37 protein-coding genes and 2 tRNA genes are annotated in these 42544 nt (G+C 67.0%); 23 read left to right on the top strand and 16 right to left on the bottom strand.

Annotation, left to right across the window (positions count from 1 at the left end):
- Positions 1-150: 150 nt before the first annotated feature.
- Positions 151-224, bottom strand: a tRNA-Leu gene (locus E0T84_RS27165).
- A 132-nt stretch (positions 225-356) separates the two neighbouring features.
- On the opposite strand from E0T84_RS27165, the gene E0T84_RS27160 reads away from it, so the two are divergent.
- From E0T84_RS27160 to E0T84_RS27150, 3 genes are all read left to right on the top strand, one after another.
- Entirely contained in the window at positions 357-758 is a 402-nt protein-coding gene (locus E0T84_RS27160) for a nitroreductase family deazaflavin-dependent oxidoreductase (protein ID WP_083284340.1), read from the top strand.
- Positions 759-860: 102 nt separating this feature from the next.
- On the top strand, positions 861-1568 hold the full coding sequence (locus E0T84_RS27155) for an ABC transporter ATP-binding protein (protein ID WP_371726380.1): 708 nt from the start codon (positions 861-863) through the stop codon (positions 1566-1568).
- An 89-nt stretch (positions 1569-1657) separates the two neighbouring features.
- A complete protein-coding gene (locus tag E0T84_RS27150; RefSeq protein ID WP_234998414.1) occupies positions 1658-4054 on the top strand; it encodes an ABC transporter permease in 2397 nt (798 codons plus the stop codon).
- Here E0T84_RS27150 and E0T84_RS27145 read toward each other — a convergent pair.
- From E0T84_RS27145 to E0T84_RS27135, 3 genes are read right to left on the bottom strand one after another with little or no spacing between them, the layout of a single operon-like run.
- Positions 4041-4664: a class I SAM-dependent methyltransferase gene (locus E0T84_RS27145; RefSeq protein ID WP_070187662.1), complete on the bottom strand. Its 624-nt coding sequence runs from the start codon at positions 4662-4664 to the stop codon at positions 4041-4043. The two genes, E0T84_RS27150 and E0T84_RS27145, sit on opposite strands and share 14 nt — an antisense overlap.
- Positions 4661-5230 carry a DUF4389 domain-containing protein gene (locus E0T84_RS27140; protein WP_070944707.1) on the bottom strand — a complete coding sequence of 190 codons (570 nt, stop codon included), beginning with the start codon at positions 5228-5230 and terminating at the stop codon, positions 4661-4663. Before E0T84_RS27140 ends, E0T84_RS27145 begins: the two co-directional genes overlap by 4 nt.
- A gap of 10 nt (positions 5231-5240) precedes the next feature.
- Positions 5241-6416 (bottom strand): NAD(P)/FAD-dependent oxidoreductase, encoded by a 1176-nt coding sequence (locus tag E0T84_RS27135; protein ID WP_070187666.1) that lies wholly within the window; start codon positions 6414-6416, stop codon positions 5241-5243.
- 159 nt (positions 6417-6575) lie between these two features.
- On the opposite strand from E0T84_RS27135, the gene E0T84_RS32475 reads away from it, so the two are divergent.
- The 8 genes from E0T84_RS32475 (at position 6576) to E0T84_RS27095 (ending at position 16778) form a co-directional block, all read left to right on the top strand.
- On the top strand, positions 6576-6749 hold the full coding sequence (locus tag E0T84_RS32475; RefSeq protein ID WP_234998410.1) for a hypothetical protein: 174 nt from the start codon (positions 6576-6578) through the stop codon (positions 6747-6749).
- Entirely contained in the window at positions 6746-6835 is a 90-nt protein-coding gene (locus E0T84_RS27125) for a potassium-transporting ATPase subunit F (RefSeq protein WP_019347277.1), read from the top strand. Before E0T84_RS32475 ends, E0T84_RS27125 begins: the two co-directional genes overlap by 4 nt.
- Positions 6835-8505 carry a potassium-transporting ATPase subunit KdpA gene (gene kdpA / locus E0T84_RS27120; RefSeq protein WP_070187660.1) on the top strand — a complete coding sequence of 557 codons (1671 nt, stop codon included), beginning with the start codon at positions 6835-6837 and terminating at the stop codon, positions 8503-8505. Before E0T84_RS27125 ends, kdpA begins: the two co-directional genes overlap by 1 nt.
- 10 nt (positions 8506-8515) lie before the next feature.
- Positions 8516-10669 carry a potassium-transporting ATPase subunit KdpB gene (gene kdpB, locus E0T84_RS27115; RefSeq protein ID WP_256366562.1) on the top strand — a complete coding sequence of 718 codons (2154 nt, stop codon included), beginning with the start codon at positions 8516-8518 and terminating at the stop codon, positions 10667-10669.
- Positions 10670-10680: 11 nt separating this feature from the next.
- Complete coding sequence (locus tag E0T84_RS27110; RefSeq protein ID WP_138746047.1) at positions 10681-11553, top strand: potassium-transporting ATPase subunit C; 873 nt, start codon at positions 10681-10683, stop codon at positions 11551-11553.
- Positions 11554-11560: 7 nt separating this feature from the next.
- Positions 11561-14098, top strand: coding sequence for a sensor histidine kinase KdpD (locus E0T84_RS27105; protein ID WP_070944591.1), 2538 nt, complete (start codon positions 11561-11563; stop codon positions 14096-14098).
- Complete coding sequence (locus E0T84_RS27100) at positions 14095-14796, top strand: response regulator (protein ID WP_070187656.1); 702 nt, start codon at positions 14095-14097, stop codon at positions 14794-14796. The genes E0T84_RS27105 and E0T84_RS27100 overlap by 4 nt, the downstream gene beginning before the upstream one ends.
- 101 nt (positions 14797-14897) lie before the next feature.
- Complete coding sequence (locus E0T84_RS27095) at positions 14898-16778, top strand: propionyl-CoA synthetase (RefSeq protein WP_138746046.1); 1881 nt, start codon at positions 14898-14900, stop codon at positions 16776-16778.
- A gap of 69 nt (positions 16779-16847) precedes the next feature.
- Here E0T84_RS27095 and E0T84_RS27090 read toward each other — a convergent pair whose 3' ends face one another.
- Complete coding sequence (locus E0T84_RS27090) at positions 16848-18815, bottom strand: heavy metal translocating P-type ATPase (RefSeq protein ID WP_138746045.1); 1968 nt, start codon at positions 18813-18815, stop codon at positions 16848-16850.
- Positions 18816-18921: 106 nt separating this feature from the next.
- Between E0T84_RS27090 and E0T84_RS27085 the strand changes: the two genes are divergently transcribed.
- The 6 genes from E0T84_RS27085 (at position 18922) to E0T84_RS27055 (ending at position 24588) form a co-directional block, all read left to right on the top strand.
- Positions 18922-19275: a metalloregulator ArsR/SmtB family transcription factor gene (locus tag E0T84_RS27085; protein WP_070187665.1), complete on the top strand. Its 354-nt coding sequence runs from the start codon at positions 18922-18924 to the stop codon at positions 19273-19275.
- Between the two features lie 503 nt (positions 19276-19778).
- Positions 19779-20483, top strand: coding sequence for a ZIP family metal transporter (locus tag E0T84_RS27075; RefSeq protein ID WP_138746044.1), 705 nt, complete (start codon positions 19779-19781; stop codon positions 20481-20483).
- Between the two features lie 25 nt (positions 20484-20508).
- Complete coding sequence (locus E0T84_RS27070; protein WP_138746043.1) at positions 20509-21294, top strand: prolipoprotein diacylglyceryl transferase; 786 nt, start codon at positions 20509-20511, stop codon at positions 21292-21294.
- Positions 21291-21803: a hypothetical protein gene (locus E0T84_RS32470; RefSeq protein WP_249383758.1), complete on the top strand. Its 513-nt coding sequence runs from the start codon at positions 21291-21293 to the stop codon at positions 21801-21803. The genes E0T84_RS27070 and E0T84_RS32470 overlap by 4 nt, the downstream gene beginning before the upstream one ends.
- A complete protein-coding gene (locus tag E0T84_RS27060) occupies positions 21800-23371 on the top strand; it encodes a radical SAM protein (protein WP_070944588.1) in 1572 nt (523 codons plus the stop codon). Before E0T84_RS32470 ends, E0T84_RS27060 begins: the two co-directional genes overlap by 4 nt.
- A gap of 212 nt (positions 23372-23583) precedes the next feature.
- Entirely contained in the window at positions 23584-24588 is a 1005-nt protein-coding gene (locus tag E0T84_RS27055; protein ID WP_249383757.1) for an MPT63 family protein, read from the top strand.
- Positions 24589-24799: 211 nt separating this feature from the next.
- Here the strand turns inward: E0T84_RS27055 and E0T84_RS27050 are convergent, their stop codons facing one another.
- The 5 genes from E0T84_RS27050 to E0T84_RS27030 all read right to left on the bottom strand — a co-directional run bounded on the left by E0T84_RS27050 (position 24800) and on the right by E0T84_RS27030 (position 29093).
- Positions 24800-25765, bottom strand: coding sequence for a Ppx/GppA phosphatase family protein (locus E0T84_RS27050; RefSeq protein WP_305801204.1), 966 nt, complete (start codon positions 25763-25765; stop codon positions 24800-24802).
- Entirely contained in the window at positions 25762-26253 is a 492-nt protein-coding gene (locus tag E0T84_RS27045) for a DUF501 domain-containing protein (RefSeq protein WP_138746041.1), read from the bottom strand. The genes E0T84_RS27050 and E0T84_RS27045 overlap by 4 nt, the downstream gene beginning before the upstream one ends.
- Positions 26246-26953, bottom strand: a complete 708-nt coding sequence (locus E0T84_RS27040; protein ID WP_070944586.1) for a septum formation initiator family protein — start codon at positions 26951-26953, stop codon at positions 26246-26248. The genes E0T84_RS27045 and E0T84_RS27040 overlap by 8 nt, the downstream gene beginning before the upstream one ends.
- Before the next feature lie 28 nt (positions 26954-26981).
- Entirely contained in the window at positions 26982-28265 is a 1284-nt protein-coding gene (gene eno / locus E0T84_RS27035; protein WP_070944585.1) for a phosphopyruvate hydratase, read from the bottom strand.
- Between the two features lie 96 nt (positions 28266-28361).
- Positions 28362-29093 (bottom strand): lytic transglycosylase domain-containing protein, encoded by a 732-nt coding sequence (locus tag E0T84_RS27030; RefSeq protein WP_171055196.1) that lies wholly within the window; start codon positions 29091-29093, stop codon positions 28362-28364.
- A gap of 205 nt (positions 29094-29298) precedes the next feature.
- Between E0T84_RS27030 and efeU the strand changes: the two genes are divergently transcribed.
- Genes efeU through efeB form a run of 3 tightly spaced genes read left to right on the top strand, consistent with a single transcriptional unit; the run spans position 29299 to position 32727 of the window.
- Entirely contained in the window at positions 29299-30255 is a 957-nt protein-coding gene (efeU, locus tag E0T84_RS27025; RefSeq protein ID WP_249383756.1) for an iron uptake transporter permease EfeU, read from the top strand.
- Positions 30252-31427 carry an iron uptake system protein EfeO gene (gene efeO, locus E0T84_RS27020; RefSeq protein ID WP_138746038.1) on the top strand — a complete coding sequence of 392 codons (1176 nt, stop codon included), beginning with the start codon at positions 30252-30254 and terminating at the stop codon, positions 31425-31427. Before efeU ends, efeO begins: the two co-directional genes overlap by 4 nt.
- Positions 31408-32727 (top strand): iron uptake transporter deferrochelatase/peroxidase subunit, encoded by a 1320-nt coding sequence (gene efeB, locus E0T84_RS27015; protein ID WP_070184814.1) that lies wholly within the window; start codon positions 31408-31410, stop codon positions 32725-32727. Before efeO ends, efeB begins: the two co-directional genes overlap by 20 nt.
- A 193-nt stretch (positions 32728-32920) precedes the next feature.
- Here the strand turns inward: efeB and E0T84_RS27010 are convergent, their stop codons facing one another.
- The 3 genes from E0T84_RS27010 to mfd form a co-directional block, all read right to left on the bottom strand.
- Entirely contained in the window at positions 32921-33970 is a 1050-nt protein-coding gene (locus tag E0T84_RS27010; RefSeq protein ID WP_138746037.1) for a nucleoside triphosphate pyrophosphohydrolase, read from the bottom strand.
- Between the two features lie 182 nt (positions 33971-34152).
- Positions 34153-34761: a hypothetical protein gene (locus E0T84_RS27005; protein ID WP_138746036.1), complete on the bottom strand. Its 609-nt coding sequence runs from the start codon at positions 34759-34761 to the stop codon at positions 34153-34155.
- A gap of 250 nt (positions 34762-35011) precedes the next feature.
- The gene (gene mfd, locus E0T84_RS27000) at positions 35012-38644 is read right to left on the bottom strand and encodes a transcription-repair coupling factor (protein ID WP_138746035.1); all 3633 of its coding nucleotides are present in this window, start codon (positions 38642-38644) and stop codon (positions 35012-35014) included.
- 68 nt (positions 38645-38712) lie between these two features.
- Here mfd and E0T84_RS26995 point away from each other — a divergent pair, with 68 nt between their 5' ends.
- Positions 38713-39279, top strand: coding sequence for a hypothetical protein (locus E0T84_RS26995; RefSeq protein ID WP_138746034.1), 567 nt, complete (start codon positions 38713-38715; stop codon positions 39277-39279).
- A gap of 5 nt (positions 39280-39284) precedes the next feature.
- Here the strand turns inward: E0T84_RS26995 and E0T84_RS26990 are convergent, their stop codons facing one another.
- The 3 genes from E0T84_RS26990 to E0T84_RS26980 all read right to left on the bottom strand — a co-directional run bounded on the left by E0T84_RS26990 (position 39285) and on the right by E0T84_RS26980 (position 40732).
- Complete coding sequence (locus tag E0T84_RS26990; RefSeq protein ID WP_138746033.1) at positions 39285-39608, bottom strand: metalloregulator ArsR/SmtB family transcription factor; 324 nt, start codon at positions 39606-39608, stop codon at positions 39285-39287.
- Positions 39601-40050 carry an SRPBCC domain-containing protein gene (locus E0T84_RS26985; RefSeq protein WP_138746032.1) on the bottom strand — a complete coding sequence of 150 codons (450 nt, stop codon included), beginning with the start codon at positions 40048-40050 and terminating at the stop codon, positions 39601-39603. The genes E0T84_RS26990 and E0T84_RS26985 overlap by 8 nt, the downstream gene beginning before the upstream one ends.
- Before the next feature lie 88 nt (positions 40051-40138).
- Positions 40139-40732, bottom strand: coding sequence for a TetR/AcrR family transcriptional regulator (locus E0T84_RS26980; protein WP_003884985.1), 594 nt, complete (start codon positions 40730-40732; stop codon positions 40139-40141).
- Between the two features lie 85 nt (positions 40733-40817).
- Here E0T84_RS26980 and E0T84_RS26975 point away from each other — a divergent pair.
- Positions 40818-40889 (top strand) — tRNA-Gln (locus E0T84_RS26975).
- A gap of 48 nt (positions 40890-40937) precedes the next feature.
- On the top strand, positions 40938-42395 hold the full coding sequence (gene glmU / locus E0T84_RS26970) for a bifunctional UDP-N-acetylglucosamine diphosphorylase/glucosamine-1-phosphate N-acetyltransferase GlmU (RefSeq protein WP_138746031.1): 1458 nt from the start codon (positions 40938-40940) through the stop codon (positions 42393-42395).
- Positions 42396-42544: the final 149 nt, after the last annotated feature.

Here is a 42544-nt window from a genome sequence, read left to right as displayed (position 1 = left end):
TTACACGGCTACCTCAACGACGTCCCACCCGCCGAGTACGAAGCCACGTTCTACGATGCACAACGGACCGACCAACCACTGGTCGCAATCCAATAGCCCGAGCCTCCGGCAAAACCAGGGCGATTCAGGTAGTCACCGGACGTGTTTTTGTGCCCCCAGTCGGACTCGAACCGACACTGTGCGGATTTTAAGTCCGCTGCCTCTGCCAATTGGGCTATGGGGGCGATCGGTAGCACGGTACCTGGCGGCCCGATCACCGGATGTTGCCAGCCCACGCTCGCCCGAATGGGGGATGTCACCGGCTAGCGGCGCTTGGTTGAATGAGCGCCAGGGCTGGACAGCGACGGGGGCCGCATATGCCGAGCAGTATCGCGAATTCGATTGCCGTAGTTGCCGAACGGATCGCGGCAACACTGGGACTACCGGTGATGCGGGTGATCGCCCAGTTCAACAAGTACGTGACCAACCCATTGCAGCGGCTCTGGGCGCCGTGGCTGCCGTACATGGCCGTCATCGAGCACACCGGCCGCAAGTCGGGCAAGCCGTACCGCACCCCGGTCATGGCGTTCGTCGACAGCAAGTCGCTCCGGGTCGTACTGAACTACGGCGAGCAATCGGATTGGGTGCGCAACATCCGGGCCGCCGGCCGCGCCGACGTGCTCCACCGGGGCAAGCGGTACCAGCTGACCGATCCTCGCATCATCCCGGCCACCGATCAGAAGGCCCGGTTCGTCGCCTCACTGGCGCCGCGAGTCTGAAGTTGTGTGCGAGTTTCGGCAAAGATCTCGCACATAAGTTCAGGTTCGACGATCCCTCCACCCGGCGTAGGCTGCGGATATCCCGACTCCCGGGAGGCTGCGATGCCCGAACTGGCCATCGAACTGCGCGATGTGGTGCGCGAGTACAAGGTCGGCGGCCAGACGGTGCGCGCCCTCGATGAGATCAGCCTCCAGCTCAACGGCGGGCAGTTCGTCTCGATCATCGGCCCCTCCGGCGCGGGTAAGAGCACCCTGCTGCATCTGCTGGGCGCGCTGGACTCCCCCGATTCCGGCTCGATCACCTTCGACGGCGAGGAGATCGGCCGCCTGGGTGATGAGCAGCAGTCGGCGTTCCGCCACCACCGGGTGGGCTTCGTCTTCCAGTTCTTCAACCTGCTGCCGACCCTGTCGGCCTGGGAGAACGTGGCCGTCCCGAAACTGCTCGACGGGGTCCGGCTCGGCAAGGTCAAACCGCAGGCGGTGGAGCTGCTGGACCGCGTCGGGCTGGGCAACCGGACCGAGCACCGCCCGTCCGAACTGTCCGGCGGGCAGATGCAACGCGTCGCGGTGGCCCGGGCCATGATGATGGACCCGCCACTGATCCTCGCCGACGAACCGACCGGCAACCTCGACTCGACGACGGGTGCGGCGATCTTGACCCTGCTGGGCGACGTCGCCCACGAGGAGGGCCTCGGCCGGCTGGTGGTGATGGTCACCCACAATGCCGAGGCCGCGGCGGCCACCGACCGGGTGATCACGCTGCAGGATGGCCGGCTCGGTTCCGACGAGATGTCGGTGGTGCCGGGGTGAGACTCGCGGCCGCGGCAAGTCGGCTCCGAGTGTTCAGCCTGCGCGAGCTCACCGTGCACCGGCGGCGCACCCTCGCCTCGATCGCCGTAATGGCAGTGTCGGCAATGTATCTCGTCGCGATCCTCGGCATCTTCGGGTCGATCACCGGTTCGGTGAACCGGCTCGCGGACGGCGTCGCCGGCGTCGCGGCCCTCGAAGTATCGGGGGTCACCGACGCAGGCTTTCCGGAGTCCGTCCTGGCCGACGTCGCCAAGGTTCCCGGCGTCGCGACGGCGGCACCGATGATCCGGATGTCCGCGCCCACCGCCACCGAGCCGGTGCTGTTGTTCGGTGCCGATGACCGCAGCCGCGCCTTGGAGGGCGCGCTGAAGGATGCGGTCGGGGTGCAGGTCCAGGCCCCCACCGCGGCCGAGGGGGTCCGCGTCGGCCCCGCCGTCGGTCACAACAAGGGCGAGACGTTCCGGCTCGGCTCGGGCTCGGTCACCGTCGCCGAAGTCCTCGACGGCAAGCAACTCGCCGACCTCAACGGCGGCCACTATGTGCTGGCTCCACTTCCGTTGGCACAGAACGTCACCGGAAGACCAGGGCAACTCGACTCGATCCTGATCACCACCACACCCGGTGCCGACCTCGCCACGGTGAGAGAACAGGTCACCGCCGCCGTGGACGGCCGGGCCCTGGTCGCCACCCCGAGTTCGCGGGCGGCCCGCGCCGGTGACGGCGTCAAGCTGATGAACTACATGGCGCTGATGGGCGCGGCGGTCGCCCTGGTGGTCGGCGCGTTCCTCATCTACACCACGATGACGATGGCGATCGCCCAGCGCCGCCCGGTCATCTCGATGCTGCGCGCCATCGGCGGCCGGCGCGCCACCATCGTCCGCGACATGCTCGCCGAGTCCGCGATCCTCGGGCTGATCGGCGGCACCATCGGCGCACTGCTCGGAATTGTGTTGGGCCGCCTGGCAATCGGCCGCCTGCCACCGACGATGACGCAAGGACTGGAAGCGCGCATCGAGTACTGGCTGCCCGACTACGCGATCCCGGTGGCCATCGCGGCGACGGCGCTGACCAGCGTGGCAGCGTCGGCGATGGCGGCCCGGCAGGTGTATAAGGTCTCACCGATCGAGGCGCTGGCCCCCGTCGGGGTATCGGCGGCCGACAATGTTCCGCGCTGGCTGCGCATCGTCACCGGAATCGCCGCCGTGGCAGTGCTCGCGGCGTCGATCCTGGTGGTGTTCTACCTGCCCGGCTCAATCGCTTTCGTGGCGATCGCGGCCCTGTTCACCGCGCAGATCGCGCTCGGCTTCGCGCTCGCCGGGCCGATCGTCAAAGTCACCGCGACCGTGGCCCGCCGGTTCGGGTCGGCGGGTTCGCTGGCAGCCGCGACCGTGGAACGCGCGCCACGGCGCGTGTGGGCCACCGTGATGACCGTCCTGATCGCCGTCGTCACCACCGTGGTGATCACCGGCACGAACAACGACATGATCCGCTCGGCGCGCGACATCTTCGCCCCGGTCGCCGAGGTTGACGTCTGGGTGAGCGCCAACTCACCCGGCCAGTATCCCACCGGCCTTCTGCCCCAAGGCCTTACCGCCAACGTCACCGAGGTGCCCGGGGTCGCGAACGTCACCGAAGGTGCCCTGGGCTTCGCCGTCGTGGGTGGTACCCGCGTCATGCTCGACGGCTTCGCCCCCGGCAGCCACGACGCACTCTTTCGCGCCCTCGACGACCGGACCCGTGGCGACGTGCTCGCCGGCCACGGCGTGGTGCTCTCCCAGAATCTCGGGAAAACCCTCAACGTCCGGGCGGGCGACGAACTACAGCTGCAAACGCCGCACGGTCCCCAGCGGACGAAGGTGCTGGCGCTGGTCCCCTACTTTTCGACGGTGATCGGCACTGTCGGTATGGGCCTCGATCAGCTGCGCGCGTGGTTCGACCGACCGGGGTCGACGACGCTGCAGGTCACCGCCACCGAGGGAACAGATCCCGATCGCCTGCTGGCCAATATCCGGCAGGTCGTGCCCGCACCGAACCACACCTACGACGGCCGCACGGCGCTGGCCGGCCTCGAAGCGCCGCTGCACCAAAGCATGCTGATCGCCAACGCCGTGTGGATCATCGTGGTGTTCGTCGCCGCGGTCGCGCTGCTCAACACGCTGACCCTGTCGGTGCTCGAGCGCCGCCGCGAGATCGGGGTGCTGCGGGCGATGGGCTCCAGCCGTCGCTACACGTTGGCCATGGTGCTGGCCGAGGCCGCAGCCATCGGCATCGTGGGAGGTCTCCTGGGCCTGGTGATCGGGCTGGTCGATCAGTGGCTGTTCAGCCTCGTCAGCGGCGACGTCATGAGTTTCGAGGTCTCGTTCCGGCCGAGTCCGATGGCGCTGGTGTTCACGCTCGGCGCCCTGGCGATCAGCCTCCTGGGGTCGCTGCCGCCTGCGCGACGCGCCGCCCGGCTCAACATCATCGAGGCCGTCAGTGTCGAATAGTCGCGACGCCCTGCAGATGTGGTGTACACGGCGGTGGCACCAGTGTCCGCCGGGTGCTGCGCAGGCCGCTGGTGTCGAATCCCGCTGCGGAGATGGCGTCGATGGTGCGGCGGTTCGGCTCACAGCCCGATGACAGCCAGGCCCACGGCCTCGCGATCAGATCCTGATACCGCCCCATCAAGCCGTCACCGCGCACGTGCTCGAGAACCACCAACCGACCCCCGGGCGTCAGAACGCGCCGGATCTCAGTGAGTGTGGCCGCCACATCGTCGACCGAACACAACACCAGACCGACGTGGACCGAATCGAAACTGTTGTCCGGGAAAGGAATCGATTCTCCAGCACCGTCGACGACGTCGACGGTGATGCCGTGGCGGCGGCCCAGGGCGCGTGCCATCCGACGCATCACCGGATCCGGTTCCACTGCAGCGACGGACGTCACCGCCGCCGGCACGAACAGCAGATCGGTGCCCGGGCCGGGCCCGACCAACAACAACCTGCCTGTCGCATGGCTCATCGCCGAGCGGCGGTACCGGCGATAGAACAACCGGTCGAACACCGGCATGCCCAGCCGATACACATACGGGAACAACGGGTTACGGCGCTTCAAGGCTGCTGCCCGAGATCCATTCGAAACGGCGGATATTCGTCGCTCATCAGCGAGACGTACACGGCGACGCGGTAGCGCCATCGCACGATTCCCATCAGGAGGTCGAACATGCCCTGCGAGACCGTGCCCCGGACCAGCAGTCGCACCGCGGAGATGACGCAAAGTACTTGCAGCGGCGCCTCCATCGCCCAGCACATGATGATCTGCGGCAGCGCCAACAGCCACTTCACCAGCACCGCCGCTCTCGAGAGCTGTTCGGGGTAGTCGACCTCGAGCTCACCCGGATAGTCGGCCCGGGGTTTGAGGCTGAACGGCGGGTACCGGTCGGTGGTGTTCATCGGGAACCGGTAATTCATCACCCGCCACGACCAGCGCAGCACGCCGACGTTGAAATCGAACAGGGGCCGCGGATACCGGCCGGTGAACAGGATCGCGGCCCCCGCGGCGAGCACCACCAGCGGATACACCAGGTACAGCCCGATCAGGATCGGATAGTGCGGCACTGCCAGCACACACCATTTGACCAGCCACAACGTGTTCGACGGCACGTCGATCGCGCCCCGCACCCGGACTGGATCAGCGGGCATGCTCGTCGCTGTCCGCAGGCCTGGAGGCGAGGTCCCGACTGATTCCCGCGGCCAGCCGACGGTGACTCACCGCCCGCAGGAAAGTCGCCAGCATCCACGTCATGACCCGATCCGGGACCAGCGCCGCCGGCCGCAGCACCGCCTCGCCGTGCGACACCTGCAGCGAGGCCACCCGCGAGACCGCAGCGACCCGCCGCTGACGGGTCTTCTCGTACCAGCGCAGGGCCTCGGAAAGATCGCCGTTGGCGCCCGAAATCGCCTTGCACAGCACCATGGTGTCCAGCAGCGCCTGGTTGGTGCCCTGCGCCAGGGTCGGCGGCATGGTGTGGGCCGCATCGCCCAACAACGTCACCGCGCCGTGGCCCGGCCCGGGGATGGGATGGCGGAAATGCGGATAGGGCGACCGGGCCAGGTCAGCGTCGGTCAACGTCGCGAGCAGTTCATCGACCAGCCCGGACCATCCGGTGAAATTGGTGCGGATCACCTCGATCGGATGGGCTGGGCGGACGAAGTCGGGCGACCACGGCAGATCGAACCACCACTGCACCTCGGTCTCGTCGGCGGGCCACAGGCCGAGGTTGCCGTGGTCCCCGACGATGACGAATGCGACGTGCCGATCGGCCCCGTCCGGGAGCGTGGCCAGTCCTTGCCAGCTGCACCAGCCCGTCGGCTCCGCATGCGGTGCGCCGACGATTTCGCGAACCCGGGAGTGCAAGCCGTCCGCTCCGACCGCCAGATCGCCGTCGGCACAACCGCCGTCGGCGAAATGCAGGCGGACGCCGCGAACGCCGTCGGTCACGCTGACCACCCGCGTGTGGCACCGAATCCGTTCCACCGGAAAGCCTTCCAGCAGTCGTGCGAGCAGGATCCGGCGCGGCACCATCCGGACCGGCGCACCCATCCGGCTCACTATCGCCGTCACGTCGAGCGTGGTCATCGAACGTCCCGTCGACGTCATCACCCGGACGGTGGACAATTCCTGACCGGCGCCGCCCATATCGACACCGAGCTGCCGCAGCACAGTTTCGCCGTTCGACCAGATCGTGACGGCGCCACCGCCGGCCCGCACCTCGGGGCGCTGCTCGAACACAGTGACCTCGTGGCCGTCCCGCAGCAATCCGCGGGCGATGGAGATGCCACCGACCCCGGCGCCGACAACGAGGATCCTCAGCGGCCGTTGCGGCGCTGGTTGAATGTGGTGCCGGCTCTGGGGCCGTTTTGAGCCCACGGCTCAATTTATGTCCGCTGAAGGGTCGCTGTACAGCCAGTGCACGACGCCGCCCCCAGAAAAGATTCCGTTAAGGACCAGCAGCCGGGCGTAAAGATGGCGTCAAGACCGCAGCCACCGCCCAACCGCGGACGCACCCTCGATCAGTCGCCGAAAGCCGGCGGCCGTAAACGTGTGGGAGAACCCATGTCCGTAGTGGTCTACGTCGTGTTGACAGTGGCGGTCTTCGCGCTGCTGGGCCTGGTGCAGAAGTTGGTCGAGCGACTGTGAGCTACGAAAACGTCGTCGGCCTTGGCCTGGCGATTCTCATCGCGCTGTTTCTCTTCGCGGCGCTGCTGTTTCCTGAAAGGTTCTAGTGACTACTACAACCGCGGGGATCGTTTTCCTCGCCGTCCTCATCATTGCGTTGGCGGTTGTCCACGTGCCGCTCGGCGACTACATGTACCGCGTCTACTCAACCGAGAAGCACTCGCGTGTTGAGCGCGCCATCTACCGCCTGATCGGCGCCGACCCGAAGGCCGAGCAGACCTGGGGCACGTACGCCCGCAGCGTGCTGGCCTTCTCCGCGGTCAGCATCTTGTTCCTGTTCACCCTGCAATTGGTGCAGGGCAAGTTGCCGCTGCATCTCAACGATCCAGACACCCCGATGACACCGGCGCTGGCCTGGAACACCGCCGTCAGCTTCGTCACCAACACCAACTGGCAGGCCTATTCGGGTGAATCCACCCATAGCCACCTGGTCCAGATGGCCGGCCTCGCCGTGCAGAACTTCGTGTCCGCTGCGGTCGGTATGGCCGTGGCCATTGCGCTGGTGCGCGGGTTCGCCCGTCGGCACACCGGCGACCTCGGCAACTTCTGGGTCGACCTGGTGCGCGGCTCCCTGCGCATCCTCCTGCCGGTGTGTGTCGTCGCTGCCATCGCCCTGATCGTCGGCGGCGCAGTCCAGAACTTCCACAACTACGACCAGGTGGTGGACACGCTCGCTGGCGCCAAGCAGACCATCCCCGGCGGACCTGTTGCCAGCCAAGAGGCGATCAAGGACCTCGGCACGAACGGTGGCGGCTTCTACAACGTCAACTCCGCGCACCCGTTCGAGAATCCGGCAACCTGGACCAACTGGATCGAGATTTTCCTGCTGCTGGTGATCGCCTTCTCCCTTCCTCGCACCTTCGGCCGCATGGTCGGCAGCGCCAAGCAGGGTTACGCGATCGTCGCTGTGCAGGCAACCATCGCGCTCATCAGCTGGAGCGCAACGATGTGGTTCCAGCTACAGGCTCACGGCACGGTGCCCACCGCGGTCGGCGCCGCGATGGAAGGCGTGGAACAACGCTTCGGCGTGGCCAATTCAGCGGTTTTCGCGGCGTCGACGACACTGACCTCGACCGGATCGGTGGATTCGTTCCACGATTCCTACACCAGTCTCGGCGGCCTGGTCCTGTTGCTGAACATGCAGTTGGGCGAGGTGGCACCGGGTGGTGTCGGCGCGGGTTTGTACGGCATCCTGATCCTGGCAATCATCACGGTATTCGTCGCCGGGCTGATGGTCGGCCGCACGCCGGAATACCTGGGTAAGAAGATCACTCCGCGCGAAATCAAGCTGGCTGCAAGCTACTTCCTGGTGACGCCACTACTGGTGTTGACCGGCACCGCGGCGGCAATGGCAATGCCCGGTCAACGCGCCGGAATGCTCAACACCGGCCCGCACGGGCTTTCGGAGGTGCTGTATGCGTTCACATCGGCCAGCAACAACAACGGCTCGGCGTTCGCCGGCTTGAGCGTCAACACCACGTGGTACGACACAGCCCTAGGGCTGGCAATGGTGTTCGGCCGGTTCCTGCCGATCATCTTCGTGCTGGCGCTGGCCGGATCGCTGGCCCGCCAAGGCAAAGCACCCGATTCCGTCGGGACCCTGCCCACCCATCGGCCCCAGTTCGTCGGGATGGTCGCCGGCGTCACGCTGATCCTGGTCGCCCTCACCTTCTTGCCCATGCTCGCGCTCGGGCCCCTTGCCGAAGGAATTCACTGAAATGCTTGAAATGCCAACTGCTCAGTCCTCCCCTGTCGCCGAGCGTCACTCCAGAGTGGCTGCCGAGGCCGGGCGCCACTCCAGCGTGACAAAAGGCTCGCGGATCAACGGCGGCCTGCTCGACCCCAAGATGCTGTGGCGCTCGCTGCCCGACGCACTGCGCAAGCTCGATCCGCGCACGCTGTGGCGCAACCCCGTGATGTTCATCGTCGAGATCGGCGCGGTGTGGGCAACGCTGTGCGCCATCGGAGAGCCGTCCTGGTTCTCGGGGCTCATCGTCATCTGGCTGTGGCTGACGGTGATCTTCGCCAACCTGGCCGAAGCCGTCGCCGAGGGCCGCGGCAAGGCTCAAGCCGAGTCACTCCGGAAAACCAAGAGTTCCACCATGGCCCGGCGGCTGACCGATACCGGTTCCGAGGAAGAGGTGGCCGCTCCACTGCTGCGGCAGGGCGACGTCGTCGTGGTCGAGGCCGGCCAGGTCATCCCCGGCGACGGCGATGTGGTGGAAGGCATTGCCTCGGTGGATGAATCAGCGATCACCGGCGAATCGGCACCCGTCATCCGCGAGTCCGGCGGCGACCGCAGCGCCGTCACCGGTGGCACCACGGTGCTGTCCGACCGCATCGTCGTAAAGATCACCCAGAAACCGGGCGAAAGCTTCATCGACCGGATGATCAATCTCGTCGAGGGCGCCAACCGGCAGAAGACCCCAAATGAGATCGCGCTCAACATCCTGCTGGCCTCATTGACGATCATCTTCGTCTTCGCCGTCGCCACCCTGCAGCCGCTGGCCATCTTCTCCAAGGCCAACAATCCGGGCGTCGCAGACACCCTGGCGCTCAACGCAAACGGGATATCCGGAATTGTGATGGTGTCGCTGCTGGTGTGCCTGATCCCCACCACCATCGGCGCCCTGCTGTCCGCGATCGGCATCGCCGGCATGGACCGGCTGGTGCAGCGCAACGTGCTGGCGATGTCGGGCCGCGCCGTCGAGGCTGCCGGCGACGTCAACACCCTGCTGCTCGACAAGACCGGAACCATCACGCTCGGCAACCGCCAGGCGGCTGCGTTTGTGCCGTTGACGGGTGTGACGCCGCAGCAGCTCGCCGACGCCGCGCAAATGTCCAGCCTGGCCGATGAGACCCCAGAGGGCCGCTCCATCGTGGTGTTCGCCAAGCAGGAGTATGGATTACGTGGTCGCACAGCCGGTGAACTCGACCACGCGCACTGGGTGGAGTTCAGTGCGAACACCCGAATGTCGGGCGTCGACCTGTCCGGCGACCACCGCCTGCGCAAGGGCGCCAGTGGTGCGGTCGCCGAGTGGATCCGCTCCGAAGGCGGCCGGGTGCCCACCGAACTCGGCGACATCGTCGACGGCATCTCCGCCGCCGGTGGCACTCCTCTGGCGGTCGGTCAGGTGGTCGACGGCGAAGCCGAAGTACTGGGCGCCATCCACCTCAAGGACGTCGTGAAACAGGGCATGCGGGAGCGCTTCGACGAGATGCGCCGGATGGGCATCCGCACCGTGATGATCACCGGGGACAATCCGTTGACCGCCAAGGCCATCGCCGACGAGGCCGGTGTGGACGACTTCCTCGCCGAGGCCACGCCCGAAGACAAGATGGCGCTGATCAAAAAGGAGCAGGCCGCCGGCTTGCTCGTCGCGATGACCGGCGACGGCACCAACGACGCGCCCGCCCTGGCCCAGGCCGATGTCGGCGTCGCGATGAACAGCGGCACCTCGGCGGCCAAAGAGGCCGGGAACATGGTCGATCTCGACTCCGACCCGACCAAGCTCATCGAGATCGTCGAGATCGGCAAGCAGTTGCTGATCACCCGCGGTGCACTCACCACGTTCTCGATCGCCAACGACATCGCGAAGTATTTCGCGATCATCCCGGCGTTGTTCGTGGCCCTGTTCCCCGGTCTGGACCTGCTGAACATCATGCGGCTGCACAGCCCGCAATCGGCGATCCTGTCCGCGGTGATCTTCAACGCGATCGTCATCGTGGCGCTGATCCCGTTGGCGCTCAAGGGTGTCCGATACACCCCGAGCAGTGCGTCGAAGCTGTTGAGCCGCAACCTGTACGTCTACGGCCTCGGCGGGATCATCGCGCCCTTCATCGGCATCAAACTGATCGACCTCGTCGTCCAACACTTCTGAGGGAATGTGACATGAAATTCTCCAACCTGGTTCGTCAACACGCGGCAGCCCTGCGGGCGCTGCTGGTATTCACCGTGATCCTGGGCATCGGCTATCCGGTCTTCATCTGGCTGGTGGCCGAGATCCCCGGGCTGCGCGACAACGCCAACGGATCACTGATCCAGGTGAACGAAAAACCGTTGGGTAGCAGCCTGATCGGTCAGTCCTTCACCGACGCTGACGGCAATCCGCTGCCCCGCTACTTCCAGAGCCGGCCGTCGATGGCCGGCGATGGGTACGACCCGATGTCCACCGGCGCGAGCAACCTCGGCCCCGAAAGCATTGTCGACCAGCCGGACAAGCCCAGCTTGCTCACCCTGGTGTGCTCGCGCAGCGCCGCCGTCGGCAAGCTCGACGGTGTCGACGGTGCCCGCCCGTTCTGCACCGGAAGTGGGGTCGGCGCAGTGTTGTCGGTGATCGGGCCGCGCGACGCAGGTGGGAACGTGGTGCACCCGACACAGGTGGTCAGCGTCAACGAACCGTGCGACACCACGAAGACGCCGTTCCTCAACACCTATGAGGACGTGCGGGTGGAATGCGCGAAGCCGGGCGAGAATTACAGCGCCGGCCTGATCGTGCCGATCCGCGGCAGTGCACCCGCCGATCCCGCGGTGCCGGCCGACGCGGTCACGGCCAGCGGCAGCGGACTCGATCCGAACATCTCGCCGGCCTACGCCGATCTGCAGGTCAACCGGGTGGCCAAGGCCCGAGGCCTCAACCCCGACCTGGTACGCACAGTGGTCGCCGAGCACACCGACGGACGCACCCTGGGTTTCCTCGGCGAACCGCGGGTCAACGTGCTCCAACTCAACATCGCGCTCGACTCGCTGCAGGCGCGAGGATGATGGACTTGTGAACCCGCCGCCGGTCAGCCCCGCCAAGCGCGGTGAGCTGCGCATATATCTGGGTGCGGCGCCCGGCGTGGGTAAGACCTTCGCGATGCTCGGTGAGGCGCACCGCAGGCTCGAACGCGGCACCGACGTGGTGGCCGCAGTGGTGGAAACGCACGGACGGAAGAAGACCGCGGGCCTGCTCGACGGCATCGAAGTCATTGCGCCGCGCTACGTCGAGTACCGGGGTGGTCGCTTCCCCGAACTCGACGTGGCCGCGGTACTGGCCCGCAACCCGCAGGTGGTGTTGGTCGACGAACTCGCCCACACCAACACCCCGGGCAGCAAGAACCCGAAGCGTTGGCAGGATGTCGAAGAACTGCTGGACGCCGGGATCACCGTGATCTCGACGGTCAATGTCCAGCACCTGGAAAGCCTCAACGATGTGGTCACCCAGATCACCGGCATCGAACAGCAGGAGAAGGTTCCCGACGAGGTGGTCCGCGCGGCCGATCAGATCGAGTTGGTCGACATCACCCCGGAGGCGCTGCGCCGCAGGCTCTCCCACGGCAATGTGTACGCACCGGAGCGGGTCGATGCCGCGCTGTCGAATTACTTCCGGCGCGGAAACCTCACCGCGCTGCGCGAATTGGCCCTGCTGTGGTTGGCCGACCAGGTCGACGCGGCCCTGGCGAAGTACCGTGCCGACAACAAGATCACCGACACCTGGGAGGCCCGCGAGCGCGTGGTGGTCGCGGTCACCGGCGGCCCCGAGTCGGAAACGTTGGTGCGCCGGGCATCACGGATCGCCTCGAAATCCAGTGCCGAGCTGATGGTGGTGCACGTCGTTCGGGGAGACGGGCTGTCGGGTGTCTCGGCGCCGCAGATGGGCAAGGTGCGGGAGCTGGCCGCCAGCCTCGGTGCCACCGTGCACACCGTGGTCGGCGACGACGTACCCACTGCGCTATTGGATTTCGCACGGGAACGCAACGCCACCCAGCTGGTGCTCGGCACGTCGAGGCGGTCCCGGTGGGCCCGGATGCTCGACGAGGGTATCGGCGCCGTGGTCGTACAGCAGTCCGGCAAGATCGACGTGCACATGGTGACCCACGAGCAGGCCCGCCGCGGCTTGGGCTGGTCGGCGGCCAGCCCTCGGCAGCGTCATGTCGTGTCCTGGCTGGCCGCCCTTGTGGTTCCCTCCGTGATCTGCCTGGTGATCGCGACCATGCTCGATCCGTATCTCGGGGTCAGCGGTGAGAGCGCCCTGTTCTTCATCGGCGTGCTGATCGTCGCGCTGCTCGGCGGCGTTGCGCCGGCCGGATTGTCGGCCCTGCTGTCCGGGCTGTTGTTGAACTACTTCCTGGTGGACCCGCGCTACACGTTCACGATCGCCGAACCCGACAGTGCGGTCACCATCGTGGTGCTCCTGTTGGTGGCGGTGGCGGTCGCGGCGCTGGTCGACGGGGCCGCGAGCCTGGCCCGCGAAGCCAGGAAAGCCTCGCAGGAGGCCGAACTGCTGACCTTGTTCGCCGGGTCGGTGCTGCGCGGGGCCGATTTGACCACCCTGCTGGAACGGCTGCGCGAGACCTATTCCCAGCGGGCGGTGAGCCTGCTGCGCGAACGCAGTGGACGCGCGGACATCGTGGCGTGCGTCGGCACCAAGCCGTGCGCCGACGTCGACACCGCCGACACCGCGATCGAAGTCGGGGACGACGAATTCTGGCTGCTGATGTCCGGGCGCAAGCTGGCGGCGCGAGACCGCCGTGTGCTCAGCGCCGTCGCCAAACAGGCTGCCGGACTGGTCAAGCAGCGCGAACTCACCGAGGAGGCCGGCAAGGCCGAGGCGATCGCGCAGGCCGACGAACTGCGCCGCTCGCTGCTGTCCGCGGTGAGCCATGATCTGCGTACCCCGCTGGCCGCAGCCAAGGCGGCGGCGTCGAGCCTGCGCAGTGAGGACATCGACTTCTCCGCCGAGGACACCGCTGAGCTGCTCGCCACCATCGAGGAATCGGTCGACGCGCTCACCGCGCTCGTCGGCAACCTGCTGGACTCGTCTCGATTGTCGGCGGGAGTGGTCCGCCCCGAGCTGCGCCGGGTGTATCTCGAGGAGACGACGCAGCGTGCACTTCTGGGAATCAGCAGGGGCGCCACCGGATTCACCCGCGAGGGCCTGGACCGGGTGAAGGTCGAGGTCGGTGACGCCGTCGCGATGGCCGACGCCGGGTTACTCGAGCGGGTGCTGGCCAATCTGATCGACAACGCCCTGCGGTACGCCCCCGACGGTCCCATCCGGGTCAGCGCCGGGCAGGTGGCCGATCGGATACTGATCGCGGTGATCGACGAAGGACCCGGCATGCCGCGCGGGGCCGAGGAAAAACTGTTCGCGCCGTTCCAACGGCTCGGCGATCACGACACCAGCATCGGCGTCGGGCTGGGCCTGTCCGTTGCCCGCGGCTTCGTGGAAGCCATGGGTGGCATCATCTCCGCGACCGATACTCCCGGCGGGGGCCTTACCGTCGAAATCGACCTTGCTGCACCGCAAAAGGACCAACCGGCATGACACCAACCAGCGCCGCCAAGACCCGCGTCCTGGTGATCGACGACGAACCACAGATCCTGCGTGCACTGCGGATCAACCTGTCGGTACGCGGCTATGAGGTCGTCACTGCCACCGACGGCGGTCAGGGCCTGCGCGCCGCCGCCGACCATCGGCCCGACGTCATCGTCCTCGACCTCGGGCTGCCCGACATGTCGGGCATCGAGGTGCTGGCCGGCCTGCGCGGCTGGCTGTCGGCACCGGTGATCGTGCTCTCGGCCCGTACCGACTCGGCCGACAAAGTCGAGGCCCTCGACGCCGGCGCCGACGACTACGTCACCAAACCCTTCGGTATGGACGAGTTCCTGGCCCGGCTACGCGCCGCGGTACGCCGCGGGGCGGCGGCGTCGGAAACCGATGAGCCCGTCATCGAAACCTCCTCGTTCACAGTCGATCTCGCGTCCAAGAAGGTGACCAAGAACAATCACGAGGTGCATCTGACCCCCACCGAGTGGGGCATGCTGGAGATGCTCGTCCGCAACCGCGGAAAGCTGGTCGGCCGCGAAGAGCTGCTGCGCGAGGTGTGGGGCCCGGCCTATGCGAAGGAAACCCACTACCTGCGGGTCTATCTGGCACAGCTGCGCCGCAAGCTCGAGGACGATCCGTCCCACCCGGTGCATCTGCTGACCGAGGCGGGTATGGGCTACCGCTTCCAGGAGTAGCTCCTTCCGCCGAGCAGACACAGAATCGCACTTTGCAGCGTGGAATGGTGCGACTCTGTGTCTGCTCGCGGGAGGGGTCGCGTACACGCTACGGTGCCGGTATGTCAGGTGATGGTGCCCTTTACCGCGCTCTTTTCGACGCCAGCCTCAACGACCCGGCCTCGTTCTGGGCCGACGCCGCCGAGGCGGTGACCTGGACTTCCGAGCCGCAGCGCATACTCGACGACACCAACCCGCCGTTCTACCGGTGGTTCCCCGACGGCGAGCTCAACACCTGTGCCAACGCCCTGGACCGCCACGTCGACGAGCGCGGCGATCAAACCGCGCTGATCTACGACTCCCCCGTCACCGGCACCAAAGCCGGCTACACCTACCGAGAGTTGCGCGACGCCACAGCCCGGTTCGCCGGGGCCCTGCGGGGACTCGGCGTCAACAAGGGCGATCTCGTCGTGATCTACATGCCGATGGTCCCCGAGGCCGTCATCGCGATGCTTGCCTGCGCGCGGCTCGGCGCCGTGCATTCGGTGGTGTTCGGTGGGTTCGCGGCGCATGAGTTGGCCACCCGGATCGACGACGCCCGCCCCGTGGTCGTGGTGAGCGCATCCTGCGGCATCGAGCCGACCCGCACCGTCGAATACAAGCCCATGCTCGACGCGGCACTGGAGATCGCCGAGCACAAACCGAGGGCCTGCGTCGTCCTGCAACGAGAGCAGTGCCCCTGCCAGCTGGTCGACGGACGCGATCACGACTGGAAGCAGCTACTGGTGGACGCTGCACCGGTCGATCCGGTGCCGGTGGCCGCCACCGATCCGCTGTACGTGCTCTACACGTCGGGCACCACCGGTAAACCCAAGGGCATCGTCCGCGACAACGGCGGGCATGCGGTCGCCCTGCTGTGGAGCATGCGTCACATCTACGACATCGCACCCGGCGATGTGTTCTGGGCGGCCTCCGACGTCGGCTGGGTGGTCGGCCACTCCTACATCGTGTACGCGCCCCTGCTCCTGGGCGCGACAACCGTTCTCTACGAAGGCAAACCGATCGGCACCCCCGACGCCGGCGCGTTCTGGCGAGTGGCGGCCGAGTATGGCGTCAAGGCGTTGTTCACCGCCCCGACCGCCATCCGAGCGATCAAGAAGGAAGATCCCGACGCTACCCGCCTGGCCGACTACGACCTGTCCGGCCTGAAGTACCTGTTCCAGGCCGGCGAGCGCCTGGACCCCGACACCTACCACTGGGCCGCCGACAAACTCGGCGTCCCCGTGGTCGATCACTGGTGGCAGACCGAGACCGGTTGGGCGATCGCCGCCGATCCGATGGGCGTCGAGCCGCTGCCGATCAAGCCGGGTTCGGCGACGGTCCCGATGCCGGGTTACGACGTGCAGATCCTGCGTTCGGACGGCTCTCCGTGCGATGCGGATGAGGAAGGCGCGATCTGCATCAAGCTGCCGCTGCCTCCCGGCACGCTGCCCACGCTGTGGGGCGATGACCACCGCTATGTCGCGTCGTACCTGTCGGCCTTCAACGGGTACTACCTCACCGGCGACGGCGGCTATGTGGACCCCGACGGCTATCTGTTCGTGATGGGCCGCACCGACGACGTGATCAACGTTGCCGGACACCGGCTCTCGACCGGGTCGATCGAAGCCGTGCTGGCCGATCACCCAGCGGTCGCCGAATGCGCGGTGATCGGTGTCGCCGACGAGCTCAAGGGACAGGTGCCGCGCGGCTTCGTCGTACTCAAGACCGGCGCTTCGACCGAGGGGATCACCCAGGAGCTCGTGGACCAGGTGCGCGAAAGTATCGGTGCGGTTGCGGTTTTCAAGAAGGTCGACGTGGTCGCGGCATTGCCCAAGACCCGGTCCGGCAAGATCCTGCGCAAGACCATGCGCGGTATCGCCGACGGTTTGGACGAGCCGGTGCCCTCCACCATCGAGGATCCCGCAGTGCTCGACGCCCTCAAGAACGTCCTGCGGAGCTGATCCCTTCCGCGAGCAGACACAGAGTCGCACGAATGGCGCTCCAAAAGTGCGAGTCTGCGTCTGCTCGCGCTAGGAAGGGCGGGGCCACGCGCGGTTGCTCAAGAGCCGCAGGCCGTTGAGCGCCACCAGGATCGTCGAGCCCTCGTGACCGGCTACCCCCAACGGTAACGGCAAGTGCCCCATCAAATCCCAGGTCACCAGCACGGTGATGACGGTGGCTGCGATCACCAGGTTGGCGATGACCAGGCGCCGGGCCCGCTTCGACAACGCGACCACCGATGCGATGGCCGACAGGTCGTCACCGACGGTGACGACATCGGCGGTGTCGACAGTGAGATCGGCGCCGGTGCGGCCCATCGCCATGGACGAATGCGCCGACGCCATGGCCGGTGCGTCGTTGACACCATCACCCACCATGAGCACGCGTCGGCCGGCGGCTTCGAACTCCCGGATCTCGGCCGCCTTGTCCGCGGGCAGCAGTCCGGCCCGCACATCCTCGATACCCAACTGGGCAGCCAGTTGCATTGCCGCGGCGCGGTTGTCACCGGTGAGCAGCACCGGCGAGCACCCGGTCAGGGCATGCAGTGCCCGCACCGCCGCGGCCGCGCCCGGGCGAGCCTGGTCATGTAGCCCCAGCACCCCGATCGCTTGTCCGTCGACCGTCACGACGACGGCGGTCGCCCCGGTGTCCTCGATGTCGGCCACGGCCTGGATCGGTGGCCCCGCATATGCCGCGGGGCTGAGCACCTCTACCTTGCACCCGTCGACGATCGCCTGCGCCCCGCGCCCTGAGCGGGCAGTGAAGCCGGTAGCCTCGGGCACCGCGATGAGTCGGGATGCCGCCTCGGCGACGATGGCTCGCCCGATCGGGTGTTCGCTGAATTGTTCTGCGGCAGCCGCAGTTGCGAGCACCTGGTCAGGGGGCGCACCGGCAACCGTCGACACCTGCGCTACCCGGGGCGCGCCCGTCGTGAGGGTTCCGGTCTTGTCCAGCACGACGACGTCGGTGTCGGCCAGCCGCTCCATGGCCACCGACGATTTCACCAGCACCCCACGACGGCTGGCGTTCGCGATCGCGCACAGCAAGGGCGGCATCGTGGCGAGCACGACCGCGCACGGCGAGGCCACGATCATGAACGTCATGGCGCGCAACAGGGTTGAGCGTAGATCACCGCCCAGCGCCAGCGGGACCGCGAACAACGCCAGGGTCGCCGCCACCACCAGCACCGAATAGCGCTGCTCGATCTTCTCGATGAACAGCTGGGTGGTGGCCTTGGTCGCCGAGGCCGCGGCAACCGCCGCCACGATACGGGCCATCACCGTGCTCGAAGGGTCCTGGGTGACCGTGACCTGCAGCGCACCAGAGGTGTTCAGCGTGCCGGCGAACACGTCGTCGCCCCGTTGTTTGGCAACCGGCAGGGGTTCGCCCGTGATCGAGGATTGGTCGACGTCCGAGGACCCTCCGGTCACGGTGCCGTCGGCCGAGATCCGTTCCCCGGGCCGGACGAGGATCTGGTCGCCGGGCCGAAGCGTCTCAGCGGCAACGACGCGCCGCGCGCCGTCGCCGTCGCCGTCGCCGTCGACCAATGTCGCATCGGGCGGCGCCAGCTCGAGCAGTCCACGCACCGATCTTTCGGTGCGCGTGGTGGCCACGTCCTCCAACGCGCCCGACGTCGCGAAGATGACAATCAGCAGTGCGCCGTCGAACACCTGCCCGATGGCGGCCGCCCCGATCGCCGCCAGAATCATCAACAGGTCGACATCGAGCGTGCGGTCGCGCAACGCCTGCACACCAGACACCGCCGATTGCCAACCGCCGGCGAGATAGCACGCGAGGTACAGCGCCCACCACACCGGCGATGGAGCATCGGCCACCTGCGCGACCACACCGCCCAGCATCAATTCCAGGGCCACAACGGCCCAGCGCACCGAACTCAGCGTCCAGATCCACGTGCCGATCCCGCGCACACCGGCAGGCCGGGTAGCGCCGTCCCGGCCGTCGCGCACCGACAACCGGTCGCTCGACACGGCGGTCATGGACTGCACCCCCTGGTTTCACTCTCTCGCAGCTTGTGAACATTTAAACATGTAGAGATTGGAATGTATCACCAGTATTTTTGACGCGCGTGCTTGAATGAATGCCATGGGCCACGGAGTTGAGGGGCGCGCGACACCGGCAGCGTCCCTCGACGCCGCCTCCGCAGCCAAAGTCGCCGAGACCCTGCAGGCCCTGGCCTCCCCCAACCGGTTGCTCATCCTGACCCGGTTGCGGGAATCACCGTGCTCGGTCACCGAACTGTCGGCCGCGGTGGGCATGGAACAACCCGCCGTCTCCAACCAACTCCGACTATTGCGGGCGCTCGGCCTGGTGACCGGCGACAGGTCCGGCCGCAACATCGTCTACCGGCTTTACGACAGCCATGTGGCACAACTGCTCGATGAAGCCATCTACCACATCGAGCACCTCCGGCTCGGCGCCCGTGAAAGCTCCGCCTGACCCTAAATCAGCTGCAGACAAAGAGTTTCACGCAGTGTTCACCTGAGCGAGCCGCATCGGCGCGGACCATGTGGCAAAAACCCGCACCATTGCCGGAATCCTTTATTTTCAGGGTGGGCCGAACTATTGTGAAGTCGTTATATGTTGATGTCCGCCCATACTCGGGAGTTTGCTGTCGGCCACGCCGGCGGCACCCGCACAATGAGGAGTTGAACAACGATGCGCATCGCAACCAAGGGATCCTGCACCTGCCGCTGCAATGCCTGCGACGGTGGCCACCACTGCGGTAACCCGCCGAACTGCAACGCGCGGCGCTGACGCCGCCGGTGGTCTGTCGTCCGGGCACCCGGCGACAGGCCACCACCCGCGACCCCAACGCCCCCTGATGCTCTGCCCAAAACCTCATCAATCACACCGATCGGTCGTGCGATCTCGCGCTTCGTCACTTTCTCCACTGCCCCCACTTCCCCGGTTCTGAGCCCGCGCGGGCTTATGCTGCGGCTGTGCTCACCGCACTGACCTGGGGACTGGTCGCCGCATCCTCACTGCTCATCGGCGCGGTCGCCGGTGTGGTCCGGGACTGGAATCAACGCCTCGTCGGCCTCGTCCTCGGCTTCGGTGCGGGCGCGCTCATCTCCAGCATCTCCTTCGAACTCGCCGAAGACGGCTTCCGCGCCAGCGGCGCCTGGGCCGTTGCACTCGGCCTGGCCGCCGGAGCCGTGGTGTTCTACCTCGCGGACAAGGCCGTAGATCGATTGAGCCGCAAGGGAACCCACACAGCCGGGCTACCACTGCTGCTGGGTGCGCTACTCGACGGCATTCCCGAGCAGGCCGCACTCGGCATCGGCATCGCATCCGGAGCCGGCGTCAGCCTGGCACTGGTGGTTTCCATCTTCGTGTCGAACCTTCCCGAGTCCATCGGATCGGCCAGCGACATGCGGGCCGCGGGAGATCCGGCCCGCCGGATCGTGGGCGGGTGGGCCGCGATCGCCGCACTGTGCGCGCTGGCCACCGTCGGCGGTTACCAGTTACAGAACCTCGCCGGGGCCCAATTACAGGGCGGAATCAACGGTTTCGCCGCCGGTGCCCTACTGGTCATGCTGGTGGGCTCGATGATCCCCGAGGCCACCGAGAAAGCCGGAGAGAACGCCGGACTGGCCGCCGTGCTGGGATTTGCGGTTGCCGCCGGGCTGTCACTAGCCGGGTGAACCTTTCCCGGGTTAGGTTCGGCGGGTGACTGCCCAGTGGCACCTGGGGCCGCTCAGCGTCGGGGTGCACAACTTGTTCGTCGCCCTCGGGGTGTCCGCGGCATTGCTGGTCTTCGTCTCCGAGGCCCGCAGACGCGGCGCGGTCAACGAGCAGTCGGTCGTCGCCGCGGGCGGCGCGCTGATCGGTGGCGCGATCGGGATGAGGATGACCGGGTGGCTACGGCACCTGGACTTCAGCGCCAATCCGAGTCTGGCGCAGGCCTGGCAGTTCGGCTCGCGCAGCATCCTCGGCGGGCTGCTCGGCGCCTACCTCGGTGTGCTCATCGCCAAACGAGTCGGTGGTTTCCGCGGAAAAACCGGTGATCTGTTCGCCCCCGCAGTAGCACTCGGCATGGCCATCGGCCGCATCGGCTGCCACCTCACCGAAGCCCCCGGCCGGCCCACCACACTGCCGTGGGGCATCCACGCCCCGACCGACACCCCCGAATGTCCGGGATGCCTCACCGGCGCCGCCATGCACCCGTCGTTCCTCTACGAGATCGCCTTCCAGCTCACCGCATTCGCTGTGTTGCTGTGGTTGCGGCCGCGCATCGGCAAGCCCGGGGAGTTGTTCGTTCTCTACGTCGCCGGCTACGCGGTATTCCGATTCCTCGTCGAGTTCGTCCGGGCCAACGAGACCGTATGGCTGGATCTGACCCGCCCGCAATGGTTCCTGCTGCCGTCGTTGCTGATCCTCGGATTTCGGCTGTGGTACGGCCATCGCCGCGGGTACTATCGCAAACCAGCCCACCCTCAGGAGGTGCCCGTATGACGACACCGCCCGGCCCACCTGACGACACACCTCCGCACGGCGGCGGCCCACCGGAGGATTTCGGTCCGCAAAGCTTTGAACCACAGGGCATTCCACCCGCCTATCACGGCGGTCCACCCGCCCCGCCACCGCCGGCCCCTGGCTACCCGGCCTATCCGTACCCACCGGGCTATCCCTACGGCCCACCGCCACAGCCTCAGCGGCGCATCTCCGTCGCCATGGTGATCCTCGGGCCGTTTCTCTATGCCGCACTCAACCTGGTGATCGGTTTCATCGCGTTCATGGGCGCCGGAGCCACCGACAGCGCCGGCGGCAGCGCCAATGCGGTGCTGGGCGGGGCGGCAGTGCTGTTGGCGTTCATCGCCTTCGGCGGCGGGACCCTGATGCTGCTGTCGAAGAACCCGACGGCCAAGGGCCTCGGTATCGGGCTGATGGTCGGCTGGGCCCTGGTTTCACTGTTCACCGCCGGGTTCTGCACCGGCGTCAACCCCGACCTGTACGGCATATGAGCGCCGGAATGGCGTTGCGCGGTGACCGGCTGCACCGGTACGTCACCGCCTTCTGCCCGCACTGTCACGACGAGGCCCCCGAGCGTCCACTGCCCGACGTCGAACGTCTGGCCGGCATGCTCATCGAACGCGACGGCCGCGTCTGGCTCGAACGCGGCTGCCGCACACACGGATTGGTTCGCACCCTCTACGACGAGGATCCCGAGATCCTGTCCTACCTGGAGGAGTGGACCGCCCCGACAAAAGCTCACACGCCCGATGTGGCCGGGAACTTCGACCCGATCCCGTCGGCCTATCTTCGCGGCCTGCCCGAAATGCAGACGCAGCACACCTGCATCCTGCTGGCCGACATCGCCGAGACCTGCAACCTGCGCTGCCCCACCTGCTTCACCGACAGCTCACCCGATCTGCGCCACGTGGTGCCGACCGCCGATGTGTTGGCCAACGTCGACCAGCGGTTGGCGCGCGAGAACGGCCGCCTCGACGTCCTGATGCTCAGCGGAGGCGAACCAACGCTGCACCCCGACCTGACCGAGCTGCTCGACGAGCTGGCGGCCCGGCCGATCACCCGAATCCTGGTGAACAGCAACGGGGTCCGCATCGCCAATGACGACGCACTGCTCGACCTGCTCACCAGGCACCGCGAACGCGTCGAGGTATACCTGCAATACGACGGAGTGTCCGAGCAAGCGCACCGCCACCACCGCGGCGGCGACTTGCGGCGGACCAAGAGCCAAGCCCTACAGCGGCTCTCCGAGCGGGAGATCTTCACCACCCTGGTGATGACCTGCGCACTGGGAGTCAATGACGGCGAGATCGGCGACATGGTCCGACTTGCCCTGGACACCCCGTATGTCGGCGGGCTCACCATCCAGCCGCAGTTCGGCTCGGGCCGCTCCGGTGCGATCGACCCGATGGACCGGCTCACCCACACCGGGGTGCTCAAACGGCTGGGTCCGCAGACCGACGGTGCCGTCACCTGGCGCGACCTGACCGCGCTGCCCTGCTCACACCCGCACTGCTGCTCGGTCGGCTACCTGGTCCGCGACGACGGCGACCAATGGCGCTCGCTGGTGTCGGTGATCGGTGCCGAGAGCCTGAAGGACAAGCTGGGCCTGGTGTCCAATCGCATCGCCGACACCGAGATCCCCCGCCAACTGCGCATGGCGGTGCAGGAGTCCCTGCTCGGCCTGCTCTCGGAGCAGTCCTCGCTGTCACATCCACAGATCGGCGACGTGTGGCGGGCGATCTGTGAGAGCTGCGACCTGGGGATGGGGACACTGCTGACGCTGGCATCCTCAGCCCTGCCGGGACGCCGCCGCAAGATCCGTGCGTTGCTGGGCGAGCGCGTGGTGCGGCTGACCGTGAAACCGTTCATGGACATGTCCACGATGATCGAAGAGCGCCTCATTCAATGCTGTGTGCACGTGGGCACCCGTTCGCCGCAGCCGGACTCGGCCCAGCACCAGTGCGCGCCGTTTTGTGCCGTACAGGCCTGGCCTGCGCTCGGACGTCAACGGTTGTCCCTTTCGGCGGGGCGGGCATTACCGCTCACCGAGATTCGATGAGGCGCCGAACAGGCTGGTCACCTCCGTATCAACCTGACCGCAGTGCTCAGATCCCAGGTCAACGCGGCTTTCTGCCAAGCGCCAATGGCAGAAACTGTGAACTAGTGTTCCTAACCGTCCTCTTAAGCTGCTAACTTGCCATGAAGTGGGTGTCCCACTGCCGGGGGGCCTGCCACCTCTTTTTGGATCAGTCAGGAGTGAATGCCTTGAAGATGACAAATATCAGTACGGCCTTCGCCGCAGCGGCCGTCGCCGCAGCGGCGATCGTCGGTGGCGCCCCGATGGCGCTCGCCGACGACATTGCCGTCACCACCGCTGCGCTCGGCGGCCAGGGCAAGCTGGACGGCGGCACCCAGGTCTGGACGGTGACCGATCTCAAGCCCAGCACCGACACCATCAACTACACGCCCCGCGGCACCCTGTGGGAGGTCACTGCGACCAACGAGGCCCTGCAGGGCTCCGTGACGCCGATCGTCTCCAACTTCAACGTCCGCGCCGCCGACGGCCAGAACTACCGCGCGCTGTTCCAGGTGCCCAGCCAGCAGGGTGTCAACCCGGCCACCCTGGCCCAGGGCCAGAAGACCAGCGGCAAGATCTACTTCGACGTGACCGGTGACCAGCCGACCTCGGTCGTCTACAACGCCGGCGGTAACGACGTCCTGGTGTGGGACAAGGCTGCGGCGCCCGCCGCGGCCCCCGCTGCCAACGCGCCGAAGCGTCAGGCACCCGCCGCCCCGGCTGCCACCCCTGCCGCTCCGGCCGCAGCCCCGTCGGGTGCGACCCCGGCCGCTCCGGCCGCCGCAGGTGCCGGTAGCCGCGCGACGGACCTGCCCGCCGCCACCCCGGCTCCGGGTGCTCCGGCCGCTACCCCGGCCGGCACCGAAGCCGTTCCGGCCGCTCCGGCTCCGGGCGCTCCGGCCCCTGAGTCGACCCCGGTCGCTCATGGCATGCCGGTCGCCGAGGGTGCCCCGGCACCGGCCGCCGCGGGTGCGGGCAACGCCGCCACCGCGGTGACCCCGGCCGAAGGCGTGCCCGCCGAGGGTGCTCCCGCCGCCGTGCCGGGCGCTCCGGCTGCCCCGGCCGCTCCGGCTCCGGACGCTCCCGCTGCTCCGGCTTCCGAGCCGGCGCTGGTTCCCGCCGGCACCCAGCCGGTCGTCACCACGCCCGCCCCGGCCCCCGCGGTCGCCCCGGCGAGCAACCACGGGCCTACGTCCTGATCTAGGCAAACACGGCAACGGCCGGACGCGGGCAACCGCGTTCGGCCGTTGTTTTATGCGTGGAGCCTGCCGGGTCCGCTCCCGCCTGCCCGCCGCTTTCTACACCTGGGCTGCGCCGCCGCGCGAGGTACAGCCCCACGGTAGAAAACGGCGACCAAACGGCGGCCGAGGAATAGAAATTGGCGCGCCCAGAAGCGCATTCAGGAACAGGTCAGGCGATCGACAGCGCGATGCCGTCGAGAATGTCGTGCTCGCTGACCACCAGTTCCCCGATGCCGGCCTCGCGGCCGAGAACCGCCGCCAACTCCTCGACGATGATCGCGCCGCCGCCGATCACATCGGCACGGCCGGCGTGCATCGGCCCGAGCGTCAGGCGCTGCGCCTTGGTCATCCCGATCAGCCGCTCGCACACCCCGAGCAGATCATCGAATCCGATGCGGGACAGGTGAATTGCCTCAGGATCGTACTCAGTCATCCCCTGCGCCAGTGCCGACAGAGTGGTCATCGTCCCGGCCACACCGACCCAGGTGTGCGCCCCTTCGACCGGCACCACGCGCAGCGCATCGGCCAGGCCGTCACGGGCCACCGCTCGAGCCTGCTCCACCTCGGCCGCGGTCGGCGGGTCGGAGTGCAGGCACCGTTCGGTCAGGCGGACACATCCGATGTCGGCCGAGTAGGCGGCCTCTACCGCCGTGCTGCCGCGCACCAGTTCGGTCGAGCCCCCGCCCAGGTCGACCACCACGAAAGGCCCAGCGGTAGGGTCGAGTTCACCGACCGCACCGCGGAACGACAGCTCGGCCTCTTCCGTGCCGGTGATCACCTCGGCCACCGACCCGGGTGCCACCTTGCCCAGCAGCCGCGCAGTCATCGCGAAGAAGTCGTCACGGTTGCCGGCGTCGCGCGCCGCCGAGGTCGCCACCATCCGCACCGCACTCACCGAATGCTCGGCCATCAGAGCCACATAGTCATCCAGTGCGGATTCGGTGCGCGCCAACGCTTCTGGAGCGAACTGCCCCGTGGCGTCGACGCCCTGGCCCAGCCGGACCACCCGCATCTCGCGGTGCACATCGCGCAGCTTCCCGTCCGCGACGTCGGCGATCAGCAGACGAATCGAGTTGGTACCACAGTCGATTGCGCCGACCCGGCGCGAGCCGTCGATTGCGCCGACCCGACTCAAACCCACACCTCCGGATCCAGGATTCCGGCCATCGCCGGCTCAACCGCCAGCCGTGCCAGCGCCTCATCGCCAAAAGGATTGACCCCGCGACCTTTTGCCAACGAGTGGGCCATCACCACGTGCAGACACTTGACCCGATCGGGCATGCCACCACCAGTGAACGTGGTACCCAGCGGTTCGATCGCGTCCCGCTCGGCCAAATACGACTCGTGCGCCCGCAGGTATGCCGCAGCCAGATCCTCGTCGCGCTGCAGCCGTTCGGACATCTCCCGCATCAGCCCGGAGGATTCCAGCCGGCTGGCGGCCGCGGTGAGCGCCGGATGCGTCAGGTAATACAGCGTCGGAAACGGCGTACCGTCGGGAAGCTTCGGCGCGGTCTTGACCACCCCCGGCTCCCCGTTGGGACACCGATAGGCGACCTCCAGCACTCCGCGCGGTTCACGGCCCAACTGCCGTGTCACGGCCTCGATGTCGGCGGGATCAACCATTGGGACCTCGGGGTTCAGCAGGCGGAGGCGGGGCCGGCGGCCCACCCGAAGGAGGCCCACCCGGGGCCGGAGGTCCGCCGATCGTCGGGGAAACCCCGTGCGGCTCATCGGCAATCGTGTGCCACAGCGAGGTATACCAGGGCTGGCCGGCCGGCACTGTCGAGCCGGGAAGCACAGGAGCTCCCGAATCGTCCGACACCAGAGCCCCAGGCGGCAACTGCACTTGGTACGGAGTGTCGCCGGGCATGACGAAACCCAGCCGCTCTCTGGCCTGTGCCGCGATGTACACCGGATCGGCCAGCTTGACCTTCTGCTGCTCCAGGTCGGCGATCTGGGCCCGCAACTGCTGCTCGCTGGCCTTGAGCTGTTTCATCTCGGTGCGCTGGGCGAAGTAGGTGCGGACCGGCCCGGCGATGGTCAGAGTCAACACGCATACCACCGCGGCCAGGATCGCCGCCCGGCGAGCCGTCGACCCGAACCGCTGTTCAGACTGCAGCTCGGCTTGCTGCTGAGCTTGCACCGCAATGGCTTTGGTGACCTTTTCCTCGGCCACCGGATCAGCCTGCGCCGGACGAGATTCAGCTGCCCGGCGGCGGGCCTGTGAAGCGCGCGGCCGCTTCGACTCCCCGGCCTTGCCCGGCTTGCCGGGCCGGGAGGCCGGAGACCTTCGTTTCGGATCGGGCCGCTTCGCTTCGGGCATCGACGTATTGGGTGCGCAGACGCCTGCGTTACTTGGCCTCGAACCGCGGGAACGCGAGATCGCCCGCGTAGCGCGCGGCGTCGCCGAGCGCCTCCTCGATGCGCAGCAACTGGTTGTACTTCGCCACGCGCTCACTGCGGGCCGGGGCGCCGGTCTTGATCTGACCGCTGCCCACCGCGACCGCGAGGTCGGCGATGGTGGTGTCCTCGGTCTCGCCGGAACGGTGGCTCATCATGGTGCGGTACCCGCTGTTGTGCGCCAGCGCAACGGCATCCAGTGTCTCGGTGAGTGTGCCGATCTGGTTGACCTTCACCAGCAGCGCATTGGCGGCGCCACGCTCGATACCGTCCTCCAGACGCTCCGGGTTGGTGACGAACAGGTCGTCGCCGACCAGCTGGATCCGGTCACCGATGGCCGAGGTCAGCGCGACCCAGCCGTCCCAGTCGTCCTCGGACAGCGGATCTTCGATCGACACCAACGGGTAGGAGTCGATCAGGCCGGCGTAGAACTCGGCCATCTGCTCGGCGGTGCGGGTCTCCTTCTCGAAGGCGTAACCCGTACCGTCCGTGTAGAACTCGGTGGCGGCGACGTCCAGCGCCAGGGCCACGTCGCTGCCGAGCTTGAATCCGGTGGCCTCGACGGCCGTCGCGATCAGGTCCAGTGCGGCCTTGGTGCCGGCGACGTCGGGGGCGAAGCCGCCCTCATCGCCGAGACCCGTCGACAACCCCTGCTTCTTGAGCACAGACTTGAGCGAGTGGTACACCTCGGCACCCCAGCGCAGCGACTCCTTGAACGACGGCGCGCCGATCGGGGCAACCATGAATTCCTGGACATCCACCCCCGTGTCGGCGTGGGCACCGCCGTTGAGGATGTTCATCATCGGCACCGGAAGAATGTGTGCGTTCGGCCCACCGAGGTAGCGGAACAACGGCAGCGCGGCGCTGTCTGCCGCGGCCTTGGCCACCGCCAGCGAGACACCGAGGATGGCGTTGGCGCCCAGACGAGACTTATCCGGTGTGCCGTCGAGGTCCAGCAGGGCCTGGTCGACGAGGCGCTGATCGTCAGCGGCCAGGCCGATGATCGCCGGCGCGATTTCGTCGAGCACGGCCTCCACAGCCTTTTCGACGCCCTTGCCGCCGTAGCGGGAACCGCCGTCGCGCAGCTCCACCGCTTCGTGCTCGCCGGTCGACGCACCCGACGGCACCGCAGCCCGGGCGAACGTGCCGTCGGTCAGGGCCACCTCGACCTCGACCGTCGGGTTGCCACGGGAGTCGAGGATCTCGCGGGCTCCAACCTGCTCGATGATGGGCACTGGCTTCTCCTTATTGAGTCCTGCGTGTATGGATGAGACTAGAGCGTGGCCCGCGCGACGGCGTGTTTGGGCGTGTCAGTGGCCTCACTCGTGGTGTCACAGGCCGTGTCCGGCCGCGTACGCCGTCGCCCAGTCCCGGACCATCCGGGCGTACTGCTCGGAGTTGTTGTAGGCCTTGAGCGCCTTCATCCAGCCCCGGGGTGTGGACAGGTCTTTGCCGTACCAGCACAGCAGCCCGGCGGCCGAGAGCGCCGCATCGTCGAAATTGTCCGGGCTGACCACACCGTCGTTGTTGGCGTCCACCCCGAAATGCCCCCAGGTCTCCGGGATGAACTGCATCGGCCCCATGGCGCGGTCCATCAGCGGATCCCCGTCCAGCTTTCCGTTGTCGGTGTCGGGAATGCGCAGGTTGCCCGCGGTCCCGTCGAGTTGCACACCGCGGATCGGCGGGGTGACGTCGCCGTTGCGGGCGATCATCGCGCCGCGGTAGGTGCCGTGGTGGCTCTCAACCATGCCGATGCCGGCCAACGTGGTCCAGGCCAGCCGGCAATTGGGGTTCTCCACCTGGGCCACGCGTGCCGCGTAGGCGTATGCCTCGAGGGCGTTGACGGGCATCCCCAGCGCGGGAGCCCGCTGCGCGGCCCACTCATGCAGCTGATCGGTGGGCCTGCCCTTGGCATAGGTGTCGATCGCGGGCACCGGGTCCCCGGCCGGCGGCGGCACACCCTCGGGAATTGGGGTCCCCAGATGCCACGAACAGCTGGATGCCAACAGCAGCGCTGTCGCAGCAATTACGGCGACAGCCCGCAGCCAACGCACTGGCGACACCGGACTCCCTCAACCCCGCTCTATCTGATGGGCCATCGTCGCATGCGCGCCCATGAACGCGGCGAGCGACGGGTCCGTGCCAGAAGAACGGCAGGTGAAGTCGGCAGGACCCACAGGCGCCCCTGCTAAGGTGAGCCACGCCTTGCTATGGCAAGCCAAGGCTACGTCTTTTATGGTGATTTCACCCCGGACGAACGAGGACGCATTGACGACTGCCATCTCGGACGTTCCGACCAGCACACTGGCCGCGTCCAACGTCACATCGCAGGTGTTCGGCAGTGGCCTGATCGGTTTGCGGGAAGGCCTCGAAGCCGCCATCGTGGTGTCGATCCTGGTCGCATTTCTGGTCAAATCCGAACGCCGCGACGCGCTCAAATGGGTGTGGCTGGGAGTGGGCGCCGCCATCGCCATGACCGTCACCGTCTTCCTGGTGATCCAGTTCGGTGAGAACACCATCAGCGGACTCGGCGCGGAGGCCATCGCCGGTATCGCCTCACTGATCGCCGTCGTCATCGTCACCACCATGGTGCTGTGGATGAAAAAGGCGTCCGCGTCGCTGTCCGGCCAATTGCGCGGCGAGATGTCGCAGGCACTGCAGACCGGCGGCCTTGCGGTGGCTCTGTTGGCGTTCCTGGCCGTGGGCCGTGAAGGTGTCGAGACCGCGCTGTTCATGGTCGGCTACGCCGAGGCCGAGACCCTCTGGCCGCTGACCGGCCTGATCATCGGGGTGCTGATCGCCGCGGCCATCGCCTATGGCATGTACGCAGGCGCGGTCCGGATCAACCTGGGCAAGTTCTTCAAGTACACCGGCATCTTCCTGATCGTGGTGGCTGCCGGCATCCTCGCCTACGGCATCAAGGCGCTGCAGACGGTGGGCTGGATCCCGGGGTTGAGTGCCAAAGCCTTCGACATGAGCGGCGCGTTCGACTGGTCGGCCTGGTACGGCGAGATCATCCAGGGCGTCTTCAACATCGACCCGACGCCGACCGTGCTGCAGTTCAGTGCGTGGCTGGCCTACATCGTCGTGGTGTTGGCGCTGTTCCTGAAGCCGTTGCGGGCCGCGGACGGCGCGGCGGCCAGTGCTGCGACTTCCTCCGAGACTTCCTCCGAGCCGACCGTCGAGTCGGAGAACTCCACCACATCCGAAAGGTCGACCAAGTGAAGCTGACTCCTGCCGTCAAGACCGGATTCGCCGCCACCGCCGCGGTACTGGCCGGCATCTCGATGACTGCCTGCCAGGCCAAAGAGAGCAACGGCGGCAACGCGAGCGGCGACGGCAGCAGCAAGGCCCCCGCGATCACCGTCGACGCCTCCGACACCGAGTGCAAGCTGTCCGGCACCACCGCGACGACCGGGCCCAGCACCTTCGAGGTCACCAACAACGGCAACAAGGTCACCGAGTTCTACGTCTACGGCGAGGGTGAGCGGGTCATGGGCGAGGTGGAGAACATCTCCCCCGGGCTCAAACGCCAGTTGATCGTCCAGCTCACCCAACCGGGCACCTACCGGACCTCGTGCCGCCCAGGCATGGTCGGTGAAGGCATCCGCGGCGATTTCGTGGTGACCGGCGAGGCCGTGCAGGTCGACACCGAGGGCAAGTTCAAAGAAGCTGCCGACAGCTACAAGCGGTACGTGCTCAGCCAGGTCGACGCGCTGGTCCCGTCCACCGAGGCGTTCGTCGCGGCCGTCAAAGCGAAGGACGTCGCGAAGGCCAAGTCGCTGTATCCGACCACGCGCACCTACTACGAGCGCATCGAGCCGGTGGCGGAGGCTTTCCCCAACGATCTCGATCCGCGGATCGACCTTCGCGAGGCGGACCTGGAGGAAGGCCAGAAGTGGACAGGGTTCCACGCCCTGGAAAAGCAGCTGTGGGTGACCGGTCTGCAGCCCGACGCCAACGCACTGGCCGATCAGTTGCTGGCCGACGTCAAAGAACTCGAGTCCGGGGTGAAGGCTCCGGACTGGACGATCGACTCCACCCAGATCGCCGGTGGCGCCCAGGGTCTGCTCGACGAGGTCGCAATGAGCAAGATCAGCGGTGAAGAGGACATCTTCAGCCACACCGACCTGTGGGACTTCAAGGCCAATGTCGAAGGTTCGCAGACCGCCGTCGCCTCGGTGCGGCCTATTCTCGACGAGCGCGACGCCGAGCTGGGCAAGCGCGTGGACACCCGCTTCGCCGATGTCGAGAAGTTGCTGGAAAAGTATCGTGACGGTGACGGCTTCATCTCCTACGACAAGGTGACCGAGCCGCAACGCCAGGAACTGTCACGCGCCATCGACGCGCTGAGCAAAGAAGTGAGCCAGGTGCAAGGTGTCATCGCCCAGCAGTGAGCAGCCGCTCGCTGCATCAGATCCCTCGTCGACGTCGGGTTTTTCGCGGCGCAAGCTGTTCGGTGCCGCCGGGGTCACCGCCGCGGTAGTCGGTGCGGCCGGCGCAGGTGCGCTGGCCGGCCGGGCTTCTGCGGCCAGCACCCCGCACGGTGCCCTGCAGGGGCCGGTTCCGTTTCGCGGTGACCGGCAGGCCGGCATCATCACCGAAGCGCAGGACCGCATGCATTTCTGCGCCTTCGACGTCACCACCGACAGCCGCGAGGACATCGTCGCCCTGCTCAAGCAGTGGACCGAGATGGCCGAGCGGATGACGCGTGGCGAGGAGACCGAGGACGGCGGCGCGGTGGACGGCAATCCGTATGCGCCCCCGTCGGATACCGGGGAGGCCCTGGGCCTGCCTGCCTCACAGCTCACCCTGACCATCGGGTTCGGGCCATCGTTCTTCGTCAAGGACGGCAAGGACCGCTTCGGCATCGCCGACAAGCAACCCGCCGAACTCAAGGATCTGCCGAAGTTCCCCAACGAGACCATGGATCCGGCTCGTTGCGGGGGCGACATCTGCGTGCAAGCGTGCGCCAACGACCCGCAAGTCGCGGTGCATGCCATCCGCAACCTGGCCCGCGTCGGGTTCGGCACCGTCGCGGTGCGCTACTCACAGCTGGGGTTCGGCCGCACCTCCTCGACCACGCGGGATCAGGCCACGCCGCGAAACCTGTTCGGGTTCAAGGACGGAACGAACAACCTCAAGGCGGACCAGACCGACCTGCTCGACAAGAACGTCTGGGTGGCCGAGGGTGATGGGCCGGCCTGGCTCACCGGTGGCAGCTACCTGATCACCCGGCGGATCCGGATGCGCATCGAAAACTGGGACCGCACCACACTTCTGGAGCAGGAGCGGGTGATCGGTCGACAGAAGGGCAGCGGCGCCCCCAACGGACTGCAGCAGGAGTTCGACGAGCTCAATTTCGAGATCACCGATGGCAAGGGCAATCCCAAGATCGATGTCGATGCGCATGTGCGGCTGGCCTCGGCAGAGCACCTGGGCGGCATCGAGATCCTGCGCCGCGGTTACAACTTCACCGACGGGACGGACGGGTTCGGGCACTTGGACGCGGGCCTGTTCTTCATCGCATTCGTGCGCAGCCCCGACAAGCAGTTCATCCCCATGCAACGGGAACTCGCCCGCAACGACGCCCTCAACGAGTACATCACCCACACCGGGACGGCCATTTTCGCGTGCCCGCCCGGGCTGCGTGACGGTGACGCCTCGGGGTACTGGGGTTCGACGCTGTTCGAGTGAGCTCTTGCTCAGCCGTTGGGGCCGAGCAGGATCGCCAGCGCGTAGCGCCGGCCGATGCCTCCGCCGTGGCCGCCGAATTCGAATACCTTGACGCTCTCGCAGATGTGCCCCCACGTGGAGGGGCACATCTGTTAGGCGCCAACCACGTTCGTAGCGCTGTGGCGGAAAAAAGGGGGGCAGAATCGCCACTGCGTTACGCGCGTGAGTCCTCGTCGTCTGAGTCGTCATCTGAGTCGTCTTCGCCGCGGTCCGCGTCCTCAGGCCCAGGCCCAGGCCCAGGCCCAGGCCCGACAACCGCACCCGGCCAGTACGCGCGCCACTCGTCTTCGGTGATCGAGCCCAGCGGGGTCGAATCGAGTTCCTCGGGCACGTCCTCGCCGCGGCGACCGGCGGCCACGTCGGACTCCACGACCCGCACGGTGTCCATGAACTCCAAAACCGCGCTGCGTAAGTCATTCTCGGCATCTACATCCGCCGAGATCGCAACCGCCGTCAGCGTCGCAGGCACCAAATCGGCAGGCAACCCGGCTTGCGCCACTCGGGCCAGCACCTTCTGTGCGAGCGACAAAGCCGGCTGCCCGGTGGGAACATCGTCCATCGACGACCCGCGGGCCTTCACCTTCTGCTCCTGAGCCTTGCGCTGCTCCCATTGGGCCAGCTGCTCGTCGAGTGAAATCGACTCGCCGGCAAGGACTGCAGGCACACGGTTACCGAGCTTGCGGACCAGCGAATCGGCAACGTCATCGATGTTGAACGGATGAACGGGCGCATCTTCGGCGATGCGCGCATGGAACAGCACCTGCAGCAGCACGTCGCCGAGTTCTTCGCGCAATTCGTCAGCGTTACCGCCACGCACCGCGTCGAACAGTTCGTAGGTTTCCTCTAGGAGATAGCGACGCAACGAGTCATGGGTCTGCTCACTCTCCCAGGGGCCGTCGGTCCGCAGCTTGTCCATCATCGCCACGGCATCCACCAGCCGCTCCCCCGCTTGCGCCTGAGGAGCCGCGATCAAGCGGTCCCCGGCTGCCAACCGGGCCTTGACCGCCGGATGCTCCGGATCGGAAGAAAGGAGCACCGGCGCCGGGTTGTCTTCGTCATCGCCGTAGATGGGCCGCGCCGCGGGCAAAGTCCACGGCACCTTGATCGGCATTTCCTCGGTGTACTGCACATCACCGGTCAGGAATTCGATCGCTTCCACCGGAACGAGAGAGGGTCGGCGCGGATCGACCAATACCACGGTCATCGGGCTCCACCCCCTCACCACTTCGACGAGATTTGCTGATCTCGGTTATACCAACACTGTGCCGGACTGCGACGCTCCTGGTGAAAGCGGCCAACGCCGTGTTTCGCCGACCTCGGGCAGACCCCGCACGGGATGGCCGCCCTGCCCGAAGGCAAGGCGGCCATCATGTCACAGACCGTGGTTTATGACTGCGGCGGGAACTCGCCCTCCGGGACCACCCAGTGGCCGGGAGTTTCGTTGTAGAACGGGTTTACCAGCCCGTTCACCGTCGGCTGGGTCTTCAGCTGACCAGGCGGAATTCCGTAGAACGGATTCGCAACGCCGTTGATGGTCGGTGAATTCATCAACTGTCCGGGCGCGATATTTCCGTTCGGCTGCTGGAAGAAATTGTCTACCTCAGGGAACCGCACGGTGGGCACATTCACATCAGGAACGTTGACACTGGGCACATTCACGTCCGGCACGTTCACGCTCGGAACATTCACATCAGGAACATTCACACTGGGCACATTCACGTCCGGCACGTTCACGCTGGGCACGTTCACATCCGGTGCATTCACGCTGGGCACGTTCACATCCGGTGCATTGACGCTCGGCACATTCACATCCGGTGCATTCACACCCGGCACATTCACATCAGGAACGTTCACACCCGGCACCACCGGGCCGGGGACCGGCGGCGGTTGGGGCACGCCCGGATCACCGTGCGCCAGGCCCGTACCCAGGCCAAATGCACCCAGACCCAGTGCGCCGGCCATTGAGGTGGTTACTGCGAACTTCTTGAAGTCCATGATCACTCCTTTCGCCTTGCGTCATCGCGACCGATCCACCAACCGTGGCGATCGCGTGATGTTCGGTTTGGGAAATTGCGTGACCGCCGTATGCCCGACGACCCGTCGCCGCTCCTTCGGACGACAGTGCAATACCTTGACCCCCGACATGTATGTCGGGTCCCCGCGCCACCGCGTTAACGGCGCTTTCGAGATTCGACCGGCACATGCCGGCAAAAAGGTGCACCTACCAGGCAATAGGCCGCAGAATTTATTCTGCGGAATCCAGTCCAGCGGTGATATCGACAGCGCTTTGCGTTTGCCCGTTGAGCACCAGGACCAATCCGGCCACCCACTGCACCAATTCAAGATCGCGAATACGTGGTGCCCCGACACCGTCACCGGCGCGCGGCAGCGGCACCTGCACGGTTGACGTCGTCGCTCGATAGTGCCCGCCCGGGTACATCCGCTTGAGCCTGAGCTGGGCGGAGTCCGGCAGAACCATGGGCGACAGCTTCACCGTGGATGCCGACACCGCACCGATCTCGGTGATGCCGTACTCGCGGCACAACAGCCGCAGCCTGGCCACCGCGACAAGGCGCTGCGCTTCGACGGGCAACGGACCGTAACGGTCGACGAGCTCGTCCACGACGGCCCGCACCGCGTCCTCGTCCGTGGCCGCCGCCAGCCGCCGGTACCCCTCCAGCCGCAACCGATCACTTCCGATGTACTCCGGCGGCAGATGTGCGTCGACCGGGAGATCGACGCGCACTTCCTTCGTTTCCTCCGGCGTGGCAACGGTTTTCCCGTCGGCCGCGGCCCGGTAGGCCTCCACGGCCTCACCGACCAGCCGCACGTAGAGGTCGAAACCCACACCGGCGACATGCCCGGACTGCTCGACACCCAGCACGTTGCCCGCGCCGCGGATCTCCAGGTCTTTCATGGCCACGGCCATACCCGCACCCAGCTCGTTGTTCTGCGCGATCGTGGCCAACCGGTCGTATGCGGTCTCGGTCAGCGGCGAATTGGGCGGGTACAGGAAGTAGGCGTAACCACGCTCACGGCTACGGCCGACGCGGCCACGCAGCTGATGCAACTGGGACAGGCCGAAGGTGTCGGCCCGCTCGACGATCAGCGTGTTCGCGTTGGAGATGTCCAGCCCGGTCTCGACGATCGTGGTGCAGACCAGGATGTCGTATTCGCGGTTCCAGAAGCCCTCGACCGTCTTCTCCAGCGTCTCCTCGTTCATTTGCCCGTGGGCGACGACGACCCGGGCCTCGGGCACCAGCTGGCGGATCCGTGCCGCGGCCTGATCGATCGTGCGCACCCGGTTGTGGATGTAGAACGCCTGCCCGTCGCGCAGCAGTTCACGGCGCAGGGCCGCGGCCACCTGCTTGTCGTCCTGCGGGCCGACGTAGGTCAGCACCGGGTAGCGCTCCTCGGGCGGGGTGAGAATCGTCGACATCTCTCGAATGCCGGCCAGGCTCATCTCCAAGGTGCGCGGGATCGGGGTGGCGCTCATGGTGAGGACGTCGACGTGGGTGCGCATCGACTTGATGTGTTCTTTGTGCTCGACGCCGAACCGCTGTTCCTCGTCAACGATGATGAGGCCCAGGTCTTTCCACGTCACACCGGTCTGCAACAAGCGGTGGGTTCCGATCACGACGTCGACCGATCCGTCGGCCATCCCTTCCATCGTGGCCCGCGACTCGGCGGGATCGGTGAACCGCGACAACCCCTTGACGGTCACCGGAAAACCCGCCATCCGGTTGGTGAAGGTCTGCAAATGCTGATCGGCCAGCAGCGTCGTCGGCACCAACACCGCGACCTGCTTGCCGTCCTGCACGGCCTTGAACGCTGCCCGCACCGCGATCTCGGTCTTGCCGTAGCCCACATCGCCGCAGATCACCCGATCCATCGGAACCGGCTTCTCCATATCCGATTTGACCTCGGTGATCGCGGTCATCTGGTCCATGGTCTCGGTGAAGCCGAACGCGTCCTCCATCTCGTTCTGCCATGGAGTGTCGGGGCCGAACGCGTGCCCTGGCGCAGATTGCCGCTTGGCGTACAGCGCCACCAGTTCACTGGCGATCTCACGAACAGCCTTGCGAGCCTTGGTTTTCGTGTTGGCCCAGTCACTTCCGCCGAGCTTCGACAACGACGGCGCCTCGCCGCCGACGTACCGCGACAGCTGATCCAGCGAATCCATCGGCACATACAGCCGGTCTGATCCGCCACCACGCTTGGACGACGCGTATTCCAGCACCAGGTACTCGCGGCGAGCTCCGCCGACGACGCGCTCGGTCATCTCGACGAACTTGCCGATGCCGTGTTGATCGTGCACGACCAGGTCACCGGCGGTCAACGCCAGCGGGTCGACGACGTTACGGCGTTTGGCCGCAAGCTTTTTACCCTCCGATGCCGTCACCCGGTTACCGGTCAGGTCGGTCTCGGTGATGATGACGAGGTTGGCCCCGGACAGGATCACACCGTCGTGCAGCGGCCCCCTGAGAACCCCGACCACCCCGGCCTTGGGCGCCGCACCGGGCTCCAACATCCCTGCGGGAGTATCGGATTCACCGAGCTGTTCCACGACCCGGTGCGCGGTACCGGTACCCGGGGTGACCACGGCGGCGTACCCGCCGGTGGCCACGTGGGCGCGAAGCATCGCGAAGATCTCTTCGAGGCTCTGCTGACTGCGGGCCGAAGGTGACGGCCGCAGATCGAGTTCGGTGGCCTTGCCGTCGGGCAATTGGCTCAGCGTCCACCACGGGTGCCCCCCGGCGACGGCGTCCTCACGTGCCTGGTCGAAGGGCACAAAGCCCGACGCGCCGAGCGCCTCGATGTCGATAGGTGCGTCACCGCCGACCGCAGCCGTCGACCACGAGGCCTCCAGGAACTCCTGACCGGTCTTGATCAGGTCCGCTGCCCGGGTCCGCACCTTCTCCGGGTCACACAGCAGCACCGGCGCACCCTCGGGCAGGTGGTGGGTCAGCGTCGTCGGCTGTACCGGGTGCAGTAGCGGCAGCAGCGCCTCCATCCCGTCGACGGGGATACCCTCGGCGAGCTTGGCCAGCATGTCGGGCACGCTGCCCGGGACGCTGTTCTCGTGGGTGGGGTGTTCTTGCGAAAGCACCGCGGCCCGCTCCCGCACATCGGCGGTCATCAGCAATTCGCGGCACGGCACGGCGACCACGTGCTGCACCGGGATCTCGGGAATCGAGCGCTGGTCGGCGATCGAGAACATCCGCATCTCGGAGATCTCGTCACCCCAGAACTCGACGCGCACCGGGTGCTCGGCGGTGGGCGGGAACACGTCGAGGATGCCGCCGCGCACAGCGAACTCGCCACGTTTGCCCACCATGTCGACGCGGGTGTAGGCCAGGTCGACCAACCGCGCGATGATCGCCTCGAACTCGGCCTCGGCGCCGACGGCAAGAGTGACCGGCTCGGTGCTCACGACGTCGGGGGCCATCGGCTGCAGCAGGGACCGCGTGGTGGTGACCACCACCCGCAGCGGCGGGCCCAACGTCTCATCGTCAGGGTGAGCCAGCCTGCGCAGCAGCAACAATCGGGCGCCGACGGTTTCCACGCCCGGGGACAGCCGCTCGTGCGGCAGTGTCTCCCAGGATGGGAACAGGGCGACGGCATCGCCGATCACACCGCGCAGTTCGGCGGTCAGATCGTCGGCCTCGCGACCCGTGGCGGCAACCACCAGTAGCGGGCCCTGCTGGGCCAGGCCGGCAGCCACCAGCACGCGGGCGCTGGCCGGCCCGACGAGTGCCAGATCGGCGGGCCGGTCGGCGGCACGGCGAAGGACGTCCTGCAGGGACGGATCGGTCAATGCCAGCTCAACGAGACCCGCAATCGGGGTCTGGACATGGTTGTGCCCCGGTGCGGTCATGATGCGCGCCATTCTACGGGGCCTTGGATTCGGCTCCACCGCGATCTGTCCGGGGCGATCATGGAGCGATGAAGCGGTGGGCGGCAGCGCTCGTTGTGGTGCTGACGGCGGTGTTCGCGGTGATCTGGCTCACCCGGGAGAAACCGGAGTCCGCGCACGAGCCGGTGCCGACGCACCTCGGCCCCGACGGCGTACCCGACTTCGCCGCCTACCCCGCCGTCGATCCGGCGCAGTATGTCCTGCGCGAGGGCCAGGGGTTTCCGGTGCAAGGCTTCCGCACGCCCGACGGCTTCGTCTGCATGGCCACCCAGCACCGAGCGATGTACGCACTGGACTGCCGCGGGCCGTTCGTCGGCGCCCCCGACGGCGCGAACCTCGCGCACCTGTTCAGCTACGGCACCACCAACGGCGCGATTCCGATGAGCTTCACCCGCACCGAGGTACCTCTCAGCCCGGTCGACGGACTCACCGAGGACGAGGCGCCGATGCTGCCCGCCGGGAAACGCTTCGACATCGGCAACGCCACCTGTATCCACACCGACGACGTTCTGTTGGCTTGCCGGATGGCCGATCCGCAGAAGGGCAACGGCTTCATCGCCACCCGGACGGAGACGAGGTCGTTCGGCAGGAGCTGAGCCCGTCAGCCGTCCCGCTCGACAGCGTCCTTGATCCGCGCGAGCCGGCGTTCCCAGCCCGCCGCGATCCCGTCGAGCCGACGCGCCACCTCGCTGAGCCGAGCCCCCACCGCCTCGTACTTGACCTCACGCCCCACCCGGGTGGCCGCCACCAGGCCCACATCGGTGAGCACTTTCAGGTGTTTGGCGATGGCCTGACGGGTGATCGGGAGCTCGTCGGCCAGCGCCGACGCCGAGGCAGGCCGACGCCCGAGGGCGACGAGCACCTGCCAGCGGCTGTCGTCGGCAAGTGCTGCGAAAACCTGTACCGGCGAGGCACTTTCAGGCATCGGCGGCGGCTCCCACCAGATACTTCTGGGCGAGGCCGAGCTCGAGCGGCCAGCCGCCACTGTGATCGTCGAACCGGGAGCGACGGTCGGCCTCCGGCTCGTCGAGCGAGGCGAATCCGCTCTCGACGACCCGCAGCACCACGCCGGATGGTGCTGGGGTGATCCAGAATTCGACGAGGGTGGACGAGCTGTCGAGATCGTCGGCGTCGATGTGCCACCGGAAGGCCACATAGCGCGCCTCGTCGACCGCGACGGTCCGCAACGCGAACCGCCCATGCGTGGGGTCCGTGACGATCGCGACGTCGCCGTCACGCTCGATGCGGTGTTCGGTGATCTGCTCATCGTTGATGTACCAGCCAGGTTCGCTCACCAGGTCCCAGACGCGTTGCGCCGGTGCGTCGATGGTGATCTCGCGCTCGATGCGGTCGAAGTCGGTGGTCATATCGGGTTCCTCTCTGGCCGGATTGCTGCAACCCAAGGGTTGCACATGTGGCCCTGTTGCTGCAACCCTAAGGTTGCAGTTTGCTGACCTACTCCTCGTGCAGGATCGGGTCCGACTCCAGATGGGTCAGCCCGTTCCAGGCCAGGTTGACCACGTGCGCCGCCACCACCTCTTTCTTGGGTTCACGCACGTCAAGCCACCACTGCGCGGTCATCGACACCGACCCGACCAGGGCCTGGGCGTAGAGCGGCGCGAGATCCGGATCGAGCCCGCGGCGGGAGAAATCACCGGCAAGGATCGACGACACCTGGTTGACCGCGTCGTTGAGCAACGTCGCGTAGGTCCCCGAGGTGATGGCCGCCGGGGAGTCGCGGATCAGGATGCGGAAGCCGTCGGTGTGCTCTTCGACGTAGGTCAGCAGCGCCAGTGCCACCCGCTCGACCCGTACCCGGGACCGGTTGTTGGTCAGCGAGGATGTGATCCCGTCCAGCAGGGCCGACATCTCCCGGTCGACGACGACCGCGTACAGGCCTTCCTTGCCGCCGAAGTGCTCGTAGACCACGGGTTTCGAGACATTGGCACGCTGGGCGATCTCCTCGATCGAGGTGCCCTCGTAGCCCCGCTCGGCGAACAGCGACTTGGCGATCTCGATGAGCTGTTGTCGCCGTTCGTTGCCGGTCATCCGGGCCCGAGGGGCCCGCACTTCCTTCTCGGGTGCTGCCACGCATATCAGGCTAGACCGTTCGACTAGAGTCTCTCCCGGACATTCCGTCGTGGTGTAATCGGCAGCACCTCTGATTTTGGTTCAGATAGTTCAGGTTCGAGTCCTGGCGACGGAGCTCAGGCGTGCCAATCGGCCCAGGCAGCACGCAGCAGAGAGGGGAACAGTGTCTTCCACCGAGGCCGCAGTCGTCGTACTGGCAGCAGGTGCCGGCACCCGAATGCGCTCGGACACCCCCAAGGTGCTGCACACCCTTGCCGGCCGCAGCATGCTCAGCCACGCGGTCCACACCGTCGCCAACGCGGCCGCCCAGCATCTGGTGGTGGTTCTCGGACATGACCGCGAGCGCATCGCCCCCGCGGTCGGCGAGTTGGCCGACAAGCTGGGCCGCGCCATCGACGTCGCGATCCAGGACCAGCAACTGGGCACCGGCCACGCCGTGGCCTGCGGCCTGAGTGCGCTGCCCGACGAATTCGCCGGAACAGTCGTGGTGACCTCGGGCGACGTCCCGCTGCTCGACGCCGACACCCTGGCCGGCCTCATCGAAACCCACAGCGCCGCGACCGCCGCCGCCACGATCGTGACCACCACCGTGCCCGACCCCACGGGTTACGGACGCATCCTGCGCACCCAGGACAACGAGGTCATCGGCATCGTCGAGCAGGCCGACGCCACCGACTCGCAGCGGGCCATCCGCGAAGTCAACGCCGGGGTGTACGCCTTCGACATCGCCGACCTGCGCTCCGCGCTGAGCCGGTTGAGCTCGAACAACGCCCAGCAGGAGCTGTACCTCACCGACGTCATCGCGATCGTGCGGCAGGACGGCCGGACCGTGCGGGCCATGCACGTCGACGACAGTGCGCTGGTGGCCGGCGTCAACGACCGGGTACAACTGGCCGACCTCGGCGCCGAGCTCAACCGCCGCATCGTGGCCCGCCATCAACGCGCCGGCGTCACGATCGTCGACCCGGCCACCACCTGGATCGACGTCGACGTCACCATCGGCCGCGACACCGTCGTGCGTCCCGGCACCCAGCTGCTCGGCACCACCGAGATCGGCGCCGGCTGCGAGATCGGCCCGGACTCCACACTCACCGACGTCGAGGTGGGTGACGGCGCATCGGTGGTGCGCACGCACGGCCAGCTCGCCGTGATCGGCGCGGGCGCCACCGTCGGTCCGTTCACCTACCTGCGGCCGGGAACGATCCTCGGGTCCGAGGCCAAGCTCGGCGCCTTCGTCGAGACCAAGAACTCGACGATCGGCACGGGCACCAAGGTGCCGCACCTGACCTACGTCGGCGACGCCGACATCGGCGACCACAGCAACATCGGGGCCTCCAGCGTCTTCGTCAACTACGACGGCGAGAACAAGCACCGGACCACCATCGGGTCCCACGTGCGCACCGGCTCCGACACAATGTTCATTGCCCCGGTCACCGTCGGCGACGGCGCCTACACCGGGGCGGGCACCGTGCTGCGCGACGACGTCCCACCCGGCGCCCTGGCGGTCTCTGACAACGCGCAACGCACCATCGAAGGCTGGGTGCAGCGCAAGCGCCCGGGTTCGGCAGCTGCCGAGGCCGCGCGCAACGCCCGCGAGGGCCGGGCCGACGAGACCGACTGACCCCTTGTGCCGCGATTCTGCAACAGCCACCATGTGGCTGTAGATCGCGGCACTGACAACATTTCAAGATTTCAAGCCAGGTCAGGCCGCGAGGTCGAGCAGATCGAAGTCGCACCCCGGCCCACAGACCCGCCCGCCCACCTCGATCC

Source organism: Mycobacterium sp. DBP42, from assembly GCF_005924235.1.
Taxonomy (GTDB): domain Bacteria; phylum Actinomycetota; class Actinomycetes; order Mycobacteriales; family Mycobacteriaceae; genus Mycobacterium; species Mycobacterium syngnathidarum.
This window is presented reverse-complemented; position numbering and strand designations above follow the sequence as displayed.

What these genes read in the sequence shown, in the direction of transcription:
- E0T84_RS27160 (WP_083284340.1), top strand. Translation starts at nt 357, where the DNA reads ATGCCGAGCAGTATCGCGAATTCGATTGCCGTAGTTGCCGAACGGATC.
- E0T84_RS27155 (WP_371726380.1), top strand. Translation starts at nt 861, where the DNA reads ATGCCCGAACTGGCCATCGAACTGCGCGATGTGGTGCGCGAGTACAAG.
- E0T84_RS27150 (WP_234998414.1), top strand. Translation starts at nt 1,658, where the DNA reads ATGGCAGTGTCGGCAATGTATCTCGTCGCGATCCTCGGCATCTTCGGG.
- E0T84_RS32475 (WP_234998410.1), top strand. Translation starts at nt 6,576, where the DNA reads ATGGCGTCAAGACCGCAGCCACCGCCCAACCGCGGACGCACCCTCGAT.
- kdpB (WP_256366562.1), top strand. Translation starts at nt 8,516, where the DNA reads ATGCCAACTGCTCAGTCCTCCCCTGTCGCCGAGCGTCACTCCAGAGTG.
- E0T84_RS27110 (WP_138746047.1), top strand. Translation starts at nt 10,681, where the DNA reads ATGAAATTCTCCAACCTGGTTCGTCAACACGCGGCAGCCCTGCGGGCG.
- E0T84_RS27100 (WP_070187656.1), top strand. Translation starts at nt 14,095, where the DNA reads ATGACACCAACCAGCGCCGCCAAGACCCGCGTCCTGGTGATCGACGAC.
- E0T84_RS27095 (WP_138746046.1), top strand. Translation starts at nt 14,898, where the DNA reads ATGTCAGGTGATGGTGCCCTTTACCGCGCTCTTTTCGACGCCAGCCTC.
- E0T84_RS27090 (WP_138746045.1), bottom strand. Translation starts at nt 18,815, where the DNA reads ATGACCGCCGTGTCGAGCGACCGGTTGTCGGTGCGCGACGGCCGGGAC.
- E0T84_RS27085 (WP_070187665.1), top strand. Translation starts at nt 18,922, where the DNA reads ATGGGCCACGGAGTTGAGGGGCGCGCGACACCGGCAGCGTCCCTCGAC.
- E0T84_RS32470 (WP_249383758.1), top strand. Translation starts at nt 21,291, where the DNA reads ATGACGACACCGCCCGGCCCACCTGACGACACACCTCCGCACGGCGGC.
- E0T84_RS27060 (WP_070944588.1), top strand. Translation starts at nt 21,800, where the DNA reads ATGAGCGCCGGAATGGCGTTGCGCGGTGACCGGCTGCACCGGTACGTC.
- E0T84_RS27055 (WP_249383757.1), top strand. Translation starts at nt 23,584, where the DNA reads ATGACAAATATCAGTACGGCCTTCGCCGCAGCGGCCGTCGCCGCAGCG.
- E0T84_RS27045 (WP_138746041.1), bottom strand. Translation starts at nt 26,253, where the DNA reads ATGGTTGATCCCGCCGACATCGAGGCCGTGACACGGCAGTTGGGCCGT.
- E0T84_RS27040 (WP_070944586.1), bottom strand. Translation starts at nt 26,953, where the DNA reads ATGCCCGAAGCGAAGCGGCCCGATCCGAAACGAAGGTCTCCGGCCTCC.
- E0T84_RS27010 (WP_138746037.1), bottom strand. Translation starts at nt 33,970, where the DNA reads ATGACCGTGGTATTGGTCGATCCGCGCCGACCCTCTCTCGTTCCGGTG.
- E0T84_RS27005 (WP_138746036.1), bottom strand. Translation starts at nt 34,761, where the DNA reads ATGGACTTCAAGAAGTTCGCAGTAACCACCTCAATGGCCGGCGCACTG.
- mfd (WP_138746035.1), bottom strand. Translation starts at nt 38,644, where the DNA reads ATGACCGCACCGGGGCACAACCATGTCCAGACCCCGATTGCGGGTCTC.
- E0T84_RS26995 (WP_138746034.1), top strand. Translation starts at nt 38,713, where the DNA reads ATGAAGCGGTGGGCGGCAGCGCTCGTTGTGGTGCTGACGGCGGTGTTC.
- E0T84_RS26990 (WP_138746033.1), bottom strand. Translation starts at nt 39,608, where the DNA reads ATGCCTGAAAGTGCCTCGCCGGTACAGGTTTTCGCAGCACTTGCCGAC.
- E0T84_RS26985 (WP_138746032.1), bottom strand. Translation starts at nt 40,050, where the DNA reads ATGACCACCGACTTCGACCGCATCGAGCGCGAGATCACCATCGACGCA.
- E0T84_RS26980 (WP_003884985.1), bottom strand. Translation starts at nt 40,732, where the DNA reads ATGACCGGCAACGAACGGCGACAACAGCTCATCGAGATCGCCAAGTCG.